This is a genomic window from Megasphaera stantonii (genome assembly GCF_025567065.1).
Lineage (GTDB): Bacteria > Bacillota > Negativicutes > Veillonellales > Megasphaeraceae > Megasphaera > Megasphaera stantonii.
Window position 1 is genome coordinate 381,681 of record NZ_JAOQKD010000001.1, and the last position, 41,288, is coordinate 422,968.

Below are 41,288 nucleotides of genomic sequence, written 5' to 3' on the forward strand. Positions count from 1 at the left end.
AAAACATGCGGGTTCCCGGAATCGGGAACCCGTTTTTTTGTGCAAAATGTACTTGGAATGTACCTTGTAATAACTTTATAGGTATAATGTCGTATCATGTTTTTGTTAAATAATCGGATACTACTGCTGTTGCCGGGAACAGCCATTACTATAAATGAATTGATTATTTATTAATTGTATTCTATTTATATACCATTTACTTTATCCCTTATTTTTCAACGGTGAATTGTCAAGCTAAGTACAATGTTTTAATGGCAGACTTCATAAGGTGTTTTATATCCCCAGCATGTTTGCAGCCGAAGATTGAGCTCTGTAAAGACAGGCTGCATATAGGTTCCTGAAATAGTCGTGATATCCATCCCTTTTGTAAAATACTCCCGCACCATCCCTTTGTATTTTCATCGCTGTCATGGCTGACACGGCAGCGTAAAACTGCGAAGAGGCTGGCCTTTCCATACCCGAAGCATTGCGTCATTGATAGCTCGCGCCATTTTGTTTGCTGCTTTGCCGCCTGACAAATACCGGTTTTTCCCGGCTGTCAACGTTACCAGACATGCGTAAGCCTTGCCCTTAGCTTGTAACTTCCTCATTCGTTTTACCCGCTTATGGCTCTGTCATATCCAGCCGCGGCATGTGACATTGAGAATTTGCGTCCTTCCGTTCCTTTACATTTGCACCTGCCAAACGCAGGTTCGATGCATTCCTTTCTATAAATAGAATTAAAATATCAAGGGGCTGCCGCACGGTAACAGTGCGGCAGCCCCTCATGTTGCTACGATTTATATTGATTTTAAATACAGTGCATACGCTGTTGCACGGGATTTCACAAGAATAGCATAAAATCATACCGCATGGGCAATACTCTTTTTTTGATGAAATTCCGGCTTGCAGTATCAGAACTCATTCTCCGCAGGGCGGTTCAGAGGCATCTTGAGCCACCACCACTTGAAGATGCGGTTGACAAGGATACAAGCCGCAAAGATCACAATATAGAGGATAATAAATTGCCAGTGCTGGCCGCAGAGAAGCATACTGGGGGCCATGGACCAAGCAAACATTTCAAAGGGAGTGGTCAGCGGCCCGGCCAAGGCAGTATCGTTTAGGGTCTTGGACTTGTTTTCCGGGTCCACGATGCGCAGCAGGATAAAGCCGATGGCAAACACACCAGTGGAATAGCCCCACACGAAGAGGGAACGCTCAAACCAGCTGCCTTTATTCATGGCAGCGCCAAAGTACATCAGGGTAAGCACTACCAGCACCATGCCGAACAGCAGCAGCAACAGCAGCGGTATAGCGTACTCCACAATAACGGAGATCTTGATAGAGGCGATACCGAAAAACACCAGATAGTCCGTGGCTGTGCCGGAGATACGGCTGATGACCGTATTGTCCATGTAATGCCCTACTCCAGTTTTTTGGAAGCACAGGAACATAGCCATGCCAATGAGGAAGGCCAGCAAATAGCTGGGCAGGTCCAATCCTATGGCGTCCTTAATCCACCCGTTGGCCAAGAAGCCTGCGCCGGAAGCTATCAAAAGCAGGGCCAAATGCCAGGCCAGGGGATCCAGCACTACGGAGGCGACGGTCTCCTTACCCATAGAGCCCCGATTCTTCTCATCCTTGATCAGGCCGGTCTTCAAGTCTCCGGAGATGTACTGGAAGCTCTCAATATACTTGGTCCAGCCTCGCTTGGTTCCGATCTTGATAAAGAACAGCCCTCCGAAGATGCCGGACAGGATGCCCACCGTGGCGCAGGTCATCCCAATGTCGGTGGCGTCAGTAAAGCCCAGCTCCGCCATGGCAGATCCCACTGCAGCGGCGGTGCCGTGGCCGCCGGAGAATCCGGAAGCCAGCAGAAATCCAAAGCCGTAGTTGATCTCCGGGAACAACTCGGAAATCACCAGCACCCCAAATAAAGGCGCAAAGGCAAACTGAATGGCCTGGGCCAGCACTTTATAAGAGAAATAGGAGCCAACCCGCTCCACCTCAGACTTGAATTTGGTCTTGGAAAAGGAAAATCCCCCCATGCCCACGGCCGCAAAAATCAGGATGATCAGCACGCCGGGATAACTGCCAATGGAGTTGGAGAAGGGCAGCACGTTCAACCCCTGATTCCCCAGGACCAAAGCGATAAAACCGGCAATCATGCTGGCCGGCACAAAAAATTTCTGAACCAGAGGCACCTTGGCCCGGATTAACTGTCCAATCACAATAAACAGCGAGGCAAAGGCAAAGTCCAGTAAAAAGTCGTTGACGCTCATAAAATTCCTCCCATGAAATAAAATAAAGGGAAAGTCCCGCCGGGGTGGTTCTCCTCAGCAGGACTTTCCCAAACTCGCCAAGCTCTCCACACAGAGGGCTGCGAGTATGCTTAGAGCTGAATGAAGTTTTCCGAACGGGTATTCGTAGTGCGGGGAGCGGGATCCAGTTCCCGATCCGCTATCCCCAGAATATCTTCAGGGCGAATCCAGGGCCGGTTTTGGATAGCGCTGGTTTCCTCATGGGTGAGGTATCCCTGATAGGTAGTCAAGCTGCGCCGAAGGAATCCGTCCCGGGCGCAGGCCTCTGCTACCCCGTTGTTCAAAATGGAACGGAAGTGGGGAAGCACTGAGGCAGCATAGGCGATGGAGGTCGACTGGGCAATGGCGCCGGGGATGTTGCTGACGCAATAGTGAACCACGCCCTCCTCGATATAGCGGGGATCGTCGTGAGTGGTTTCGTGGAACGTCTCAATAGCGCCTACGTCGTTGCTGATATCTACGATGACGGAGCCCTTCTCCATGGAGCGGACCATTTCCCGGTCGATCATGTACTCCGTGGCGTTCTTGGGCCAGCGCACGCAGTTATATACTACGTCGATTTCCGGCAGAAGCTTTTTCAGGTTGTACCGGTTGGAAATCTGGGTATTGATTTCCTCGTTGAACTGCTGGGAAATATCCCGCAAAGTGCCGATATTTATGTCCATCACGGTCACCCAGGCCCCCAAGGCGTGGAGGACAGAGACACAAGCCCGGCCCACGGTACCGCCGCCCAGTACCAGAGCTTTGACGCCAGGCGCGCCGCCCAGGCCGTTGACAAATTTTCCCTTGCCCCCGTGGATAGACAACAGGGAATCAAGACCCATCAAGGCCCCCATTTTGCCAGCTGCCTCACAGTTAGGGGAGCCATACCGATGGCTGTCCTCAGCGCTGAAAGAGATGCACTTGCTGTCTAAAAGGGCCTGCACTTCTTGGGGATGAGCGGCAGGATGGATGCAGGTCAGAATAATCTGATTCTCCCGCAGCAGGGGAAATTCACAGGGCTCCAGTTCCTTGACCTTGGTAACAAAGTCACATGTCCCATAGATCTCTTCCATGGTGTCCACCAGTTTAGCGCCCTCTTTCTCATACTGCTCGTCCGAAAAGCCCGCGCCGATACCGGCGCCGCGCTGGACGTAGACCTCGTGGCCGTCGCCCACAATGGCGTCGACTTCCGCAGGTGTAACAATGGTGCGGTATTCGCCGGTTTTGATATCCTTTAACAGTCCGAATTTCATCTTAAAATCCCTCCGTTTTGTATGGCATGGATCAAACTCCAGCCGTTGATTTTGCAATTTTATAAATAAATTTATCTCGATTTCTTCAAAAATCGAGATGGTTTCAAGGTCTGTATGCACAAAAACGCCAATAAAAAAAGACCAATAATTGTATTATAATACAGTTTTCAGACATGTCAAGCAGAACTCTCTCGGCTAATAGTGTAAAGTAGTTGTAGGTATTTTTTGAAAGGACATTTTCAATAGTTCCTTTAACTAGTTGATATGGCTGCTATCGTTGCGTTATAAACGCCATGCAGCCATATGCCGGTACGGGTATTGCCGTTACATTATACGTCATTTACTCTTATATAATAAATTTTCCCACAATTAGTTTGCGCTGTCATATGTACTAAAATTCACGAATATCTTGACAAGAAGCATCTATTCGCTATAATAATACGTAGAGTGTGACTGACAAAGCCGCACGAAGGGGTACACCACCGCGGGTGTAATTCTCTTCGTGCGGCTTATTTTTTATGAAAGGAGAACGCCGATGGTACGAATTAATGGAAAAGAAGTCCAGGCTGCGGGCATGAATTTGCAGGCCTATTTGGACCAGGAAGAGCTGCGGCCGGAACGCATCGCCGTCGAGCTGAACGGCGCTATCGTAAAGCGCGGAACCTATCGCACCGTCACCTTATGCGACGGCGACACGATGGAAATCGTCCAGTTCGTCGGAGGAGGCTGATAGGCATTCCCCGCACAGAAGTACCATTATCTCATACAGCAGCAAATACAAAGGAGTTGTTTCTCATGGAACAAAAAGACACGTTGATTCTCGGCGGTCATGAATTTACATCCCGCTTCATTCTCGGTTCGGGCAAGTATTCCGTCAACCTGATTCAGGCTGCCGTCGAACAGGCCGGCGCGCAGATCGTCACGATGGCCCTGCGCCGCGTCGAAGCCGGGCAGAAAGATAATATCCTCGACTTCATTCCCAAGGGCGTAACCCTTCTTCCCAACACGTCGGGCGCCCGCAACGCCGACGAAGCCGTCCGCATCGCCCGTCTGTCCCGCGAAATCGGCTGCGGCGACTTTATCAAAATCGAAATCATGCGCGATTCTAAATACTTGCTTCCCGACAATGTCGAAACGGTAAAGGCGACGGAAATCCTGGCCAAGGAAGGCTTCGTCGTATTGCCCTACATGTACCCCGACCTGTACACGGCCCGCGACCTCGTATCGGCCGGCGCAGCCGCCGTCATGCCCTTAGCGTCGCCGATCGGCTCCAACAAGGGCCTGTCCACGAAGGATTTCATCCAAATCCTCATCGACGAAATCGACTTGCCCATCATCGTAGACGCCGGCATCGGCCGCCCGTCCCAGGCCTGCGAAGCCATGGAAATGGGCGCCGCCGCTATCATGGCCAACACGGGCCTGGCGACGGCAGGAGACCTGCCCCTCATGGCCAGCGCCTTCCGCAAGGCGATTGAAGCAGGCCGTCAGGCCTATCTGGCCGGCATGGGCCGCGTCAGCGAAACGGCATCGGCGTCAGACCCGCTGACAGGATTCTTGGGCGACTAAGGAGGTACGACGATGACAGAACAACGCATTGACCACATGACCTATCTTCCGGGCATGGAAGTCCTTGATTCGAACATGCTCGACGAAGTGACGAAATACCACGACGCCTTCCATGACGAAGACTATACGTCCCAAGACGTCGAACGGGCCCTGAATAAGCAGCACCTGGAACCGCGGGACTTCATGGCCCTCTTGTCGACGGCCGCCGCTCCGTATTTGGAACAAATGGCCCAGAAGGCCCACATCGTGACGCGCCGCCATTTCGGTTCCAACATTTCCATCCTCACGCCGATTTATTTTGCCAACTACTGCGACAACTACTGCATCTACTGCGGCTTCAACTCCCACAATAAAATCAAGCGGGCCCGCCTGAACGACGAAGAGCTCCACCGCGAATGCCAGAACATCGCCAACGCCGGCATCGAAGAAGTCCTCATGCTGACCGGCGAAAGCCCGAAGATGTCGGACATTCAGTACATCGGAAACGCCGTCAAGATCGCCCGCCAGTATTTCCGGGTCATCGGCATGGAAATCTACCCGGTCAACTCCGACGATTACAAATACCTCCACGAATGCGGCGCCGACTACGTTACGGTATTCCAGGAAACGTACAACTCGACGAAATACGAAACGCTGCACCTGGCTGGAAATAAGCGCATCTTCCCCTACCGCTTCTATTCTCAGGAACGGGCAATTTTAGGCGGCATGCGCGGCGTCGGCTTCGCTGCCCTTCTCGGCCTCGACGACTATCAGAAAGACGCCGTCGCCACGGGCATGCACGCCTACCTCATGCAGCGCAAATATCCTCACGCTGAAATTTCCTTGTCCTGTCCGCGGCTGTGCCCGATTATCAACAACGATAAAATCAATCCGAAAGACGTAGACGAACGGAAGCTCACGCAGATCATCTGCGCCTACCGCCTGTTTCTCCCCTATGCGGGCATCGTCGTATCGAGCCGAGAAAGCGCCCGGTACCGCAACGCCATCATGAAAATCGCCGCTACGAAGGTATCGGCCAGCGTCTGCGTCGGCATCGGCGGCCACTTGGAAGACGACGGCTCCGAAATGGGCGACGAACAGTTTGAAATCACCGACAGCCGCTCTTTCGACGAAATGTACGCCGCCATCAAGCACATGGGCCTGCAGCCTGTGACCAGCGACTACATCTATGTATAAGCTATCTCCTTTTTATAACCTAACTATAGAAACGGCAAAAACAGCTTGCAGACTAATCCACTGCCAAGCTGTTTTTGTTATCTCCCCCTGCTGTCTTTGCTATGATTATTTATCATTATTTCTATATCTTCGCGGCATTTATTTTGTTAGATAAATCTCCAGAAAATACTTATTTTTGTAAAAATTTATACAGTGTATGCCCTTACATCATTTATTTTTAGAATGACCTATATTCCTACCGTATAAACATTGACGGAGCTATGAGATTAATATATAGTAATAGTATATATACATTATAATTTTATGTCATTATACTATACAACGATCGGGTGATATTATTGTGTTAAAAGTAGTTGCAATAACAAATCGCGAACTTGCCACGACGAATTATTGGGACCAGCTTGAACAAATCGCCGCGTCCGACGTCGATACCATTGTTCTTCGCGAAAAAACGCTGTCAGAAGATGAATACGTCGAATACGCAAAAAAAGCGCTGCGCCTGTGCAACATGCACGACAAGACGTGCATTCTCCACCACTTCGGCAAAGCGGCCATCCGCCTGCACGTTCCCCGTTTCCAGTGTTCGCTGGAGTATTTGGAAACCCATTCGTCCCTTCTCTATTATATGACGACCCTGGGCGTTTCCGTCCATACGCCGGAGGAAGCAGCGCGCGCCGAAAAGCTGGGCGCAACGTACATCATGGCCAGCCACGTATTTCCGACAGACTGCAAAAAAACGATGCCGCCAATCGGCACGCAGACCGTCCAGGCCATCTGCGACGCCGTGTCGATTCCCGTCTACGCCTTAGGGGGCATCAATCTTCAAACGGTCAAAGAGCTCGGCACTACGCCCGTTGCCGGCGTCGCCCTCATGTCAGGGCTCATGGTCTGCCATGACGTGCCGGCCTATGTCCGCGAACTCAAGCAGCAGCATTAAGGAAGAAGGGATACTGTATGAATCAGGCTTACGTCATCATCGACATGCAGAACGACTTCATCGACGGCGCCCTGGGGACCAAGGAAGCCCAGGCCGTCGTACCGCGCATCGAAGCTAAAATCGTCGCCAGCAAAAAGGACACGTCCGTCAGCACCGACTTGATCTTCACGCAGGATACGCACGGAGAAAATTACTTAGACACGCAGGAAGGGCAGAAACTTCCGGTCCCGCACTGTATCAAGGATACAAAGGGCTGGAATATATGCCGTCAGCTCCTGCCGTATACCTTATTTGCCACCATCTTGGAAAAGCCTACCTTCGGCAGCACCGATTTGATTGCTGAAACGGCGGAGTACGACCGCATCGTCCTCATGGGCGTATGTACGGATATCTGCGTCATTTCCAACGCCATGCTGCTGAAAGCCTTCTATCCGGAAAAAGAAATTTGCGTCGACGCCTCATGCTGCGCCGGCGTCACGCCGGAAAGCCACGCGCGGGCCCTGGAAGCCATGAAAATGTGCCAAATTGATATTCTTTAAAGCGATTTTCACCTTGTAAATTCTTCAGGATATGATATACTAACCATGAAGAATGAATGAAACAAGGAGCATTGTAGATGCACCGAACGAACCCCCTCAACAGCGGCCACTGTGAGGGGGTTCTAACGCTATTTATACCGGCGCTTCGGCAAGGCTGGTTGCTCACATCTTTCTATTCAGCCATCTGCAAATGTAATTCGCTACTACACTTGCCATAATAGAAAGAATGAATGAAACAAACTCCTGCATTGTATCTGCCACCCCCTCCCCGTTGCGGTTTGGGTAAGCAACGCTCTTAGTATATCATACGCAAGAAACCTTTGCCTTAGGACTCCCTTGCAAATTTTACATAGGAAATTCATCAGTCATACAGCCAGCCCCATCAAGAGCCTTAATCTTAAACACAGTCAAAACACCCCATAAAAAAGATGTCGCCGAAGAAATCGATCTTTCTTCAAGCGACATCTTTTTCATTATATTATGTTTTGTCAGCTGCCGGCGGTATGACAGCATATCCCGCAGCCCCTTCCACTTCAAGCCAAGAGCTTATCCAGATGGAACGGAGTGCTATGCGTATAGAAGAAAAGCCTTCCTTGATCTTGAGACGACTGTGATACCATATGGTTATTCCGTCGCATTCTTTACGCAGAAAACCGCCTTGAATTGGTTTACCTAAACCAATTTCCGGAACATAACTGCCCCAGATGCGATTACCTTTTCAAGTCCCGCCCAAGGACGGCTCAAACGTCAAGGATATGATAACGTGTCCGCCATGCTTTTGAATATACCCTTTCGCCGCCGGCGTTACGGTAAACATAGCCTTAGGCTCGGCCGGCCGCGTCGGCTGCCATAATTGCAGCGTATACTTCGTCAGCCGTAATATCGGCGCGGACGTTTTTCGTAAACTGCGTCGGAACTGTCGCTGCGGCGGCAACCTGGCGAAGTTCGTCTTCTTTTACGTCCGTAATGCCCATATCGGCTAAGCACGACGGCAAGCCAACGGACTTGATATACTGCAGAACCGTATCCCATTCTTCCTGCGGAGCCTGTTCCAGCTGCAGCTGTACCAACAAACCGAAGGCTACCTTTTCGCCGTGAGACATGCCGTGCGCCTGAGGCACATAGGCAAATCCGTCGTTGACGGCATGCGCCGCAGCCAGGCCGCCGTCTTCAAAGCCGACGCCGCTCAAATATACGCAGGCTTCGACGACGGCTTCCAGTTCCGGCGTGACGACGTGCTGTTCTACAGCTTCCAAGGCTTTCAGAGAATCCTTGAGGAGCGTCTTATAGCACAATTCGGACAAAGCCATCGCCGTCATAGAGCACTTGCCGCGGGACATGGTCTTTGCGCCGCTGCGGTAGCAGGCACGGGCTTCAAAATACGTCGACAAGGCGTCGCCCATACCGGAAACGAGATAATGCTTCGGAGCCTGGGCAATGATTCCCGTATCGACGAGGACGACGTCGGGGTTGCGGTGCATCATGAGGGCCTTGATGACCACGCCTTCATCGTTATAAATGACAGCTACGCTGCTGCATGGCGCGTCGTTAGACGCAATCGTCGGAATAATGACAGATGGCAATCCGCCTAAATTCGTAGCGACGGCCTTCGACGTATCGAGAGCCGTGCCGCCGCCGACGCCGACGATGACGTCGCAGCCACTTTCTTTGGCTACAGTCATTGCATCTTCAATGGCCTGCTTCGTGCACTTGCCGCCAAATTCACAGAATACGACCTTTTTATCGGCGCTTTCCAGTGAGGCCGCAATGCGGTCGCCAATGCGCTTCTTATTGTTGGGAGACAGCAACACCAAAAACGTCGTCCCTAATTTTTTTACATACTTGCCTAACTTATCCAATTCGCCTTCGCCCTGGATATAGTATCCGGGAGCTTTCAATCCAATAGCCATGTATATTCCGCCTTTCTTATCCGTTATACTCTCATGATGCAAAATCTCCCTGTCAGGTAAACGTGCCGGCGCACGCCGCCTGCAGGGAGATCTTGCCTTGCAACTGCATACCGCCGGAGGCAAGGAGTCAGGCCTCAGGGCGGATATGCCTTATACATCATTCATAAGCAGTGAAGTGATACCAAAATTAGTCTTCAATATGCGCGATAGCTTTAGCCAGCTGTTTCTTCATGCGCAGGTTGCCCTGACGGGAAATCATGATGCGCTGCGCCTGCGGCGAGCCTGCGCCGTGCATGGATTCCGTGCGGTAGCCGACGGCAGCCGTGCCAAGGCTGAGGTTTTCGATGAGACGCAAAACTTTCAAGCGGTTTTCCGTCGATACGGAGCTTACACCGCGGAGATATTTTTCAACGTACGGCCCGATCTTCGGATCGCGAAGGTCTTTTTCAGACGGAGCCGTTACCATGAGGCCGCCGGCAATATCTTCGGCGAGGCGGACGATTTCATAGGGGAAACGGGTGACGTTCTGCTTGCAGACGTTCGCCAGCAGGAGGTCGATGAGGTAGTTGCCCGAAGCGGTCTTCGTACCCAATGCGGAGCAGGCGATGCCGCAGGCATACAGCGTTTCGTTGAGGTGCTGCATTTCGATGAGCTTATCTTTAATGTGCGATGCCTTCGGGCAGCCGTTGTAATCGGCAGCCAACGCAGCGGCGCCGATGAGGACGTCGCCTACACCAACCTTGCAGCCGCCGTAAGACTGACGGTGGTAGCCGGCGAAGCGTTCGACGAGAACGCCGGCAAATTCATATTCGCCGTTGAGGTAGATGTTTTCGTTCGGAATGAATACGTTGTCGAAGATAACGAGAGCTTCCGTGCCGCCGAATTCGGGGTTGCCCGTATCCATTTCGGCGCCTTCGAGCTTACGTGTATCGCAGGACTGACGGCCGACGATCATGAAAATGCCTTCGGCGTCGGTCGGGCAGGAGAAGGAAATAGCGTAGTCCTTGTCGTCTTCGCCCATGGCAATCGTCGGCATGACGATAACTTCATGAGAGTTGATGAAGCCCGTCTGATGAGCTTTTGCGCCGCGGACGACGACGCCGTCGGGGCGGCGTTCTACGACGTGGAGGTACAAATCGGGATCTTCCTGTGCGTGGGGAGCCAAGCCGCGGTCGCCTTTCGGGTCGGTCATGGCGCCGTCAACTGTAAGGTCCTGCGTCTGCACCCGTTTCATGAAGGTCATGAAGTTGTCATGATAGTGGGTGCCGTATTTCTGGTCGATATCATACGTCGTGGAGAATACGGCGTTGAAAGCGTCCATGCCTACGCAGCGCTGGAAGCAGGAAGCCGTTTTCTGGCCGAGGAGACGCTGCATTTTTACTTTGTTCATCAAGTCAGTCGTGCTCTGATGAATGTGCGTAAAGCGGTTTACCCGTTCGCCCGTGTACGGAGACATAACGGTCATCAAATCCTGATATTCCGGCATCTGAGCCAAGTCATAGGTCATTCGGACGGAATTCAGAGAGGGACGGAGAATCGGGTCGTCTACAGGACATTCTACTTTTTTGCCAAACATGTATACCTGCAAATTCAGTTTTCTCATGCTTTCAATATACTGTTCGCCAGTCATTAACGTCATAAATAAATCATCCTTTCCGGGAAAATACATAGGGAGATAGTAAAGACTGCACGGACACACAAAGGTCTCGTTTCATTGCAGTGTCTTGCTTATACAATTAGCAACAATCGTGCCAAGTTGATGCGATTAGGCTGAAATTCAGAAAATTTTTTCTGCAAACAGGAAATGAATCCATGATTGTGGGGAAAAATAAAAATCTTCATGCCTCTTTTTGCTTCATTTTTGGTTCTTGCCATAGGCAAATATTGTCTTTTGTGCTAAAATTGCAACAAGAGAAACCGCATTGTTGTTTCAATAATGGTTCAATAATTCTGAATACGTCATTTTTGGCACAATAATAGATATCAAAACCAATTTTGTTTCAAAACAAGAGATACGGCAGGAGAAATTGCCGGCAGTTTGACAAAAAACGGTGCATCACGCCGCTTCATCGCCTTGTATTTTTCATTTTCACTTGGATTTTTTGCCATTTTCAGCCCTGATAATCCTGCGCGCAGGCCGGCAAGCAGCTGTCCCCACAGCATTTGGCATAGTTATTGCTTATATATTACCATATAATAGTTAAGGAAAAGGAGTGACCCCCATGTCTACAGCTACTCGCGCCGAAATCGAAGGCGTATTGGACACCTACGTCCGCCCGTCGTTGGCTTCACATCAAGGAAACGTCGTCGTCGTCGATTATACCGACAATGTACTTCGCATCCGCCTGACGGGAAAATGCAGCGGCTGTCCCTCTGCCCAATTAACAACAGAAGAGCTAATCTCTGCAACGGTCAAAGAACACATCCCTGAAATCGAAGATGTCATCTTAGTCAGCGGCGTCAGCGACGAATTAATTGCCCAGGCCAAGGCCATCTTACAGAACGGGCACTTGTAGGAGTTCCGCATGAAGATAGGGATAAAATACTGCGGCGGCTGCAACAGCCGGTATGACCGCACCAAAGAAGTGGAAAAGCTGAAGAAACAATTTCCCCAGCATGAATTTACCTACCAGGTAGATACGGCCATCTGCGATATCTGCCTTCTCGTCTGCGGCTGCATGACGGCCTGCGCGTCTCCGGAGGGGCTGGCGGCGAAACGCTTCGAGCAGCTCTGCACACCAGCCCAGTTTGCTCAGCTGGCGGCGGCGCTGAAAGCAGAGTCCGACGACCAACGGCCGGAGAAAAAACACCTTTGCGCCGGTCATACGGCGTCGGCGCAAAAGACGATAACCGAAGTCGATATACAAGGCTTTGCCGCCCTTACGGGAAATTACGGTAAGCTCCACGCCGACGCGGCCTTTGCCGCCCAATGCGGATTTAAACGGCCCGTCGTCCCGCCTTCGCTAGTCGAAAGCCTGCTGTCAGCCCTCATGGAAACGCAGCTTCCCGGCGACGGCGCCATCCTCATGGAAAGCAGCGCACGCTTTCCAGAGCCGGCGTACGTCGGCGACACGGTGACGTCGACGGCAGCAGTGCTGGAAATAGGGCCGCACGACCGCGGCTACGCAGCGACATTGCGCGGCGTCTGTACGAATCAAAACGGAACCATTCTCGCCGAAGGCATGTACCGCTATCTGCTGCCGGAGGCATTGTTTTCCTGTACTCTTTAACTAACGACAGAAAAGGTGATACTATGACAAACTTAGAAAAATACGACAAACTCTTCATGACCAACTTCAAATTGACGAAAGACCAGCTCCCCGGTTTAAAATACCGTTCCATCAAATTATGGGACTCCATGGGCCACATGACGCTCATGGAAGACATGGAAGATACCTTCGACATTTCCATTGATACGCCGGACGTATTGGCTTTCAGCTCTTATGAAAAAGGCATGGACATCCTCCGCAAATATGGAGTCGACATTTAAACTCCCTGAGCCGGCATGCCTGGTCGATCCATTGACGGAAAGCAACTGCTATATCTTCACATCCGGCAGCAGCGCGTTGCTCATAGACCCGAACAATGCCGACCTAATCAACACGTATGCAGCGGAACACCATATCGTCCCGGAATACGTTTTGCTCACTCACGAGCACTGCGACCACATAGCCGGTCTCAACGACCTGCGCAGCCGCTGGACCCTCTCCGTCGTCGCCAGCAAAAAATGCAGCGACGGCATCCAAAATACGAAGATGAACATGACGCGCATCATGGAATCGTATCTGTATTTTAAAAGCGGCGGCAAGCTGCACGTCTCGTATCCGAAATTTACCTGTCAGGCAGCGGATATCGTCTTCGACGCCCCAGTCTACGATTTCGTCTGGAAGGGACACTCCTTCCGCTGCATTGCCGCTCCAGGCCATACGCCGGGCAGCATCTGCATCGTCGCCGACGACGCTCTCTTGTTTTCCGGCGATTACTTCATTCCCGGCGAAGAAGTCATTACGCGCCTGCCCGGCGGCGACGACGAGGCCTACCAGACCGTCGGCAAAGACGTACTGCGTTCCCTGCCGACCCCCATTTGGACCTATCCCGGCCACGGTCTTCCTTTCATGCTCACCCAGGAGGTGAAGAAACAGTATGGACTATAGCCAATGGCTGTCCCATGCGCCCTACGCCTGGACGCAGGAAGAAAAAGAAAAGCAGTATCTGCCCTATTTTCAGGAGCTGACGGACCATCACCGCCGCCATTGCCGGCCTTACGGCCAAGCCCTCGACGTATTCGGATACGGCAGACGGTTTTCGGCGCTGGAGCAAATTCCCATGCTGCCGATCCGCTTATTCAAATACTTGAAATTGCAGAGTATTCCTGACGAAGACATCTTCAAGATCATCACGTCGTCGGGAACGACGGGCCAGGCCCGCTCCCGCATCGTCCTGAACGCGGCGACGGCGCAAAACCAGCAGCTCACCTTATACGCCATCGTCAAGGATTTTCTCGGCGCAGGCCGCGTGCCCATGCTCATCGTCGATTCGCCGTCCGTCTTTACCGACCGGGCGGCGTTCAACGCCCGCGGAGCCGCTATCCTGGGTTTTTCCATCTTCGCTAAGAAAAAATATTACGCCCTGACAGACGACTTGACCTTAAATAAAGAAGCCTTGCAGGCCTTCGCCTCCCGCACGGGACCAGTCCTGATTTTCGGCTTTACCTTCATGATTTGGAAATATTTGTGCCAGGCCATTGCCGCCGCAGGGCTTTCCTTCGACTTTTCCAATGCCGTCGTCATCCACGGCGGCGGCTGGAAAAAAATGGAAGCCCAGGCCGTATCGGCCGAGGCTTATAAACGGCGGCTGTACGACCAGTTCCGCATTTCCCGCGTCCATAACTACTACGGCATGGCCGAGCAGACGGGCTGCGTATACATGGAATGCGAAGCCGGCCACCTCCACGCCAGCATTTTTTCCGACGTCATCGTCAGAGCCCCGGAGGATTTCTCTCCCTGTCCCATAGGAAAATCAGGAATCCTTCAGGTTCTTTCTCCCATGGCCGTCTCTTATCCCGGCCATTCGCTTTTGACGGAGGACATGGGGGCCATCTTAGGCGTTGACGATTGTCCCTGCGGACGCAAGGGAAAATATTTCCGCATCGACGGCCGCATTCCGCAGGCTGAAATCAGGGGGTGCAGCGATACGCATGAATAATCAATACACGCTTTTAGCCGGCTCTATGCCGGAAATCCCATTCCCCATGAAGCCCTTCACCCCTCTCGTCCTGGATTTTCTCGCCGTGCTGTCCCGCGAGCTGCGTCATCATCCCATAGCCCGGACCGAACCCGCCTGGAGTGCACTTGGCTTCTGGCTGCGGCCCAATCACCTCAAGCAGCTGAGCCTGCATCTTTCCCAGCAGGAAGCCCGCCTTGGACGGGGCCTCATCTTTCACATCGCGCCGGCAAACATGCCGACCATCTTCGCCTACAGCCTGTGCATTTCCCTGCTGGCTGGAAACGGCAACATCGTCCGCGTCTCACCGCGCCTGGCTCCGGCTGCCGCCCCTATATGTGATTTAATTCACAGGATTTTGCAGGATGACAAATTCACCGCCCTGCGCAGGCAGAACGCCATCGTCACCTACGGCCGCGACGACGAGCTGACAAGCCGTTTTTCTCAGCAGTGCGACGGCCGCATCGTCTGGGGCGGCGACAAGTCTATCGCTGAAATACGGACCTTTCCCCTGCCGCCGCAAGGCGTAGAATTGGTCTTCGCCGACAGATATTCCTTCGCCGTCTTTGACTGCTCCAGCATTCAGAACGGTACGGACGACGAGCTGCGCGCCTGGGCGCACCGCTTCTACAACGACACGTATGAAGCCGACCAGAACGCCTGCTCCAGCCCGCGCTTCGTCTTCTGGCTCGACGAAAGGGGATCGTCCTTCGAGACGGCGCAGCGGCGCTGGTGGGACGCCGTCGCCGCCGAAGCCAGTGCCTATGACCTGCAGCCCATCAAAGCCAGCGGCAAATACACCGACGCCTGGGAATTCGCCATGACGCAGCCGCACCTCCAGTCGGCGGCCTTCCGGACCAACAGGCTGTACGTATACACCCTGTCGTCCCTGCCGCCGGACATTACGGCCTTATCGGGCTCCTTCGGCCAGTTCTTCCAATTCCCGATCCGGACCCTCGACGAAGTCCTGCCCTTTGCCGTCAAGAAGGTTCAGACCGTCTCCACCCTGGGCATCGATCCGGCAGTGCTGAAGCAGGCCCTCGTCGAAGCCGGCGCTATGGGCGTCGACCGCATCGTACCTGTCGGACAGGCCTTGGATATGAACGTCCTGTGGGATGGATACAACATGCTTGAATCCCTCTCCCGTGTCATAGAGTAAGGAGGCTTTCCTATGTATTTCTTTGACAAACATCCCGACTTCAAAACCTGTACGCTCTTTGAAGACGATTGCGGACAGGAGGCGACATATGAAACCTGGTATGCCCATGCCGACGAGCTGGGCGGCGTCGTGCCGTCCCGGTCCCTGGCGGCGATCGTATGCCGCAACACCATCGGTTCGGCCCTGTCCTACTTGTGCTGTCTGCAAAACCGCGTCGTCCCCCTGCTCATAGACGAAGCCATGGACGACGAGCTGAAGCAGGGACTCTTGGACGCGTACCGCCCGGAATTCATCTTTTGCCCCCATGGAACAGAAGGCGGCAAACCCCTCTATTCGCTGTATGACTACGACGTATACCGCCATAATGATACGTCGCCGGCCTTATACGAAAACCTGGGCCTGCTGCTGACGACGTCAGGCAGTACGGGAAGCCCGAAGCTCGTCCGCCTGAGCTACGACAACATCCAATCCAACGCCGCCTCTATCGCCCAGTATCTGGAACTAACCGCCGCCGACAGGCCTGTATCGAGCCTGCCCATGCACTATACCTTTGGGCTGTCCGTCATCAACAGCCACGTTCTCTGCGGCGCAGCGGAATGCCTGACGACAGCGACGGTTTTCGACGCGGCCTTTTGGCAGTTCTGCAAGGAAAAAAGAGTGACGTCCATCGCCGGCGTTCCCTTTACGTACGAATGCCTGCGCCGTCTGAAATTCACCAAAATGGAGCTTCCCGACTTGACGCTGATGATTCAGGCCGGCGGAAAATTGTCGAAAAAATTACAGAAGGAATTCGGCCAATACGCTGCCGGCACGGGAAAGCGCTTCGTCGTCATGTACGGCCAGACCGAGGCGACGGCCCGCATGTCCTACCTGCCGCCGGCAGACTGCCTCCGCAAGATCGGCAGCATCGGCGTCGCCATCCCCGGCGGCTCCTTCCGCATCTTGGACGACGACCACGCCGAGCTGACCGAACCCAACGCAATCGGCGAGCTGTGCTACGACGGCCCCAACGTATCCCTGGGCTACGCCCATGGCGCCGACGACCTCCAATTAGGAGACGAACGGCACGGCCGCCTGCTTACGGGCGACTTGGCCTACTGCGACGAAGACGGCTTCTACTATATTGCCGGCCGCAAAAAACGGTTTGTCAAAATCATGGGCAAGCGGGTCAACATGGACGAAGTCGAGCAGCTGTTCAAAAACGCCTTCGCCGACAGGGATTTCGCCTGCACCGGCGGCGACGACGACCTGCTCGTCTTTACGACGGCTCCGGAAACGGACTGCTCCGACTTGGAGGATTTCCTCGTCGCCAAGGCGGGCCTTCATCCCAGCTGCTTTACCATCCGCTCTGTCGCCGCGATTCCCAAAAACTCGTCGGGCAAGACGCAGTATACGGACTTGCCCGGCCTAAAGGACTGAGGATATGCCAATGGACGCACGTATGACCCTTACGCAAGAACAAATTCAAAAGCTGTCGGCCATGCAGATTCAATCGCTGCAAATCCTGTCCATGTCCTCGGAAGACCTGCGCAGCCTGCTGCAGAAGGAGTCGGAAGAAAATCCCTTTCTCGATTACCATCCGTCGTCGTCCCGCGGCGGCGCAGCAGAATTTCTCCAGTTCGTCGCCGCGCCGGACAAGGACAGGATCAAAAATTTCCTCATAGAGCAGCTCAATCCCAGCCAGTTTACCAAGCCCCAGTGGGCTCTGCTGAATTATCTGGCCCAGTGCGTCGACGACCAAGGCTATTTGACGGTGACGGAACAAGATGTATCGCGCTTTCCCCTACCGGACGGACTGTTTTCCCAGGCCGTCGCCATCCTGCAGGGCCTGCATCCGCCGGGAATCGGCGCATCGTCGCTGCAGGAGTGCCTGAAATTGCAGCTGCGGCGAAAGGGTGAGCTGACGCCCTTAGCGGAAACCCTCGTCGACTCGTTCTTAGAAGATATCGGGAAAAACCATATCGCCGCCGTCTGCCGGGCCCTGGGCCTTCCGAAACAGCAGGTCCTGCCGACTATCCGGCGCATCCGCGCCCTCGACCCGGCCCCGCTGAAGGGCCTCTTTGACAGTGCAGACGCCTACGTCGTTCCCGACGTCGTCATCCGGCCAACCGAAGGGGAATATGAAATTATCCTGAACGACACGTGGTTCGCCTCCTATTCCATGAGCGATTACTATATCGCCATGATGCATCAGGCCGACGACCCGGATATCAAAACCTATTTCCAGCAGAAGCACGCCCGCTGCTCCCTGCTGCTCCACAATATAGAACGCCGGCGCCAGACCCTCGCCGCGCTGACCGGCGCGATTTGGGAATGGCAGCGCGAATACCTGGAGACTCACCATGCCCTGCGGCCTATGACGCTCAAGGACATGGCGGAGAAAACGGGACTCCATATATCGACGATCAGCCGTGCCATCAAGGACAAATACGTGCAGACGCCGTACCGGACCCTTCCCTTCAAGGCCTTATTCCAATGCCCCCTGCAGAAAGACGGCCAGTCCCTTTCCAAAGACGCCGTCAAGAAAGCCCTTTGCCAGCTGATCCGCGAAGAAGATAAGGAACGCCCGTACAGCGACGCCCAGCTGGTAGAAATGCTGTCGGCGCAATTCCATACAGCAATTTCCCGGCGAGTCGTTCAAAAATACCGCAGCCTGCTTCATATCCCCAATTCTTACGCGCGAAAGATCCAGCCATGACCGCCCTACACTAAACAGCATGCTGGAAGAGAGGAGTCCTATGGGAACGAAAGAAATTTTTTCCACTGTCGCCGAAGCGGCAGAACACCTGAACGCGATTATCGAATACTCCTTCGACGGTATTTTCATTACCGATAAAAACTGCAACGTCCTGCGCATCAACCATTCGTACGAAGAAATTACCGGCCTGACAAAAGACGAAATCTTAGGAAAGAATATGGCCGATTTGGTGCAGCAGAAGCTCATCTCCGAGTCGGGCTCTCTCATCGTGTCCCGCACGAAGCGGCCCGTCACCTTGCAGCAGCGGTTCAAATCGGGGAAGGAAGCCCTGGTCACCAGCTCGCCTATTTTCGACAAAAACGGCGAACTCCTTATGATCGTCACCAACGTCCGCGACCTGACGGAAATCTACAACCTCAAGGAATCGATACAGGAAAAGACCGACGCCATCGAGCGCCTTCGCCTCGAGCTGGAACACATTCAGACGCCCCTTACGGAGCGGGAGCTCATCGTCCGCGATGAAACGGCCCTGGCAGCCATGGTATTGGCCAACCGCGTCGCCCCCATGGACACGACGGTCATCTTGTTCGGCGAAACGGGCGTCGGCAAGGAAGTCATGGCCCGATATATCTACCAGCACAGCAGCCGGGCCAAAAACAGCTTCATCCAGGTAAATTGCGGGGCCATCCCGCCCAGCCTCATCGAAAGCGAGCTCTTCGGCTACGAAAGCGGCGCCTTTACCGGAGCCAGCCGGGGCGGCAAAATCGGCCTGTTCGAATTAGCCGACAAGGGAACACTCTTTCTCGACGAAATCGGCGAGCTGCCGAAAGACATGCAGGTCAAGCTGCTGCGAGCCCTTCAGGAGCAGGAAATCATGCGCGTCGGCGGCACCAAGCCGATAAAAATCGACGTGCGCATCATCGCGGCGACGAACCGCAATTTGGAAGACATGGTGAAGAACGACCAATTCCGCGAGGATTTATACTATCGCCTCACAGTCTTTCCCATTTCCATCCCGCCCCTGCGGTTCCGCAAAAAGGATATTACCCCCCTGGCCCTGTCGTTTTTGGGCAAGCTCAATCAAAAATACAATTTTAAGAAGAGGTTTTCCAACATTTCCATTCAGCTCCTGAACGAATACCCCTGGCCCGGCAATATCCGCGAGCTGAAAAACATCGTCGAACGGGCCGTCATCATCAGCTCCGGCGACGAAATCAAGCCGGAAGACCTCCACCTGCTCCGGCCGACGAATCCTGTCGTCCCAGCCGAGCAGGAAGCCGAAGAAGCCGCGCCGGAGACGGCAGCCGAAGTACCGGACGCACTCCCTTCCGACTTAAACGAAACGCTGGAAAAGCTGGAATACCATTACCTGACGATGGCCTACGAACAGGAGGGCAACGTCCGCGCCGCCGCCAAGGCCTTGGGCATCACGCCGTCGACCTTTGTCCGCAAGCGCAAGCGCTATGAAGAAACCTATGGAAATAAGGCCTGAGGTATTGTTGACATATGTCATCTATACTTTTATAATAATACTGAATCACTGAAAAGGGAGGTAATTCCATGCCGAGACCGCCGCGGTGCCGCCGCGTCTGTTCTCTGCCCAAAGCCGGCGAGTTCGCCCCGTCCGGCTGCGCAGCCGACGCAGAGGTCATCATCATGCGCATTGATGAATACGAAGTCATCCGCCTGATCGATTTGCTCGGGCTGACGCAGGAGCAGTGCGCCGCCCAGATGGACGTGTCCCGCACGACCGTCACGGGGATTTACGACGGCGCCCGCCGAAAAATTGCCGACGCTCTCGTCCATGGAAAGCGCCTTCTCATCGAAGGCGGCCACATACAACTCTGTGAACATACCGGCTCCTGCTGCCACACGCGCTGTCAGGCCGGAAAATGTAATCCCAAAAAGGAGAATGATAGTAATGAGTGAAAATTGCAATCACGACTGCTCCAGCTGCAGCAGCGAATGCTCCAGCCGCACGCAGCCGCAGAGCCTCCAGGCTCAGCCCCATGAAGGAACGCACGTAAAACACGTCATCGCCGTCGTCAGCGGCAAAGGCGGCGTAGGTAAATCCCTCGTCACGTCCCTCATGGCCGTACAGATGCAGCGCCGCGGCTTCAAGACGGCGATCCTCGACGCCGACATCACCGGCCCGTCCATCCCGAAGGCCTTCGGCCTGACAGAACGGGCTACAGGAGACGCCAACGGCATTTTCCCTGTAGAAACAAAATCGGGCATTAAAGTCATGTCCATGAACGTACTCCTGGAAGACACGACGGCTCCCGTCGTATGGCGCGGACCGGTCATTTCCGGCGCCGTAAAACAGTTCTGGACCGACGTCGTCTGGGGCGATATCGACTACATGTTCGTCGACATGCCGCCGGGAACGGGCGACGTCCCCCTGACGGTATTCCAGTCCCTGCCGGTCGACGGCATCCTCATCGTCACGTCGCCGCAGGAGCTCGTCTCCATGATCGTCGAAAAGGCCCTGAAGATGTCGGAAATCATGCACATCCCCGTCCTCGGCCTCATCGAAAACATGAGCTATTTCGAATGTCCCGACTGTCATTCCCGTCATGAAATCTACGGCCCGAGCCATGTAGAAGAATCGGCGGCGAAATACGAAATCCCCCATACGGCTAAGCTGCCTATCGATCCGGAATTCGCCATGCACTGCGACAAGGGCGATATCGAAAGCTACGTATCGGACAGCTTGACCGATACGGCCACCTACCTCGAAGGCGTATTAAACAAATAATCACCTCTCATACAATACAAAAAGCTGGCCCGAAGAACTCCTGTGTCTTCGGGCCAGCCTTTTTGTATTTACGACTCGTCGTCTTCTGTTTCGATGATCTCCGTAATCGTAGCCTTCGTATCAATTTTCTTTCCCAGGGACGAATCGTACAGCTTGACCAATACGGCGCTGACTATCAATCCGGCTGCCGCGCCGATCAAGGCCGACAAAACCGTCTCGCCGAAGGAGTAGCCGCCGATGCCGCCTAATATAACCAGGAACAAGGGAACGATAAAACAGATAAAAGCCCCCATGACAAGGTGCTCATCCTGCACTTCATACCGCACGTCCTGTCCTTCCTGAGCGCCGAGGCCGTTTCTCGCCGTCACGTAGACGTGCTCGGCGCCAAAGCAGGCGCTGCAGGCAACGTATAAATGATCGCGGTTGACGCGGACTTTCGCCAGGCCGCCGTCGAGGATTTCCGTAATGGTGCCTTCTCCAATTCGCATATGACTCCCTCCTCATGTATCTAAAAAATAATCATTATCCATTGAGTATCTTTAGTATAGCACACTTTACATATCAAATCAATACTTTTTTAGTTCACTTTTATCGCATGATATACCCCTTTATGTTGTCAAAATCCAGGAACTGAAGAAGTTTCCGGCTCTGGCCTGTGGTTCCCTCAATCAGTCTGCTACCGGCCTGTCGCCGGAGTGCACCGCTTCCCTGTACGCAAAAAAATACCTGCCGATTTCTGTGGGAAAAATCAGCAGGTATAGTGACCTAAGCCATAGCAGCGTCGAGGGCTGCCTTCACATGGCTCTTAATTTCATCATAGGACTGGCCCGGCTGGGCTTCATAGAGCTTTTCTGCGCCGATGAACATAGACGGCACGTAATAGTAGGAGTGTCCCTGGACGACGTCGGGAGATTCCGATTCTTCATACCAATGGACGGGCACCTCGCCGTAGGCCGGATTTTCACTGACTAATTCTGCCAGCGCCGCCTTCGCGTTGCGGCAGTAGGGGCAGCCGTTTAAATAAAATGCCGTAATTTCTTTCATCTTCAACCCTTCTTTCGCTGTCGTATATAGTCTTGCTTTGTGATTAGTGGTGATGGCCGCAGCCGTGATGTTCATGCTGGCCGCAGCCGTGTTCGCCGCAGGCATGGTCGCCGTGGCCGTGTGCATGGTCATGATGGTCGCAGTGCACGTCGGGATTAAAGGAGAGAGTCCCCGCCAGCAGGGCTGCTACGGCTTCGTCTGCCGAACCCTGCACGCCGCCGTACAAGGCGATGCCGGCCTGGGCCAGGGCCATTTGCGCGCCGCCGCCGATGCCGCCGCAGATCAGCGTATTGACGCCCTGAGCCTGCAAAAATCCAGCCAGCGCGCCGTGGCCGCTGCCCATCGTGTCGACGACTTCCGCGCTGACGACTGCGCCGTCTTCTACTTCGTAAATCTTAAATTGTTCCGTGTGGCCGAAATGCTGGAAAATCTGGCCCTGTTCATATGTAACTGCAATTTTCATACTTGTCCATCCCTTTCTATGACCGGTTGATGCCAGCCTGTGCGACGTTTTATTTTTGACATATGTCAATTATAAATCACTATATTCTATTTGTCAACACGAGACCGCTCCATAGAAACAAAAGAAAACGGCCCGCCGTAGGAAATCGCCTTAAATACAGGCGATTCTCCCCACAGCGGAGCCGTTTTTTATCACGTCGTCTTCAGCGACGGGCCGTCCGTCGGCGATATGGTCACGCTTACAGCCGCCTTAGGCGCAGGCGGCGCTTGGGACTGCATGTTGTAAATCAAGTCCCCCGTCAGCGCGCCGGACAAATGAAACAGCCTGTCGGCAAAGGCGGCGTTTACGTATACGACGTTATTTTTCACGACGCCCGGGGCCGAACCGTAGGGACTGGTCAGCAGGCGGCGGCTGTTGTCCCAGTGCAGATCCAGGCGCAGCGCCGTGGCGACGGCGACAGCCGGAAGATAGGTGATGCCGTGAGCTTTCAGGGCCCGCAGGGGCAGCTTCTTCCGGTTTACATACAGGTCGTACGCTTTGGCAATGTACGTCGGCTGCCCATCTGACGCGGCGATTTTGGCGGCGATGGATTCGGCCGTCACAAAGTTTTCCACGCCGTAGCCGGCCAAGGCCCGACGCACGTCCTGCACGGTCAGCGGCTGCCAGCCGTAGCCATCGGGATAGATGTAGTACGATACGGTATGATCCGCCGCGCTGTCGATGACGATGCGGTCGTAATAGACCATGACCGGCGTGCCGATAGATACGAGAGGATACAGCTCTTCCACGTCTTTCTCATGCATGCGGACGCAGCCGTTGGACACGTAATAGCCTACGGAGGAAGGATTATTGGTCCCATGAATGCCGTAGGTGCCGTGAAAGCCGATCCAGCGATAGCCCAGAGGATTGTCGGGGCCCGCCGGAATCTGTACGGTCGTATCGCTGGGGTCGATCCACGTCGGGTCGACTTCCTTCGTCTGCACGCTGTAAAAGCCAGGCGGCGTCGGCGTAGACGGCGTGCCGACGCCTACGTGGTACATGCGTACCTTTTTGCCGTTTTCATACAAAATGAGCATGCGGCTGGCTGCGTTGATGCCGATTTTTCGGCCTTGCTCCGTCTGTTTCCGGGGCTTCGGCGTCGTTTCCGCGGGGGCCTTTTTTATTTCTACCGTCACGTTTGGCGGCATTTTCGATTGTACCGTCACTACCGGAGCCGGAGCCGCTTGTCCGGCCTGGTCTTTTCGGTCTTCGCCGGTTTTCGTTCCGGCGTTGCGATCCTGCTTTTTGTCTTTGGAAGAACGGGCAGGCGCAGATGTATCGGCAGAAGCAGGCTCACCCGCTTCCGCGCGGCTGCGAGGCGGCGCACTGTCCGCGTCAGACCGGCGGCTCTCGTCCTCTGCCGTCTGAATCTGCGCTGCCTGCACCGACAGGACCGGCGCAGGCAGTTCTGCAGCCAAGGCAATTCCGGCTGCTGCGGCCCATGTACAGGCCAGGGTCAGTAAATGTCTCTTCATGTACGCTCCCTCTGCAAATACTATTATATTACGCCTGATCGGCCTGGGTCTTATCTTCTTCCGGCTTAAACCCGTTGAACAAAATGTTCAGCACGACGGCCGTCAGGCTGCCCAGGGTAATGCCGCTCTGGCAGATAACCTTCACGACGTCGGGGAAATGCTGGAAGAAATTCGGAACCGTCAGGGGAATCATGCTCATACCGATGCTGACGGCGACGAGCATGAGGTTGTAGTTTCCATCAAATTTGACCTTGGCCAAAGCCCGGACGCCGCTGGCAATGACCATGCCGAACATGGCGATGCCTGCGCCGCCGAGGACGGCGTTGGGAATGCAGGCTACGACGGCAGCCATCTTCGGGAACAGCCCCAGCAGGATGAGGATGACGCCCGAAGCGGCGACGACGAAGCGGCTCTTGACGCGCGTGACGGCGATGAGGCCGACGTTCTGGGCGAAGGCCGTATAGGGGAAGCTGTTGAAGATGCCGCCGATCAGCGTCGACAAGCCGTCGGCGCGGAGACAGCGGGCCAGCCGGCCTCTGCCGACGGGGCGCTTGACGATTTCGCCGATAGCGATGCAGTCGCCCGTCGTTTCCACCATGACGACGAGCATGACGATGATCATGGAAATGATCGAGCCGACGTTAAAGGTCGGAAGGCCAAAGGAAAAGGGCGTGATGATGCCGATCCAATCGGCCCGCCCGACTTCGTCAAAGTTAGCCACGCCTAATATCATGGACAATATGGTGCCGCAGATCAGCCCGATGAGGACGGACACGTTGCTGACAAAGCCCTTGCCGCAGCGGTAAATGGCCACGACGATAGCCAAGGTAAAGGCTGCCAGGAACAGGTTCATGGGGCTGGCAAAATCGGGCGAAGACGGGTTGCCGCCGCCGACCCAGCGCACGGCCACAGGCAGGAGGGTAATCCCAATCATCATGATAATCGTACCCGTGACGACGGGCGGAAACAGCTTGATCAGGCGGCTGAAATAGGGCGCGATGAGGAAGGTAAACAACCCGGCGGCGATAATCGCCCCGTATATGGCCGTAATCCCGTGCTCCTGTCCGATCATGATCATCGGCGTGACCGACGCGAAGGTGACGCCTTGTATCATGGGGATGCGGGAGCCGACCTTCCAAAAGCCGACGGTCTGGAGAATCGTCGCGATGCCGCAGGTAAACAAGTCGGCGTTAATCAAATGAATGAGCTGCTCCGGCGTCAGATGCAGGGCCTGGGCCACGATGATCGGCACGGCGACGGCTCCGGAATACATGGCCAGGACATGCTGCAGCCCATAGGCAAACAATTTCGGCAACGGCAGCATCCGGTCTACAGGATGAGACGCCTGTCTGGTCAATAAGAAATTCATGTCTTCTTTTCACCTCAACACAGTAGTTAAATACAAAAGCAGACTGCGGCGAAAGCCTTCGTCACAGCCTGCCATAACGCATGAAAATTATAATCCTTCGGCCCGTTCCAGGAAGCTGCGGAGAATATCGCACGAATCGTGGAACTTCTTCCGTTCTTCTTCCGTCAGGGCGACTTCGACGACGCCTTCCATGCCGTCCTTGCCGATGACGCAGGGCACGCCGGCCGCTACGTTTTCTTCGCCGTATTCGCCGAACAAGGCCGTCGAGCAGGGCCATACGAGCTTCTGGTCATGGAAAATAGCCGAAATGATCATGCACGCCGCGTTGGCGATGCCGAATTCGGTGCAGCCTTTGCCGTCGATTTCAATGTCGCCGGCCCGCTTGACTTCCGTCTGCAAGTCGTCCAGGCTGAGCGCCGCCAGCTCCGGCTTTTCCGCCATGAAGGCCGCGAAGGGCTTGCCGCCGACATAGACCTGGGACCAGACGATGAAGCTGGAGTTGCCGTGTTCGCCCATGCACATGCCCTGAATGGAGCGGCGGGCGTATCCCGTCCGATGGGACAGGACGCGAAGCAGGCGATACGTTTCGAGGCTCGTGCCGGTGCAGAAGCAGCGATTGCGTTCCCAGCCCATTTGACGGCGGATGTATTCGCAGATGATGTCGGCAGGGTTGGATATGCTGAGCATGATGCCCTTGAAGTCTACCTGCTTCAGATGGGAAATGACTTCCTGAGCCATGCGGATCGAATCGTCGAACATGTCGAGGCGCGTTTCGCCGGGCTTGCGGCTGCGGCCAAAGGCCATGACCAGGATGTCGGCGTCGTTGAGCTCTTCATAGCCGCCGGCGCGGATCTGGGCGTCGTTGCCGCACAAGGCGCCGCTGACGCCGTCGTCCAGGTCCATGGCTTGTCCCTGGGCCTTTTCCTTCAGAATATCAATCAAGACGATGTCGTCGGCTTCGCCGGACTGAATCAAAGCCAACGCGACGTGAGAACCTACGTGGCCGGCTCCGACGATGACCACCTTGCGTGTGTTTACCATAAAACATATCCTCCTTCAGGCATGGGTGTGTAAAATTTGCTTTACTCGTATGTATAGATTATAGCATATACAAGGGTAAAAAAAACGTTTATCGTCCCGATTTTTTCCCATTTTCCCCAATAATTTTACAAATTCTTTACATTCCTTTTACATAATGCCAAACAGCGTATTATATACTGGAAGCAATCATTACTTAGGAGGAGTCACATAGATGTTCAGTATCAGCAACAAGCATGAAGAGTTTTTTGATTATTTGATTGAAAACGCCGAAAACTTCCACCGCGGCACCCTCATCGCCAAGGACGTCATGACCAATACGGCCAACATTTCCAAGTACATGAAGGATATTGCCCAGCTGGAACACACGTCGGATAAAATCAACGAAGACGTCATCATGAAATTATGCCGCGTATTCATTACGCCCATCGACCGCGAAGACTTTTACAAGCTCACATGCCAGCTCGAAGACTGCATCGATCAACTTCACGGCTCGCTCATGCGCATCAGCTTGTACCACATCGAAACGATGACGCCGGCCGCCGTCGACATCGTCGACCAGCTGGAGCTCATGGGCAAAGAGCTGAAAGACATTTTCTCGCTCCTGAAAAACATCGACAAAAACGAAGCGGAGCTCATGGAACGGGCCAACCGCCTGAGCAAAATCGAAACGGAAGTCGACAATATTTACCGCCGCGAAATTTCCCGCATCTTCAATGGCGAAATGGACCTGCTCGACATCATCCGCTGGAAAGACGTGCTGGGCACGCTGGAAGACACGTCGGACGAAGTGGAAGAGCTCGGCAATATCATAAAAGAGGTGACGATGAAGTATGCTTGATACCCCGTTAATTATCCTGGTCGTCGTCCTGGCCCTGGCCTTCGACTTTATCAACGGCTTCCACGATACGGCCAACGCCATCGCCACCTGCGTCTCGACGCGGGCCATCCGGCCGGGCATCGCCATCATGGGGTCGGCCTTCTTAAACTTCGTCGGCGCTATGATTTCTACCGGCGTCGCCAAGACCATCGGCGGCGACATCGTCACGTCGCCGGCCATGATCAACGAGCTGGTCATCGTCGCCGGCCTCGTCGGCGCCATCGTCTGGAACCTGCTGACCTGGTGGTTCGGCATGCCCTCCAGCTCGTCCCACGCCCTCATCGGCGGCATGATCGGCGCCGTCGCCTTTTCCGTCGGCACGGCGGCCCTCAACGACTGGGGCATCATCAAGATTTTCCTGTCCCTCATCCTGTCGCCCGTTACGGCTATCGTCGTCGGCTATATCATCATGAACATCCTGTTCGTCGTCTGCCGCAACTTCAAGCCGGCTAAGATCAACATGACGGCCAACAGGCTGCAGGTCGTCTCAGCGGCCCTCATGGCCTTCTCCCACGGCTCCAACGACGCCCAGAAGTCCATGGGCATCATCACCCTGGCCCTCTTGTCGGGCGGCGTCATCGACACGCTGGAAGTCCCGACGATGGTCAAGTTCCTCTGCGCCCTGGCCATGGCTCTCGGCACCAGCGTCGGCGGCTGGAAAATCATCCGCACCGTCGGCGGCAAGATCTTCAAGATGCACCCCATCCACGGCTTTGCAGCCGACCTGAACTCGGCCGTCGTCATCTTCTCGGCGACGATGCTCCACCTGCCCGTCTCGACGACGCACGTCGTCTCCGGCTCCATCATGGGCGTCGGCGCGGCCCAGCGGGCCAAAGCCGTCCACTGGAACGTAGCCCGTCAGATGGTCACGGCCTGGGTTATGACCATTCCCTGCACGGCCATCATGGGGGCCATTTCCTACTACATCATTTCGCACATCATGGTAGTCGTACTGCCCGGCTTATAACCGACCGCCGGCGGCAGCGCCTGTCAATCTGACGCCAGCCGCCGCGACTCATATCGCTTCCCCAACCACGGGCCCCGCCGCATATTCTGCAGGCGGGGCCCGTGGTTTCCTCTTTTCTCCCCATTTTATCTATGATACTATTAAGCGTAGAAGATAAAAGGAGGCCTGATTATGAACACATTACGACCGAAACTGACCCTTCTGGACGAGCACCCGACGCCGCTGCAGTACCTTTCGGGCTTGTCTCAGGAGCTCTTCCGGGAACTCTACATAAAGCGCGACGACGTGACGCCCTTCGGCGGAGGCGGCGGCATGCTGCGTAAATTGGAATACCTGCTGTTCGACGCCGTCAATTCCCAGTCCGACACCGTCGTCACCGTCGGCGACATCCGCTCCGACCACTGCCGTCTCACGGCGGCTGCGGCAGCCAAATACGGCCTGCGCAGCATCGTCATTTCCGTCGGTAATTACGACGGCGAACTGAGCGGCAACCTGCTCCTCAGCAGCCTATTCGGCGCCCGCACCGTCATCAAGAAGGACGACGGCCGCCCTGAAGCGGTCCAGCTGGAAGAAACGGCAAAGGCCGTCATGGAACAGGAAATCGCCCAGGGCCACCGTCTGTACTTCATCCCTATGGGCGGCAGCGACGCGACGGGCATGCTGGGCTATTACGACTGCGCCGCCGAGCTGGACAAGCAGGCTCAGGAACAGTACCTGCAGGGAGCGACGGTCTACGTCCCCGTGACGACGCTGGGCACGTACGTCGGCTTATACTGCGGACTGAAAGCCGCCGCCTCGTCCTTAAAGCCCGTCGGCATCGCCGTCGCCCCCCTCGACGAAGACCGCTTGGGCGACTACTTCCGGCAGGTAAAGGAAACGTACGGCTTCGAGTTCGACGACAGCGACATGCACATCGAGACGGCTTATATCCGCAAGGGATACGGCGAAGCGGACCGCCATGTCCGCGACGCCGTCCGCCTCATGGCCAGCCACGAGGGGATTCTCCTCGACCCGACGAGCTCCGGCAAAGCCTTCGCCGCCGTCCTCGACATGATCAAGGAAAAGAAAATCAAATTAGGGCGGCAGGTCATCTTCCTCCACGACGGCAGCATGGCCGGCTTATATGAAAAAGCCCACCGCCTGAAATTAGAAAAAGAACTGCAAGACACCATTCAAATCATCCCATAAGGCCCAAACGACGTCAGGCTCCCCATCAGACAGCGTATCCGTCTGATGGGGAGCCTGTATGCATTACCGTATGAGGTTAAAAAATTCATTTCTCCGCAGGGGATCGTCAAAGACGCCGCCAGCGTACAAGGTCCGCGTCTGGGAGCCCGGCTTTTTGATGCCCCGGGCCGTCATGCAGGAATGCTCGCCCTGAATGCAGACGATGATGTCGTCGGTCTTGACGATGCGCCGCAGCACGTCGTATATATCGGCGCCGATGCGCTCCTGCAGCTGAAGGCGCCGGCAGACGGCGTCGGCAATGCGGGCCAGCTTCGACAAGCCGATGACGCATCCCTTGGGGATATAGCCGATAGCGATTTTCATATCGTACATGAGGGCGATGTGATGCTCGCAAAAGCTGAACACGTCGATGTCCTTGACAACGACCATATTGCCGTCATCACAGGGAAACACCTTATCGAATTCCTTAGCGATTTCTTCGTTGGAAACGCCGGCATAGGCCAGCCGTTCCTCCATCATCTTGGCAAACCGCTCCGGAGTCTCCTTCGTCCCGTCGCGGCCGTCCTGCCCGATGGCTTCCAGGATCAGCGCCGCTGCCTGCTTTAATTTTTCTCTGTCCATTATACGCCTCTGGCCTCCGGATCGTAGATGATTTTATGGAGCTGCACCTGCACGCACACGTCGTCCAGGCCCTTCTCCTTGACGAAATCGACGAGGGCCGCCGGTTCGATTTCGCCCCACACGGGCGACACGTACAGCAAGGGCCGCGATGCCGGCAGCAGGTGGGAAATCGTATAGGCCATGTCGTCTAAATCGTCCTTCGTCGCGACGACGAACTTGACGACGTCGGCAGGCGTCAGCCGTTCCTGCAGGTTTTCCAGCTTCATGGCTTCGCTCATGCCCGACGAGGGGGATTTCCAGTCCATCGTATAAAACAAGCCCTCAGGCCGGCGGGAAGGCAGCAGTACGGCGCCGTTCGTCTCAATATTGATCTCGCAGCCGCCGCGGCAAAGCCGTTCCGTCAGCTCCTGCAGGGGCTGCAGCATGGGCTCGCCGCCTGTCAGGGTCGCGCGGCTCCAGGGCTTGTCCAGCACGATCTGCGCCAATTCGTCCGCCGTGTATTCCGCCGCCGCGTCGTCTGCCGACAAGGCATAGGCCGTATCGCAGTACGAGCAGCGGAGGTTGCAGCCGGCGAAGCGGATAAAGGTGCTCAGGTAGCCTGTTCGCTTTCCTTCTCCCTCGATGCTGTCAAAGATTTCTACGACGGGAAACTTATACTTCATACGTCGCCACGTTCCCTTCCGATTCCTGCACGCTCACTTTGACGCAAAAGGGAATGGAATCGCAGATCCACTTGGCGATGTTTTCCGCCGTCGGATTGCCGGGAATCACGTCGTTCAGATAGGCGTGATCCAGCTTCCCCTTCACGATATTGGATATTTCCTTGAAATCGACGACCATGCCGTTTTCATTCAGCTCTTCCCGCCGGCACGTCACGTAGATAATCCAGTTGTGGCCGTGCAGGTTTTCGCACTGGCTTTCGTAATTCAGGCTCAGGCGGTGAGCCGCCGCGATTTCCAGCCGTTTCGTTACTGTATACATAGAAACTCCTCACAATTTCGCATCAAACAAGTCATCAAAACCGCAAAAAAATAACCGGTATCAGCCCGGTACGCCGATTCAGTTTCAAACAAGCCTGCACCTGCCTCGGCATGCCTCCATTATACTGAATTTGCGAAAACACGTCAAATATCTGCCCCCTTGTTCTTCACTTTTGTGCAGTAAAGTTTTCCCACAATTATTTTACACTAACCCCCCTTGTATAGGTATCAAAAAACCTCTTCGGCAAAGGCAAGGCTCGTCTTCACCGGAGAGGTATGTCAATTTGCAGCTATAGAATCGTTTTTCTTATTTCGTCGCCAAATGCTTCTGAATCGCTTCGTCCATCCGCTTCAGGCCTTCGGCGATAATCGAACGGGGCATGGCCAGGTTCAGGCGGATAAAGCCCTTGGCGTTGCCGACGAACAGGCTGTCGCCGCCTTCGAGGAGGACGCCCGCTTCGTTGGCAAAGAAATCGGGGATGTTTTCCACGTCGCCGAGGTAGGGACTCATGTCCATCCAGGCCAGGTACGTCGCGTCGGGAATTTCAAAGGAAATCTTCGGCAGGTGCTCCGCTACGTAGTCCTTGACGAACTGGAAGTTGCCGTCCAGATATGCCCGGAGCTGGTCGAGCCAGTCGCTGCAAGAGAGGTAGGCCGCCTTGTGGGCTTCGAGGGACAAGGGATTGATGAATCCCACAGTCTTGTCGCGGGCCGCAAAATGGCGCCGCAGCTCGGCGTCGCGGATGATGATGTCCGAGAACATGAGGCCGGCCATGTTGAAGGTCTTGCTTGCCGACATGCATGTCACGAGCTTGGGATAATCCGCCATGATTTTGCCCATCGGCGTGTGGGTCTTGCCGCAGCGCAGGAGATCGCAGTGAATTTCGTCGCTGATAATCCAGAGGTTATACTTTTCTACGATGGCCGCGACGCGCCGGAGCTCCTCTTCCGTCCAGATGCGGCCCGTCGGGTTGTGAGGATTGCACCAGATGACCAGCTTCATGTGCGGGTCGGCGGCCTTCGCCTCGAAGTCGTCGAAGTCGATGGAAAATTTGCCCGCATCGTACATCAAGGGCGAGCATACGTAAGTCCGATCGGCGTATTCGGCGGCGTGCTGGAAAAAGCCGTACGCCGGCGATACCATGAGGATTTTTTCCGTGTCCTTGACGAGGTCTTCGACGAGCTCGTACAGGGCCGGAATGATGCCCGGCGAAAAGACGAGCTCTTCCTTGGGGAAGGTCCAGCCGTACATCTTTTGGCACCAGCCGGCAAAGACGTCGTAGTAGGAGTCGTCGCACAGCAGGGTATAGCCGAAAATGCGGCGGTCGATGCGGTCTTTCATGGCCTGGCAGATTTCCGGCGGCGTGGCGAATTCCATGTCGGCCACCCACATGCGGACGAATTCGTCGTCAGCAAAGGGAAATTTCTTCTCCGGTCCGGCGTGGAAAATATAGCCGCGGAAGCCGTCCGTATTGAGGGCGTTCGTATGGCGGCGGTCGATGATTTCATCAAAATCGTAAGTCATGGCAGTCATCTCCTTCATCAGTATGCGTTTCGTTATGTACACAGCATACCAAAGAAGACGTCCCTCGTCAAAGCAGGACCTTTCTCGCGAAACGAAACAATATTTCTAAATTTGTTTCCTTATAGTAGAAAATCTCCGATTTTTTCCTTATACTATGTATATAACCTCGTATTTCCGATTCCAGAAAGATTTATAAGAAACAGGTGAGCATCATGCCTATAAGCGAGGAAATAGGCAAAAAAATTAATATTTTCAGAAAAAAGAAGGGTTGGACCGTACAGGAACTCGGCGACGCTATCTGCAAGAGCAAGGCCACCGTTTCCAAATATGAAAAGGGGCAGATTTCCTTAGACGTCGACACCTTATACGACATCGCCGCGGCCTTAGGCGTTTCGCCGGAGCAGCTTCTGTATTATGCGCCCGAGCCGGAGCCCGTCCGCCAGGAAGACGCCGTCCCCTCCTTCTTCCAGGGAATACGCCGCCTGTACATGTACACCTTCGACGGCCGCAACAACAGCCTGTCGCGGAGCCTCATCGAAATCGGCGGAAAGCAGGCCGACAACACGTACAAGGTCATGATGTACATGACCTATGACGACGTCTCCCAGTATCAGCACTGCGAAAACACCTACACAGGCCGCATGGTCCACTACGACGCCTTGACGCGCCTCGTTTTTCAGAACAGGGACACGCCCATGGAGCAGTACACCATCAACATGCTGGCCTCGTATTTAGACGCCCCGTACAAATGGGTCTTAAATTACGGCTTGTCGTCGCGGCCCTTCATGCCCATTGCCGCCAAGGCTCTGATTACGAAGAAGCCGGCTGCGGAAACGGCCGATTTCATCAAGGCCCTGCATATTTCAAAGGAAGACATCCGCATTTTAAAGCTCTACAACATGCTGGCCGTCACGGGATAAGGAGAGACTATGAAGCCATCAGCTGCGCAGCTCTGCCTGCGCCCCTACGAAGAAGGAGATTTGCAGGCCGTCGTGTCGCTGTTTTACGATACGATTCACAGCGTAAACCTCAAGGATTACACGCCGGAGCAGGCCGACGCCTGGGCCCCGAAGGAGCCGGCCATGTCCCGCTGGCAGAACCTCTTAAAAGAGGAAGACACATGGGTCGCCGTACAGGACGGCCGCATCGTCGGCTTCGCCAGCCGGGACGGCGAGTACTTCGACTGCCTATACGTCGGCAAAGACTACCAGCGCCGCGGCGTCGCCAAGGCCCTGGCGGAACGCATCGAAGGGCGCGCCGCCGCCGAAGGCCATGCGAAGATCCGCACCGACGCCTCCCTGACGGCCCGGCCGTTTTTTGAGCAGCGAGGCTACGCCGTCGTCCGCCGGCAGTGCGTTCATCGGGCAGGACAAGTCCTGGTCAATTTTGCCATGGAGCGTTCTATACAAAAATAACGCAAGCCCTTTGCCCCGCAAAACAGGGGAAAGAACCTGCGTTATGAATATATTTTCGTCAGTCCACGGACAGCTGGACGTAACGCTGGCTGACGTGGAATTTTTCGCCCTGAGGCAAGTCGTAGGCCGGCGACAGGATGCCGTCGTCCGCCGGAATGACCGGCACTGCGGCGAGCTTATACGCTTCGGCGTAGGCCGCCATCGCCGCGTCGGCTCCCAGGCCGGACTTATCAAATTTGATATCGCTGCCTTTATACAGGCGGACGGCCATGACGATGCCGCCCTGGAAGAATACGTCCATGCGGTGAAGGCCGTACGACCAGTGCTCCATGCCCTGATCGGCCGTGATTTCATTGGGATAGCCGTACTTTGCCGTCACGTCGTCCCTTGTCATGCCCAAGTATATACCGCCGACCGATTCGCTGTATTCGGGATGAATAGAGCGGCGCAGGGCCGTCTTGCCGTCGACGATGAGATACTGGTGGGATTTATGGCCCAGCAAATCCAGCGTCAGGGTTCTCGTCCCCTGGCTTTCGGAAATCGTGAAATGGCCCGTGCGGGGATATCCGTACGTACAGTTTGCTTCCGCCGTGACGGGACAGCCGTTGATCGTGCTGCCGCTGATCGTCATGGCCAACTCGCCCTTCAGGTCGTACCATTCGCCGGCAGCCGGTTCGAGCCACGACGCGGCCGACTCATCCTGCGCCGGCTGGACCGATACGACGGCTGCGGCCGCGGCGGGCAGCGGTTCCTCAGCCAGACACGGCGCCGTCAGGCCTAAGGCACAGACTGCGCAGGCGATACATGTAGTTGCTTTCAATTCAGATCAACTCCTTTTGTTACCTCTTGCAACATCACATTATACGCCTGCCCTTCCCGGAATACAACGAAAATCGCAGAAAAACGACGGCCCGTTCCAAGGCTCCGACAAAAATATTACGTATATTTCGCCAAGGGATTACAAAAGCCGAAGGCATATTGCTGTATAATAAAGAAAAGAAAAAGACAGGAGGACATACTCGTGAATATTACCGTCTACTGCGGCGCCAGCGCCGGCAGCGAACCGATTTATGAACACAAGGCGTCGGAATTGGGTCAATGGCTGGCCGCCCACGACATTACGCTGGTATACGGCGGCGGCCGGACCGGCCTGATGGGAAAGCTGGCAAACGCCGTCTTAGCCAACGGCGGCAAGGCTATCGGCGTCATCCCGGAGTTTCTCAAGACAGCCGAAGAGGTCCACACGGGCCTGACCCGGCTCATTACGGTAGACACGATGAGCCAGCGCAAGGACACCATGCTCCAGATGGGGGATGCCTTCATCGCCCTGCCTGGCGGGGCCGGCACGCTGGAGGAAATCGCCGAAGCCATCTCGGCAGCCCGCCTGGGACGCCACGCCAAGCCCTGCATACTGTACAACATCCATGGCTGCTACGACCACTTAGAGAAATTATTCGACCACATGGTAAGAGCCGGCTTTCTCAATCAAGCCGGCCGCGAAAAGGCGAATTTCGTTACGTCCATTGAAGGCATCGAAAAAATCCTCCGCCGCTAAAGGACGAGCATAGCTCCCGACAGGATCAGCAGGGCGTAGGACAGCTTCATGAACAAGGCCTGGTTGATGCGCCGGTGAATCGCCGTGCCGACGTAAATGGCCGCTGCCAGGGGCACGACGCTGACCGCCGTCAGAAAGACGACATCGCCGGCATATACGCCGCTGAAAAAATCCTTTCCCATGAGCAGGCCGTTGAGGATGACCCACACGGCAGCCAGGGTGCTGCGGAACACCTCCTTGTCCCGGAACGTCGCCGCCGCGTACACGACGAGGAGGGCCCCGCCGGACACGAACATGCCGTGGACAACGCCGGCGCCCAATAGGACGGCCCAAGCCTCTTTCCGCGAGAAGGAAGGGGCTTTTTTCGCGTACAGATTCCGCGCCCCGACGGCCATGACGAAGGCTCCGTACACGGGAATCAGATAGGTCAATGGGCAGACGGCGTAGGCATACATTCCGACGCCCATGCCAAGCAGCATCGCCGCGATGATTTTCAGCAGCTCCCGGACGTCGACGTACCGCAGGGACTGCACGGCGATCATGCTGCACGACAGCACGGCCATGATATTTAAGATAGCCTTGGCCTTATCCGGCCCGATGAGCAGAATCGACGCCGGCATCGCCAGGAGCGTCCCGGCAAAGCCCGTAATCCCCTGAATGACGTTGGCTCCAAACAGGACGAGCAAAAACAGCATTTCTTCCAGCATCGACACGAGCGGCGCCTCCTTCTCTCTTTCGCAGGTATGATTCCAATTATACCACATTTCGCCCTTGCATCTGCCGCAAAACAGGCGCAAAAAAACTGTCCTGCAAGACGATCTTACAGGACAGTTCATGTCATGGTGTATTATTCTGCCGTGTACGGAAGCAGAGCGATAGCTCTTGCCCGTTTGATTGCAACAGTCAGTTTGCGCTGATGTTTTGCGCAAACGCCGGAAATGCGGCGCGGCAGGATTTTGCCACGTTCTGTTGTGAAACGGCGAAGTTTTGCAATATCTTTGTAGTCGATCTGTTCAGCATGATCTACGCAGAAGCTGCAAACTTTTCTTCTCGGTTTTCTCGAGCGTTCTCTTCTCATCTATGTATCCTCCTTCAAAAATTAAGAAGGGCTTTGTTTGACTTTAGAATGGGATTTCTTCGTCAACAGCATCGGAACCCATGCTGCCGAAACCTGCGCCAGGAGCGGCCGGTCTGGACTGTACAGGAGCGGCCTGATGAACAGGCATCTGCTGCTGGTGATCGCTTCCCAAGGCCTGGGCAACGAGATCGCAAACGACTTCGGTGCGGTACCGTTTCTGACCGTCCGGCGTTTCATAGGAACGCACGGAAATACGGCCCTGAACGAACACGCGGCTGCCTTTTGCTAAGTTGTTGCCGCAGCTTTCCGCCAAATTACCCCAAGCAACACAAGGAATAAAATCAGTTAATTCTCTCTGTTCCGTGCTGCCCATCGGCACGTACGTGCGAGTGCAGGCGACGGTAAACATGGCTACGGCTCTGCCCGTCTTCGTAAAACGGATTTCCGGGTCACGGGCCAAATTGCCTAATAACTGTACTGAATTCATACCTTCGCGCCTCCGGTTATTCGTCGATCTTGACGATCAAGTGTTTCAGGACTTCGTCGCGGATTTTCAAAACGCGGTCGATTTCTTTGATCGTAGCAGGATCTGCTTCAAAGTTGATCAACACATAGTAGCCGTCGGCCTGTTTCTTGACCGGGTAAGCTAAATGGCGTTTGCCCCAGCGATCTACCTTTTCGATATTGCAGCTGTTTTTCGTAAGCAAATTGGACACGAATTCAACGATCGGATCTACTTCTGCTTCTTCAAGCGGCTTTGCAATAAATATGACTTCGTACTTGTTCACGAAATCACCTCCTCTTTTGGACATATGACCCTTCCCGCAGAAGGGTTAGGAGCTTGACACGATTCAAGCTTTTTAATTATATCACCAAAAAACGGCGATTTCAACTCTTTTTTTAGATTTCTTTTCCCATTTCGTAAGCCTGCTGCAGCGACGGATGGCCTTCGATATCGCCGCCGTCGTTGACGCCGCCGGCAAAGACCGTACCGGCCAGCCGTGCCTTTTCAAAGCAGTCGATCCAGCCCTGTATGCCGCGGATAGGCCCGTCCATCGTCGTCGCCTCGTCTTCAGCCGCCGAAGCCAGCAGATAAATGTCCCGGAACCGGTAGTCCGACGGGAACAGGCAGTTGGCCCGATCCAGCAGGGTCTTGAGCTGTCCTGCCAAGCCGTAATAGTATACAGGCGTAGCAAAGGCGATAACGTCGGCCTCTTTCATCGCTTCGGCAATGGGCGCGGCGGCGTCGGCAATGACGCAGTCCTGCCGTTCCTGACAGGCCAGGCAGCCCCGGCAGAAGGCGATGTTCTTTCCTTTCAGGCTGACGCAGGTCACGTCGCAGCCGCCGTCCTTCGCCCCGCGGGCAAAGGACTCGGCCAGGGCGTCGGAATTGCTGTGAGCCCGCAGGCTCGAAGTAATTATCAGTACGCGTTTCATCGTATATTCTCCCTTTCTATAGTGCGCCTGCTGCGGCGCTCTCGGTTTCATGTCTTCCATTATAAAAAGAAAAGCCCCGACAGGCAAATACTTTGGACACATGTCTCGCCCTACCTTTTAAGCATGGCAAAAACTTGTTATAATACAGTAATTAGTCAAGACGCCATCGCCGCGTCTTCAGCCACATTAATACAGAGGTGTTTTCATGAACCTGTCCCGTACGCCGCGGCTTAAAATGCTCGCCGCAGACCTTGCCCTTCTCCTCGTCGCCGTCATCTGGGGCGGCGGCTTTATCGCATCGAAAGAAGCCTTGTCCTCCCTGTCGGCCTTCGGCGTCATGAGCTCCCGCTTCCTCCTGTCCGCCGCCGTCATGTTCCTGCTCTTCCATAAGCAGATACTCCGCGGCACGGGGCGCGAAATACGATACGGCGTCATTATCGGCGCCATTCAGTTCATCGCCTTCATCTTCCAGCTCAACGGCCTGGCCCTGACGACAGTAGAGCGCCATTCCTTCCTCGTCACGTCCTACGCCGTTTTCGTCCCCTTTCTGTCCGTCGCCCTGGCTCACAATCCCCTGCGCCGCCGCGACGTCGGCTGCGCCCTGCTGGCCGTAACCGGCCTGGCCCTGCTGTGCCTGAAGCCGGGAAATCTGACGCCTACCTTGGGCGACGTCCTGTCCCTCATGGCGGCCATCTGCTTTTCGATTCAAATTGTATACGTCGGCAACTTCGTCAAGGGAGCCGACATGTTTTCCATGACCTTCTTTCAGCTATTGACGCCGGGGCTGCTGGCCCTGCCCTTTTCCGGCCTGCCCGACGCCCTGGTCTACGCCGGTGAAAACGCCCTGATCGGCATCGCCTACCTCGTCCTGCTCAATACGGTCTTCGCCTTCTCGGCTCAAAACATCGCCCAGCAGCACACGAGCGACGCCCACGCCTCGCTCATCATTTCCATGGAAGCCGTCTTCGGATTTCTCCTAGCCGTCTGGTTCTACAACCACGGCGTCAGCCTCCAGGAATGCCTGGGCAGCGTCCTCATGGTCGCCGCCATCGTCCTGTCCAATACGAAGAAATGACAAAACGCCCTGTATCAGTCATAATGCTGACACGGGGCGTTTCCTCGTTATAAGGCCGGAGCGTTGTGCGTATAGTCTAAAATGTAAACGGCATCGCCGGCTTCTTCATTTCGAATCGGGAATATTCATCATTTTTCTGGCTGAACGAGCTGCCAATATCCCTTCCTATGGGACCCAACTCGTATGATTCGGCCTTTTGCCTGCAAATTGCGGATATGGTATTTAATTTTTCCCGGCTTCCATCGCAGGATCCCGGCCATTTCCTTCTGCGTACAACTTGGTTTTTGCAGCAATATTTGCCAAATAGCCGCTTCATTGTCTGTTAGTATAGGGTTGCTTTCAGTCTTTTGGTCAGTCTTTTGGTCAGTCTTTTGGTCAGTCTTTTGGTCAGTCTTTTGGTCAGTCTTTTGGTCAGTCTTCGCCTTGGTACACCTATATAAATTAACTCGCATATCTCCGTCTAAGTCTATAATTTCCAATTCTGGAAGCCCATACTTTTGGCACTCATGCATAATTCTAGGAATACCACTTCCCCATTGCTCAATGATATTCATGTAAGCAAAAGCGCTTGCTAAAGCTCTATTTCTAATCTTCGAAAAGCCTTCTTTCATTTTTGCCACGGTCACGCCGCGCATCAAACCACCAGGAGATGTAATCTCCAGTCGATTGGCAAATAAGGCAATTTGTATGGGAGCTGGTTCTAAATAACTTCGATGTACTACTGCATTCGCAATTAATTCTCTTAGACTATCTGGCGGCAATTCATACACATCTTCTCGATAGATGCCGTGAAATCGGGCACCCATATTTATTTTTTCCAGCACATATTGCAGCGCCTTTTCTATTTGCTCCTGTACTGTCCCGGTTATTTCCCTGCGATCTACAAATATAGCTCTGTTTTCCGTTTTAAAGACGGCGCATTGGATAAGCGGCGGCAAACCGTTCGTATTCGTCAGCATGGAATATGCATTCGTCGGCAGCACCATATGCTGCCGTTCCGCTAATACGCCCCAAGACAACAACGTATTCTTCGTAACTCTTTTTACAGCCTGTCTTTGTTCTGCCGTTTTAGCATTTTTTAACGCAATCTCATACAACTGCCGGCATAATGCATCAATTTCATAGTCGGCAACCATTCCATGCCAAACAGGTTCCTGATCAAAAAATTTATTACGGCCTTCTAAAATTAGCTCTTGCAGTATAACTTGATCGGCAGGACGAGTCGTTCCAGCAGTCCTGATATAGGTACCGTTAATCATTCCTTTGCTTTTAATAAAATATGGCCGTTCCATTCCCGGCATTATCTCCATGATAATAATTTGCTTTTCATCTATTTCTCTAACCATTATATTAGGTATAATCATGGGTTCACAACTATCCGTTACGGCATTCGTCAACGCATCCATCGTTTGAAATAAGGTCTCGGCAGGTACACCAATAACCTTTTCGGTATTATCCTCAACGCCAAAGATAATTTGTCCGCCGTCACCATTAGCAAACGCTACAACAGATTTCATGTATTTTAAACTATCTTTCGGAACTTCCCGCTTATATTCTATGTACCGAGACTCGCCAAAAAACATAGCCATTTCACTCAAAACAATCGCCTCCTCTCATTCTTTTGCTATGGCAAACAAA

General features: G+C 54.4%; 45 protein-coding genes. 23 read left to right on the forward strand and 22 right to left on the reverse strand.

Annotation, left to right across the window (positions count from 1 at the left end; genetic code table 11):
* Positions 1-893: 893 nt before the first annotated feature.
* Entirely contained in the window at positions 894-2,261 is a 1,368-nt protein-coding gene (locus OCV58_RS01725) for a sodium/glutamate symporter (protein WP_154876698.1), read from the reverse strand.
* Positions 2,262-2,371: 110 nt separating this feature from the next.
* Positions 2,372-3,535: an alanine dehydrogenase gene (locus OCV58_RS01730; RefSeq protein ID WP_087477250.1), complete on the reverse strand. Its 1,164-nt coding sequence runs from the start codon at positions 3,533-3,535 to the stop codon at positions 2,372-2,374.
* A gap of 535 nt (positions 3,536-4,070) precedes the next feature.
* Between OCV58_RS01730 and thiS the strand changes: the two genes are divergently transcribed.
* The 5 genes from thiS (at position 4,071) to OCV58_RS01755 (ending at position 7,753) form a co-directional block, all read left to right on the forward strand.
* Entirely contained in the window at positions 4,071-4,265 is a 195-nt protein-coding gene (thiS, locus tag OCV58_RS01735; RefSeq protein ID WP_087477249.1) for a sulfur carrier protein ThiS, read from the forward strand.
* A 65-nt stretch (positions 4,266-4,330) separates the two neighbouring features.
* The gene (locus OCV58_RS01740; protein WP_087477248.1) at positions 4,331-5,101 is read left to right on the forward strand and encodes a thiazole synthase; all 771 of its coding nucleotides are present in this window, start codon (positions 4,331-4,333) and stop codon (positions 5,099-5,101) included.
* Between the two features lie 12 nt (positions 5,102-5,113).
* Entirely contained in the window at positions 5,114-6,277 is a 1,164-nt protein-coding gene (gene thiH, locus OCV58_RS01745) for a 2-iminoacetate synthase ThiH (protein WP_087477247.1), read from the forward strand.
* Positions 6,278-6,617: 340 nt separating this feature from the next.
* Positions 6,618-7,214 carry a thiamine phosphate synthase gene (locus OCV58_RS01750; RefSeq protein WP_087477246.1) on the forward strand — a complete coding sequence of 199 codons (597 nt, stop codon included), beginning with the start codon at positions 6,618-6,620 and terminating at the stop codon, positions 7,212-7,214.
* Between the two features lie 17 nt (positions 7,215-7,231).
* On the forward strand, positions 7,232-7,753 hold the full coding sequence (locus OCV58_RS01755) for a cysteine hydrolase family protein (protein ID WP_087477245.1): 522 nt from the start codon (positions 7,232-7,234) through the stop codon (positions 7,751-7,753).
* Positions 7,754-8,574: 821 nt separating this feature from the next.
* On the opposite strand, the gene OCV58_RS01760 is transcribed toward OCV58_RS01755, so the two are convergent.
* The 3 genes from OCV58_RS01760 to OCV58_RS01770 all read right to left on the reverse strand — a co-directional run bounded on the left by OCV58_RS01760 (position 8,575) and on the right by OCV58_RS01770 (position 11,826).
* On the reverse strand, positions 8,575-9,663 hold the full coding sequence (locus OCV58_RS01760; RefSeq protein ID WP_154876699.1) for a glycerol dehydrogenase: 1,089 nt from the start codon (positions 9,661-9,663) through the stop codon (positions 8,575-8,577).
* A 187-nt stretch (positions 9,664-9,850) separates the two neighbouring features.
* Positions 9,851-11,302 carry a 4-hydroxyphenylacetate 3-hydroxylase family protein gene (locus OCV58_RS01765; RefSeq protein WP_107195329.1) on the reverse strand — a complete coding sequence of 484 codons (1,452 nt, stop codon included), beginning with the start codon at positions 11,300-11,302 and terminating at the stop codon, positions 9,851-9,853.
* Between the two features lie 344 nt (positions 11,303-11,646).
* Positions 11,647-11,826: a hypothetical protein gene (locus OCV58_RS01770; RefSeq protein WP_143747670.1), complete on the reverse strand. Its 180-nt coding sequence runs from the start codon at positions 11,824-11,826 to the stop codon at positions 11,647-11,649.
* 59 nt (positions 11,827-11,885) lie between these two features.
* Between OCV58_RS01770 and OCV58_RS01775 the strand changes: the two genes are divergently transcribed.
* From OCV58_RS01775 to OCV58_RS01825, 11 genes are all read left to right on the forward strand, one after another.
* Positions 11,886-12,179 (forward strand): NifU family protein, encoded by a 294-nt coding sequence (locus tag OCV58_RS01775; RefSeq protein WP_095629113.1) that lies wholly within the window; start codon positions 11,886-11,888, stop codon positions 12,177-12,179.
* A 9-nt stretch (positions 12,180-12,188) separates the two neighbouring features.
* Positions 12,189-12,893 (forward strand): MaoC family dehydratase, encoded by a 705-nt coding sequence (locus OCV58_RS01780; protein ID WP_154876701.1) that lies wholly within the window; start codon positions 12,189-12,191, stop codon positions 12,891-12,893.
* 23 nt (positions 12,894-12,916) lie between these two features.
* Complete coding sequence (locus OCV58_RS01785) at positions 12,917-13,153, forward strand: acyl carrier protein (RefSeq protein WP_107195332.1); 237 nt, start codon at positions 12,917-12,919, stop codon at positions 13,151-13,153.
* Positions 13,137-13,817 carry an MBL fold metallo-hydrolase gene (locus OCV58_RS01790; RefSeq protein ID WP_107195333.1) on the forward strand — a complete coding sequence of 227 codons (681 nt, stop codon included), beginning with the start codon at positions 13,137-13,139 and terminating at the stop codon, positions 13,815-13,817. Before OCV58_RS01785 ends, OCV58_RS01790 begins: the two co-directional genes overlap by 17 nt.
* A complete protein-coding gene (locus OCV58_RS01795) occupies positions 13,807-14,868 on the forward strand; it encodes a LuxE/PaaK family acyltransferase (protein ID WP_154876702.1) in 1,062 nt (353 codons plus the stop codon). Before OCV58_RS01790 ends, OCV58_RS01795 begins: the two co-directional genes overlap by 11 nt.
* Positions 14,861-16,045 carry an acyl-CoA reductase gene (locus OCV58_RS01800; RefSeq protein ID WP_154876704.1) on the forward strand — a complete coding sequence of 395 codons (1,185 nt, stop codon included), beginning with the start codon at positions 14,861-14,863 and terminating at the stop codon, positions 16,043-16,045. The genes OCV58_RS01795 and OCV58_RS01800 overlap by 8 nt, the downstream gene beginning before the upstream one ends.
* A 12-nt stretch (positions 16,046-16,057) precedes the next feature.
* Positions 16,058-17,464, forward strand: a complete 1,407-nt coding sequence (locus tag OCV58_RS01805) for an AMP-binding protein (RefSeq protein WP_154876706.1) — start codon at positions 16,058-16,060, stop codon at positions 17,462-17,464.
* Positions 17,465-17,474: 10 nt separating this feature from the next.
* Positions 17,475-18,743 carry an RNA polymerase factor sigma-54 gene (gene rpoN, locus OCV58_RS01810; protein ID WP_154876708.1) on the forward strand — a complete coding sequence of 423 codons (1,269 nt, stop codon included), beginning with the start codon at positions 17,475-17,477 and terminating at the stop codon, positions 18,741-18,743.
* 40 nt (positions 18,744-18,783) lie between these two features.
* Positions 18,784-20,235 (forward strand): sigma-54 interaction domain-containing protein, encoded by a 1,452-nt coding sequence (locus OCV58_RS01815; protein WP_095629105.1) that lies wholly within the window; start codon positions 18,784-18,786, stop codon positions 20,233-20,235.
* A 68-nt stretch (positions 20,236-20,303) separates the two neighbouring features.
* Complete coding sequence (locus OCV58_RS01820; RefSeq protein ID WP_095629104.1) at positions 20,304-20,672, forward strand: DUF134 domain-containing protein; 369 nt, start codon at positions 20,304-20,306, stop codon at positions 20,670-20,672.
* Positions 20,665-21,501: an Mrp/NBP35 family ATP-binding protein gene (locus tag OCV58_RS01825; protein WP_087477232.1), complete on the forward strand. Its 837-nt coding sequence runs from the start codon at positions 20,665-20,667 to the stop codon at positions 21,499-21,501. The genes OCV58_RS01820 and OCV58_RS01825 overlap by 8 nt, the downstream gene beginning before the upstream one ends.
* 68 nt (positions 21,502-21,569) lie before the next feature.
* Here OCV58_RS01825 and OCV58_RS01830 read toward each other — a convergent pair whose 3' ends face one another.
* From OCV58_RS01830 to OCV58_RS01855, 6 genes are all read right to left on the reverse strand, one after another.
* Positions 21,570-21,989, reverse strand: coding sequence for a SoxR reducing system RseC family protein (locus OCV58_RS01830; RefSeq protein WP_154876710.1), 420 nt, complete (start codon positions 21,987-21,989; stop codon positions 21,570-21,572).
* Positions 21,990-22,266: 277 nt separating this feature from the next.
* Entirely contained in the window at positions 22,267-22,545 is a 279-nt protein-coding gene (locus OCV58_RS01835; RefSeq protein WP_154876766.1) for a glutaredoxin family protein, read from the reverse strand.
* A 43-nt stretch (positions 22,546-22,588) separates the two neighbouring features.
* Positions 22,589-23,008 (reverse strand): NifB/NifX family molybdenum-iron cluster-binding protein, encoded by a 420-nt coding sequence (locus OCV58_RS01840; RefSeq protein WP_154876712.1) that lies wholly within the window; start codon positions 23,006-23,008, stop codon positions 22,589-22,591.
* A gap of 191 nt (positions 23,009-23,199) precedes the next feature.
* Complete coding sequence (locus OCV58_RS01845; protein ID WP_267312746.1) at positions 23,200-24,522, reverse strand: L,D-transpeptidase; 1,323 nt, start codon at positions 24,520-24,522, stop codon at positions 23,200-23,202.
* Between the two features lie 28 nt (positions 24,523-24,550).
* Complete coding sequence (locus OCV58_RS01850) at positions 24,551-25,891, reverse strand: nucleobase:cation symporter-2 family protein (protein ID WP_154876713.1); 1,341 nt, start codon at positions 25,889-25,891, stop codon at positions 24,551-24,553.
* Between the two features lie 87 nt (positions 25,892-25,978).
* Positions 25,979-26,932, reverse strand: a complete 954-nt coding sequence (locus OCV58_RS01855; protein ID WP_154876714.1) for an L-lactate dehydrogenase — start codon at positions 26,930-26,932, stop codon at positions 25,979-25,981.
* Between the two features lie 211 nt (positions 26,933-27,143).
* On the opposite strand from OCV58_RS01855, the gene OCV58_RS01860 reads away from it, so the two are divergent.
* The 3 genes from OCV58_RS01860 (at position 27,144) to OCV58_RS01870 (ending at position 29,964) form a co-directional block, all read left to right on the forward strand.
* A complete protein-coding gene (locus OCV58_RS01860; protein ID WP_154876716.1) occupies positions 27,144-27,770 on the forward strand; it encodes a DUF47 domain-containing protein in 627 nt (208 codons plus the stop codon).
* Entirely contained in the window at positions 27,763-28,776 is a 1,014-nt protein-coding gene (locus OCV58_RS01865; protein WP_087477222.1) for an inorganic phosphate transporter, read from the forward strand. The genes OCV58_RS01860 and OCV58_RS01865 overlap by 8 nt, the downstream gene beginning before the upstream one ends.
* A gap of 171 nt (positions 28,777-28,947) precedes the next feature.
* Positions 28,948-29,964 carry a 1-aminocyclopropane-1-carboxylate deaminase/D-cysteine desulfhydrase gene (locus OCV58_RS01870; RefSeq protein WP_154876718.1) on the forward strand — a complete coding sequence of 339 codons (1,017 nt, stop codon included), beginning with the start codon at positions 28,948-28,950 and terminating at the stop codon, positions 29,962-29,964.
* Between the two features lie 63 nt (positions 29,965-30,027).
* Here OCV58_RS01870 and folE read toward each other — a convergent pair whose 3' ends face one another.
* The 4 genes from folE to OCV58_RS01890 all read right to left on the reverse strand — a co-directional run bounded on the left by folE (position 30,028) and on the right by OCV58_RS01890 (position 33,090).
* Positions 30,028-30,585 (reverse strand): GTP cyclohydrolase I, encoded by a 558-nt coding sequence (folE, locus tag OCV58_RS01875; protein ID WP_154876720.1) that lies wholly within the window; start codon positions 30,583-30,585, stop codon positions 30,028-30,030.
* Complete coding sequence (locus tag OCV58_RS01880) at positions 30,585-31,247, reverse strand: radical SAM protein (RefSeq protein WP_154876722.1); 663 nt, start codon at positions 31,245-31,247, stop codon at positions 30,585-30,587. Before OCV58_RS01880 ends, folE begins: the two co-directional genes overlap by 1 nt.
* Positions 31,237-31,566 (reverse strand): 6-carboxytetrahydropterin synthase QueD, encoded by a 330-nt coding sequence (gene queD / locus OCV58_RS01885; protein WP_107195348.1) that lies wholly within the window; start codon positions 31,564-31,566, stop codon positions 31,237-31,239. The genes OCV58_RS01880 and queD overlap by 11 nt, the downstream gene beginning before the upstream one ends.
* A 306-nt stretch (positions 31,567-31,872) precedes the next feature.
* Complete coding sequence (locus OCV58_RS01890; RefSeq protein WP_154876723.1) at positions 31,873-33,090, reverse strand: MalY/PatB family protein; 1,218 nt, start codon at positions 33,088-33,090, stop codon at positions 31,873-31,875.
* A gap of 212 nt (positions 33,091-33,302) precedes the next feature.
* Here OCV58_RS01890 and OCV58_RS01895 point away from each other — a divergent pair, with 212 nt between their 5' ends.
* On the forward strand, positions 33,303-34,010 hold the full coding sequence (locus OCV58_RS01895; protein WP_267312747.1) for a helix-turn-helix domain-containing protein: 708 nt from the start codon (positions 33,303-33,305) through the stop codon (positions 34,008-34,010).
* A 9-nt stretch (positions 34,011-34,019) separates the two neighbouring features.
* Positions 34,020-34,505, forward strand: coding sequence for a GNAT family N-acetyltransferase (locus tag OCV58_RS01900; RefSeq protein ID WP_154876725.1), 486 nt, complete (start codon positions 34,020-34,022; stop codon positions 34,503-34,505).
* A 58-nt stretch (positions 34,506-34,563) separates the two neighbouring features.
* Here OCV58_RS01900 and OCV58_RS01905 read toward each other — a convergent pair whose 3' ends face one another.
* Positions 34,564-35,325, reverse strand: coding sequence for a hypothetical protein (locus OCV58_RS01905; protein ID WP_154876726.1), 762 nt, complete (start codon positions 35,323-35,325; stop codon positions 34,564-34,566).
* Between the two features lie 201 nt (positions 35,326-35,526).
* Here OCV58_RS01905 and OCV58_RS01910 point away from each other — a divergent pair, with 201 nt between their 5' ends.
* The gene (locus OCV58_RS01910; protein WP_154876728.1) at positions 35,527-36,060 is read left to right on the forward strand and encodes an LOG family protein; all 534 of its coding nucleotides are present in this window, start codon (positions 35,527-35,529) and stop codon (positions 36,058-36,060) included.
* On the opposite strand, the gene OCV58_RS01915 is transcribed toward OCV58_RS01910, so the two are convergent.
* From OCV58_RS01915 to OCV58_RS01935, 5 genes are all read right to left on the reverse strand, one after another.
* A complete protein-coding gene (locus tag OCV58_RS01915) occupies positions 36,057-36,767 on the reverse strand; it encodes a sulfite exporter TauE/SafE family protein (RefSeq protein ID WP_267312750.1) in 711 nt (236 codons plus the stop codon). The genes OCV58_RS01910 and OCV58_RS01915 overlap by 4 nt on opposite strands.
* A gap of 140 nt (positions 36,768-36,907) precedes the next feature.
* On the reverse strand, positions 36,908-37,138 hold the full coding sequence (gene rpsR / locus OCV58_RS01920; protein WP_087477212.1) for a 30S ribosomal protein S18: 231 nt from the start codon (positions 37,136-37,138) through the stop codon (positions 36,908-36,910).
* Between the two features lie 43 nt (positions 37,139-37,181).
* A complete protein-coding gene (locus tag OCV58_RS01925; RefSeq protein ID WP_087477211.1) occupies positions 37,182-37,625 on the reverse strand; it encodes a single-stranded DNA-binding protein in 444 nt (147 codons plus the stop codon).
* Between the two features lie 16 nt (positions 37,626-37,641).
* Positions 37,642-37,926 (reverse strand): 30S ribosomal protein S6, encoded by a 285-nt coding sequence (gene rpsF, locus OCV58_RS01930; RefSeq protein ID WP_087477210.1) that lies wholly within the window; start codon positions 37,924-37,926, stop codon positions 37,642-37,644.
* Between the two features lie 112 nt (positions 37,927-38,038).
* Positions 38,039-38,575 (reverse strand): flavodoxin family protein, encoded by a 537-nt coding sequence (locus OCV58_RS01935; RefSeq protein WP_154876732.1) that lies wholly within the window; start codon positions 38,573-38,575, stop codon positions 38,039-38,041.
* Positions 38,576-38,780: 205 nt separating this feature from the next.
* Between OCV58_RS01935 and OCV58_RS01940 the strand changes: the two genes are divergently transcribed.
* On the forward strand, positions 38,781-39,650 hold the full coding sequence (locus OCV58_RS01940) for a DMT family transporter (RefSeq protein WP_154876734.1): 870 nt from the start codon (positions 38,781-38,783) through the stop codon (positions 39,648-39,650).
* Positions 39,651-39,778: 128 nt separating this feature from the next.
* Here the strand turns inward: OCV58_RS01940 and OCV58_RS01945 are convergent, their stop codons facing one another.
* Complete coding sequence (locus OCV58_RS01945) at positions 39,779-41,239, reverse strand: ATP-binding protein (RefSeq protein ID WP_267312751.1); 1,461 nt, start codon at positions 41,237-41,239, stop codon at positions 39,779-39,781.
* Positions 41,240-41,288 lie beyond the last annotated feature (49 nt).

Coding starts and splice junctions, on each gene's coding strand:
- OCV58_RS01725 (WP_154876698.1), bottom strand. CDS start 2,261: ATGAGCGTCAACGACTTTTTACTGGACTTTGCCTTTGCCTCGCTGTTT.
- OCV58_RS01730 (WP_087477250.1), bottom strand. CDS start 3,535: ATGAAATTCGGACTGTTAAAGGATATCAAAACCGGCGAATACCGCACC.
- thiS (WP_087477249.1), top strand. CDS start 4,071: ATGGTACGAATTAATGGAAAAGAAGTCCAGGCTGCGGGCATGAATTTG.
- OCV58_RS01740 (WP_087477248.1), top strand. CDS start 4,331: ATGGAACAAAAAGACACGTTGATTCTCGGCGGTCATGAATTTACATCC.
- thiH (WP_087477247.1), top strand. CDS start 5,114: ATGACAGAACAACGCATTGACCACATGACCTATCTTCCGGGCATGGAA.
- OCV58_RS01755 (WP_087477245.1), top strand. CDS start 7,232: ATGAATCAGGCTTACGTCATCATCGACATGCAGAACGACTTCATCGAC.
- OCV58_RS01760 (WP_154876699.1), bottom strand. CDS start 9,663: ATGGCTATTGGATTGAAAGCTCCCGGATACTATATCCAGGGCGAAGGC.
- OCV58_RS01765 (WP_107195329.1), bottom strand. CDS start 11,302: ATGACGTTAATGACTGGCGAACAGTATATTGAAAGCATGAGAAAACTG.
- OCV58_RS01770 (WP_143747670.1), bottom strand. CDS start 11,826: ATGCTGTGGGGACAGCTGCTTGCCGGCCTGCGCGCAGGATTATCAGGG.
- OCV58_RS01775 (WP_095629113.1), top strand. CDS start 11,886: ATGTCTACAGCTACTCGCGCCGAAATCGAAGGCGTATTGGACACCTAC.
- OCV58_RS01780 (WP_154876701.1), top strand. CDS start 12,189: ATGAAGATAGGGATAAAATACTGCGGCGGCTGCAACAGCCGGTATGAC.
- OCV58_RS01785 (WP_107195332.1), top strand. CDS start 12,917: ATGACAAACTTAGAAAAATACGACAAACTCTTCATGACCAACTTCAAA.
- OCV58_RS01790 (WP_107195333.1), top strand. CDS start 13,137: ATGGAGTCGACATTTAAACTCCCTGAGCCGGCATGCCTGGTCGATCCA.
- OCV58_RS01795 (WP_154876702.1), top strand. CDS start 13,807: ATGGACTATAGCCAATGGCTGTCCCATGCGCCCTACGCCTGGACGCAG.
- OCV58_RS01800 (WP_154876704.1), top strand. CDS start 14,861: ATGAATAATCAATACACGCTTTTAGCCGGCTCTATGCCGGAAATCCCA.
- OCV58_RS01805 (WP_154876706.1), top strand. CDS start 16,058: ATGTATTTCTTTGACAAACATCCCGACTTCAAAACCTGTACGCTCTTT.
- rpoN (WP_154876708.1), top strand. CDS start 17,475: ATGGACGCACGTATGACCCTTACGCAAGAACAAATTCAAAAGCTGTCG.
- OCV58_RS01815 (WP_095629105.1), top strand. CDS start 18,784: ATGGGAACGAAAGAAATTTTTTCCACTGTCGCCGAAGCGGCAGAACAC.
- OCV58_RS01820 (WP_095629104.1), top strand. CDS start 20,304: ATGCCGAGACCGCCGCGGTGCCGCCGCGTCTGTTCTCTGCCCAAAGCC.
- OCV58_RS01825 (WP_087477232.1), top strand. CDS start 20,665: ATGAGTGAAAATTGCAATCACGACTGCTCCAGCTGCAGCAGCGAATGC.
- OCV58_RS01830 (WP_154876710.1), bottom strand. CDS start 21,989: ATGCGAATTGGAGAAGGCACCATTACGGAAATCCTCGACGGCGGCCTG.
- OCV58_RS01835 (WP_154876766.1), bottom strand. CDS start 22,545: ATGAAAGAAATTACGGCATTTTATTTAAACGGCTGCCCCTACTGCCGC.
- OCV58_RS01840 (WP_154876712.1), bottom strand. CDS start 23,008: ATGAAAATTGCAGTTACATATGAACAGGGCCAGATTTTCCAGCATTTC.
- OCV58_RS01845 (WP_267312746.1), bottom strand. CDS start 24,522: ATGAAGAGACATTTACTGACCCTGGCCTGTACATGGGCCGCAGCAGCC.
- OCV58_RS01850 (WP_154876713.1), bottom strand. CDS start 25,891: ATGAATTTCTTATTGACCAGACAGGCGTCTCATCCTGTAGACCGGATG.
- OCV58_RS01855 (WP_154876714.1), bottom strand. CDS start 26,932: ATGGTAAACACACGCAAGGTGGTCATCGTCGGAGCCGGCCACGTAGGT.
- OCV58_RS01860 (WP_154876716.1), top strand. CDS start 27,144: ATGTTCAGTATCAGCAACAAGCATGAAGAGTTTTTTGATTATTTGATT.
- OCV58_RS01865 (WP_087477222.1), top strand. CDS start 27,763: ATGCTTGATACCCCGTTAATTATCCTGGTCGTCGTCCTGGCCCTGGCC.
- OCV58_RS01870 (WP_154876718.1), top strand. CDS start 28,948: ATGAACACATTACGACCGAAACTGACCCTTCTGGACGAGCACCCGACG.
- folE (WP_154876720.1), bottom strand. CDS start 30,585: ATGGACAGAGAAAAATTAAAGCAGGCAGCGGCGCTGATCCTGGAAGCC.
- OCV58_RS01880 (WP_154876722.1), bottom strand. CDS start 31,247: ATGAAGTATAAGTTTCCCGTCGTAGAAATCTTTGACAGCATCGAGGGA.
- queD (WP_107195348.1), bottom strand. CDS start 31,566: ATGTATACAGTAACGAAACGGCTGGAAATCGCGGCGGCTCACCGCCTG.
- OCV58_RS01890 (WP_154876723.1), bottom strand. CDS start 33,090: ATGACTTACGATTTTGATGAAATCATCGACCGCCGCCATACGAACGCC.
- OCV58_RS01895 (WP_267312747.1), top strand. CDS start 33,303: ATGCCTATAAGCGAGGAAATAGGCAAAAAAATTAATATTTTCAGAAAA.
- OCV58_RS01900 (WP_154876725.1), top strand. CDS start 34,020: ATGAAGCCATCAGCTGCGCAGCTCTGCCTGCGCCCCTACGAAGAAGGA.
- OCV58_RS01915 (WP_267312750.1), bottom strand. CDS start 36,767: ATGCTGGAAGAAATGCTGTTTTTGCTCGTCCTGTTTGGAGCCAACGTC.
- rpsR (WP_087477212.1), bottom strand. CDS start 37,138: ATGAGAAGAGAACGCTCGAGAAAACCGAGAAGAAAAGTTTGCAGCTTC.
- OCV58_RS01925 (WP_087477211.1), bottom strand. CDS start 37,625: ATGAATTCAGTACAGTTATTAGGCAATTTGGCCCGTGACCCGGAAATC.
- OCV58_RS01935 (WP_154876732.1), bottom strand. CDS start 38,575: ATGAAACGCGTACTGATAATTACTTCGAGCCTGCGGGCTCACAGCAAT.
- OCV58_RS01940 (WP_154876734.1), top strand. CDS start 38,781: ATGAACCTGTCCCGTACGCCGCGGCTTAAAATGCTCGCCGCAGACCTT.
- OCV58_RS01945 (WP_267312751.1), bottom strand. CDS start 41,239: ATGGCTATGTTTTTTGGCGAGTCTCGGTACATAGAATATAAGCGGGAA.